Below are 42,643 nucleotides of genomic sequence, written 5' to 3' on the forward strand. Positions count from 1 at the left end.
GCAGTCGAGGCGCGCCCGGGGAGGGTTTCGTGTGGACGACCAGCGATCCGGCGAAGGCCGGCCGCAACATCGCCGAACGTGATCACATGTTCACAAGACGCCTCCATGAGGAAACCACGCGTCTCCGGCTGCGGGCCGTCCGTGTCGAGACGACGATGACGGAAGACGATCTCGCCGAGCAGGTCGCGAGGGTGTTCCGGCTCTGACGTCGACGGCGGCCTCCGGGCTCGCCGCGGGTCCAGCGGCTCTCCGCCGCGCGGGGCCGGCCGAGCAGTCCACCGCGTCCCGTCCGGCTGCTCACACCGGATCGGTCCTGTCGGCCTCCGCCGCCCCGGGCGCCGTCTCCGACGGCGATGCAGTCATCCGCTTCTCGAACCAGTGGTGGGCGTACGGTTCGTCGTTGAAGGCGGGAACCTCCCGGAAGCCGAAGGAACGGTAGAGGCCGATCGCGGCGCCCAGCGCCTTGTTGGTGTCCAGGCGCAGCGTTTCGCGTCCGTGCTCGGCGGCCCGCGCCTGGAGTTCGGTCAGGAACCGGCGGCCGAGGCCGAGTCTTCTGGCCCGGGGCGCCACCCACATGCGCTTGACCTCCGCCAAAGACGATCCCGGCGGCAGCTTCAGCCCCGCACAGCCGACAGGTTCGCCGTGCAGCCTCGCGAGCAGGAACAGCCCGTGCGGCGGCCGGAGTTCACCCGCGTCGGGCAGCAGGCTGCGTGCCGGATCGAAGCCGGTGTCGAAGCTCTCCTGCAGCTCGGCGAAGTAGGACAGCAGGCAGTGCCTGGCGTCCGGGTGGTCCGGGTCGACGACGTCCAGTGCGACGGTCGACGCGGTCAGCAGGCGGTCGACCTCGGCCATGGCCGCGACCAGCCGGGCGCGCTGCTCGGTGTTGAGCGGCCCGAGCAGGGAACCGGCCAGCTCGTCGCTGTGGCCGTCCAGCAGGGCGCGCTCCGCCCGGCCTGCTGCGGTGAGCCGCGCGGTGCGCACCCGCTTGTCCTGGCTCTGCGGCTCGACCGTCACCAGGCCGTCCCTTTCCAGGGAACGCAGCAGTCGACTGACGTAACCGGAATCCAGCCCGAGACGCTCACGCAGGCGCCGCACGTCCCGCCCCCGCTCGCCGATCTCCCAGAGCAGCCGGGCCTCGCCGACCGGACGGTCGCGGCCCAGGTAGTGGTCGTGGAGCACGCCCACGCGTTCGGTGACGGTGCGGTTGAAGCGCCGCACCTGGTCGATCTGTCCCGCATCCATTCTCTGACTATAGTCAGAGAACGTGCCACCTGTTCAAGCCCTCACGAGTTGTTCTAGTATGTTGCGAACAACTGCGACTGTCAGGAGTCCCTGTGAAGCGCTCCGCCCGCGGCCCGGTCCTCGCCGCCCTCCCCTACGGTTGCGCCTTGGCCGTCAACATCGCCCTGTTCACCGTGGCGCACCGCCGTCTGCCCGACCGGATGGCAACGCACTTCACCCTCGCCGGAGAAGCGGACGGATACACCGGCCGCGGCGTCTTCATGACGGTGAGCGCGGTGCTGCTCACCGCGGTCGCCGGGACCATGGCCGTCTCCTCGGCCCGGGCCAGGACGGGGGACCCATGGCTCCTCGTGACCGCGTACGGCGTCGCCGGGCTGATGGGCTCGCTCCTCGCCTCCGTACAGCTGGTGAACCACGGGGCGTACGACGATGTCTCCGCCGTCCGGCTCCCCCCATGGCATCTGGCGATCGCACTCGGTGTGGCGTCGGCGTGCGCCGGGGCGGGCCGGCTGGCCGCCCGTACCCTCCCGCCCGTGGAACCGGCGCCCTCGCCCGCACAGGACGGACGTCTCGACCTGGCCGACGGTGAGCTGGCCGCCTGGGCACGCATGACCGGCTCCTGGCCGCTCGGCATCACGGGCCTGGTGCTGACGGCCGGGGGCTTCGCCTTGGTCCCTGTAGCGGGGCTGCTCGCCGTCTGTCCGCTGTTGTCGGGCGGCCTGCTCTGCCTCTGCTTCGCCCGGCTGCACGTCACCGTGGGCCGCCAGGGGCTGACGGTGACGCCGGGACCGCTCCCCTGGCCCCGGATCCGGCTGCCGCTGGACGCGATCACCCAGGCATCGCACCGGGACGTCAGCGCCCTCGGGGATTTCGGCGGCTGGGGCTACCGGATCCGCCCCGGCGCCTCGGGGGTGATCCTCCGCTCCGGCCAGGCGCTCGTCGTACGACGGGCGGGCGGGCGGGAGTTCGCCGTGACCGTCGACGACGCGTCCACCGCGGCCGCCCTGCTCAATACTCTGATCACCCGGCGAGAGGCGCGCTGACGTGCTGTTCCGCGTGGACCCCGGGTCGTCCGTACCGCTCGGGGACCAGATCGCCGCAGGTGCCCGGCGGGCCATCGCCGACGGCGAGGTGGCCCCGGGCGAGCGGCTGCCGCCGGCCCGTGCCCTCGCGGAGTCGCTCGGCGTCAACCTGCACACCGTCCTTCGCGGCTACCAACGGCTGCGCGACGAAGGGCTGATCGAGCTGCGCCGCGGACGCGGGGCGGTGGTGCTCGCCGGCACTCCGGCCCGTGCCCGCCTCATGGAGCAGGTGCGTTCGCTCGTGTCCGAGGCCCGTGCCCTGGGGCTTTCCGAGGACGAGGTGCTGGGACTCGTACGCGACGGGCTCGGCGGCAGTCAGGCCTGACCACGGCTCGTCGGACAGCCGGGCCGGCCTGACCGGCAGACGGGTGCGGACACCCTGCCCCTCGGCCTACGACCCGTGACCGAAGAAACCAGTCTTCAGATCCCCGATGATGACGTCGAGCGGATGCCCGCTGACGATGAACGGTCCGCTCCAGGGCCCGCTGAGCGCGAAGAGCAACGCCAGGCTCAGCCCGACCACGCTCGCGATGCCGGCGATGAGCGCAGACGTGCGCAGACTGCTGCGGAAGACCAGCGCGCCCGCGTTCACGATCAAGGCCAGTCCGCCGACCACGAGTACGACGATGTAGAGCAGGGGGACTTCGCGCGAGGCGGCCGCGATGCGGGCGCGACGGCTGCTGGTGACAGCGTCCAGGGAAGCCAGCAGCTCCGTTGCGGTAGGACTGCCCAGCTCGGGCCGCGCCGCCTCGCTGCGCACGCTCCGCTCCAGCCGCGCGATCGCGGTGCCGGTTGCCGCGTCGTCGCCGGACGCCGCTGCCGCGCCCTCCCACTCCTTGGCCCGCGTGGCCCGCAAGTAGTCCAGCAGTGCCGCATGGATCGGCTGCGTATCGACACGCGGAGTCGTCGCCGCCCACGCCAGACGCGAAACCGCGGCCGCCTCATCGCTCACCAACCCCTCCGCCGCGCGCAGATAGCCGGCCTCGCTGGCCAGGGTGAGCGCGGCGTAGATCGCGAAGGCGGCACCGAGTGTCGGCATGAGCGGCGTGACGATCTGCGGTACCCGGTCGTGTTCCGCGGCCGGTACGAGTGCCCGGACGGCGATCCGCGCCAGGACCGCGACGAGCAGAGCGAGCAGGAGCCCGCCGACAACCAGCACCACCGCCGGCAGCGAGGTCAACCAGTTCACGAGATCACCCACAGCGTGTTGCCACGAGCACCACACGGCGGCGGCACATCGGCCTCACTGCCTGGAGGTCCTCGTCGATCGATTACACGGAGGGGCTCATGATCACAGTCGGGGGCCGCTGAAGCGCACGACGCCCGAGCGGAGCCTCGCTCGTTGACCCGGATGAACGGGCGTGCTGCGGCCGGTTGGCCGAGAGCCGCGGTCTTCCTGCCGAGCGGCGCCGCCCGGGCGCCCCGCTCAGGTGGGGAGCAGCGAGTCGTCCTGCGGGCGCGCGCCGGGCAGCCGGTGGCGCGCGGCGATGAGAGCGGCGTCGATGTCGCGGGTGCCCGTGGCCACACACAGGGTGTACGCGATGTCGTCCATCCGGCGCCGTACCTCCGGGCTGCCTTCTTCGGCGTGCAGCATGCGCAGCACGTCGTACTGCTCGATCAGGTTCCGGAGGACGGCAGGGTGTGCCATGAGCATCAGGAGTCTTCCCCTTATCCCGCGATCACGTGGATTACGCCGAACCGTTTACCCGGGGTCCGAGCCCCCATGCTCGTCCGTTGCCCGGTCACCGGTGCACCCGGGAAAGACGGTAGTGGCGCGGGCTGATCCCACGCACGGGGGAGACGGTCCCCTCGCCCGAGGGATCTTTCCGGGCCGTGAGGAGGCTGTACTGAAGCCGTCAGCGGCTCATGGCGAGGAAGGTTTCACGATGTGTGCTTGGACGAGGCGGCGTCTGCTGGCTTCGGGCGCGTTGGCCGCGGGCTACGCGACCGTGACCGCGGCACCCGCGAGGGCAGCGGTTTCGCGAGGGGTACGCCAGGACCAGGACGATGTCCTGAGGGCCCTGCGAGCCCTGCCGGGACTCAGGGTCGTCGAGGAGCGGCCGGGCGCCGAGCCCGGGTACCGGTTCTTCATCCTCGGTCTGCGCCAGCCCGTCGACCACCGGAACCCGGCGGCCGGAGCGTTCGAACAGCGACTCACCCTGCTGCACACCTCCACCGACCGGCCCACCGTTCTCTTCACCACCGGCTACGAGGCCGTGCTCACGCCGAGGCGAGCCGAACCGACCCTGCTGCTGGGCGGCAACCAGATCCAGGTCGAGCACCGTTTCTTCGGTACCTCGCGCCCGGCCACGCTCGACTACTCCCATCTGACCGTCCGGCAGGCCGCCGATGACCACCACCGCGTGGTGAGCCTCTTCCGCGGGCTGTACACCGGGGCGTGGATCTCCACCGGTGGCAGCAAGGGCGGTATGACCAGCGTCTACCACCGCCGCTTCCACCCCCACGACGTGGACGGCACCGTGGCCTACTCCGCCCCGAACAACGTCGACGACCGTGAGGACTCCGCCTACGTCCGTTTCCTCGACACCGTGGGTACGGCGGCCATCCGCGACTCCCTGCGGGCGGCGCAGCGGCACATCCTGGTCCGCCGCACGGAACTGGTCGCCCGCTACGAGTCGTGGGCGGCCGCCCACAACACGGCCTTCCGTATCGTCGGCAGCGCCGACAAGGCGCTCGAGATCGCCGTCCTGCGCGCTCCGTTCATGTTCTGGCAGTACGGCACGGCCGCGGACAGCGCGAAGATCCCGGGCCCGGACGCCGGCACCGACGAGTTGTACGCATGGCTGGACGACGTCGCCGGTCTGCCCCTCTACGCCGACACGACCGTGCAGCGCTACATCCCGTACTTCTACCAACTAGGGACGCAGATGGGTTACTTCGACGTGCCCACGCGCCACCTGGACGGCCTGCTGCGGTACCGGGACGCCATGGAGCCCCGCACGTTCGTACCCCGTGACATCGCGATGCCCGTCGATGCCCGGGCCATGCCCGACATCGACCACTGGGTCCGCCGTCATGGCAGTCGTCTGCTGTTCGTCAACGGCGGCCAGGATCCCGCCGTGGCCGAACACTTCCACCCCGGTACACGGGACTCCCGCATGCTGTGGGCGCCCGGGGCCAACCACGGTGTCGGCATCTCCGATCTGAGCCCGACCGACCGTGCGGAGGCCGTCGCCACCCTCACCCGCTGGGCACTGTGCCCCGCACCGACGCCGACCGCGGCGGACACCGAGCCGGCGTCCGTTCACCACGGAGTCCTCCCGCTCGATCAGCGGGTGTCCGTCTCGCCACCGGTCACGGCGATGACCTCCCCGGTGATGTAACTCGAATCCGCGTCCGAGGCGAGGAAGACACAGGTCGGGGCGGTCTCCTCCGGCTGTGCGGGGCTGCCGACGGGCGTCTCGCTGCCCACCTGCGCGAGGTCCTCCGGGGGCATGTGCGGGTCGGCGGCGTTGAGAGGCGTCCAAGTCGGGCCGGGGGCCACGACGTTCGCACGCACCCCCCGGCTCGCCAGGTGCGGGGCGATGGACTTGGTGAAGGTGATCAGCGCCGCCTTGGCGGCCGCGTAATCGATCATGGTGGTGCTGCCCTTGAGCGCTTCCTCCGTCGCCGTGGCGATGATCGCCTCGCCCTCACCGAGGTACGGCAGCGCAGCCATGACCAGGTGGAAGTAGGCGTACGCATTGGTCTTGAACGTCCGGCCCCAGTCCTCGGCCGTCAACTGCTCCAGCCGCAGCTTGCTGTTGAGATAGGCGGCGTTGCTGACCCGGATGTTCAGCCGGCCCAGCTCCTGCCGGGTAACGCTCCACGACCTCACGGCAGAACTCCGCGTCGCGCAGGTCCCCCGGCAGCAACAGGCACGTACGGCCCTGCTCTTCGACCAGCTTCCGGGTCTTCTCCGCGTCGGGCTGTTCGGAGGGCAGATGGACGATCGCCACGTCGGCCCCTTCCCGCGCGTACAGCAGCGCCACGGCGCGGCCGATGCCGGAGTCCCCTCCGGTGATCAGCGCTGTCCTGCCCGTCAGCTTGCCCGCGGCCTTGTAACGCTCGGCCCGGTAGCGGGGCCTGGTTTCCATGTCCGCCTCGAGGCCTGGCGGATCCTGCTTCTGCCGGGAGAAGTCCGGTTCGGGTTCGGAGGAGATCAGCGGGGACGAGCCGTTCTCCTCGTCGGCCTGGTGGTGCATGGTGCCTCTACGCGGAGTCTTCGGCAACGGCCTTGTCCGGCGCCGGGTGCCCGTGTCCAAGATCCGGAAACGAAACCGGTCGCCGGCACGGCATCCCGAGCGTGGGGTGCGTTCCTCCCGCTCCGGGGGGAAATCGCTTTGCCGGGCTTCCCGCCCTTGCCCGAGACTGAGGGCATGCTCGGATTCGCCGAAACCGACAACGAAGCCCTGGTCTCCTGCTTGGGCGACCCGCAGCGCGCGGTCGCGGCTTACCACGCGCTCCTGCGGCGCGGTCCGGCCGCCACGGGAGCCATCCGCACCGGCCTGCGCCATGAGAATCCGGCGGTCCGTGAGGGCTGTTGCCGCCTCCTCGACCACATGGTCGACACCGATTCCATGGGCGAGCTCATCGCCATGGCCGACGATCCCGACGCCCGGGTCAGGATCTCCGCCTTCCACGCCCTGGCGTGCGACCGCTGCAAGGGCGACACCTGCGCACCGGGAGCGGACCGGGTCCTCGAACCGGCACTGCGTCATCTGGCCTCCGACCCCGATCCGCACGTCCGGGCCATGGCCGCCGAACTCGTCGGCAAGTTCGCCCACAGCGACGCTCGCGCCGCCACCGCCCTGGAGGCATCACACGCCCGGGACCCGAGCCCGGCGGTCCGGAAGAAGGCGGGCTGGTACGCACCCGGCGGGACCGTCTACCAGCGCACGGCCCCACGCGGTCGCACGTGACGGGCCGTGGTCAGCCCAGGGTCGGCGGTGTCCAGTCGGCATGCCGCAGGATGGCCCGGGTGGTGACACGGGAGGGGGCCAGCCGGAGCGCCGTGTTGCGCAGTGCTACGGCCAGGGGGTGGGTCAGTTGCTGGCCCATCCGGCCTGCCCGGCGTGCGGACCGGGCCACGGACTGGCTGCGCGGGCGGCGCTCGGCGTCGTAACGGACCAGGGCCGATTCGACCGTGGGCTCGGTGGCGAGCGCGGCGGTGAGTGCGACCGCGTCCTCCAAGGCCTGGCAGGCGCCCTGGCCCAGGTTCGGAGTCATGGCGTGTGCCGCGTCACCGACGAGCACGATCCGGCCGTCCGCGAAGGCGGGCAGGGGGGTCGCGAGCTCGTGGACGTCGTGGTGCAGGACGGCGTCCGGCCGGGTCGCGTCCAGCAACGCGGGGATCGGATCGTGCCAGTCGCCGAAGCGGCGGCGCATCGTGGCGAGGGCGTCCGCATGCCGTGTGCCGGGCGGCGAGTTGAGTACCGCGTGCCATTCGGCCCGGCCGTCGGTGAAGACGACGTGGCCGAACTCGGCGCCCTTGCCCCAGGTCAGTTCGAAGTCGGTGGGCAGGGGCACCGGATGCTCGGTGACGGCACGCAGGACCGTCGACCCGCTGTAGACGGCTCCCGGGTGGCCGGGGAACAACCGGGCGCGCAGCCGGCTGTCCACTCCGTCGGCCGCCACGACCAGGTCCGCTTCCAGGACGCCGTCCGTGAGCGGCACCCGCGGCCGGCCGGGCTCCGAGCAGTCGACGGATGCCACTTCGGTCCCGGTGAGCAGGCTCGCGGCAGGCAGAGCCTCGCGCAGCGAGCGGTGCAACGCGGCCCGGGGAATGCCGACGATCGGCGTGCCCAGTTCACGCTCGAGCACGAGCCCGTCCATCCGGGCCAGCCATCGGCCGCCGGGGGTGCGAGTGCCTCCGGTGTACTGGGGCCGGGCGGCCGCGCGCACCGCTTCGCCGACGCCCAGGAAGTCGAGGGCGCGGATGCCGTTGGCGTGCAGCGAGATGCCCGCGCCCACGTCCGCCAGGACGCGGACACGTTCGACGACCGTCACCTCCCAGCCGATCCGGCGCAGGCCGACGGCCGCGGCCAGTCCCCCGATGCCGCCCCCGACGACCACCGCGCTGCCGTCCATTCCCAGCCCCTCTCCCACCGTCCCGCGACGGGCTTTCTACAGATGTAGAAGAGGCTACTCCCTGCCTCTACAGGTGTAGAAATAGGGGGTGCCTGACGATCGACGTACCGTTCTTGCCGACACGGCCATCGGAGTGCTCGCCGACAGCGGGATACGAGGACTTACGCACCGCGCGGTGGACCGGGCGGCGGGCCTGCCCCCAGGTACCACATCCGCGTACTACCGCACCCGCCAGGCGCTGCTCACCGCGCTGGTCCGGCGCCTGGTCGCGCTCGATCAGGCGGAGCTCCAGGAGACCGGGAACCGGACGCCGGCACCACGGAACGCCGAGGAGCTGGTGGCCGGGATCGCCGCCTTCGTCGAACGGCGGATCACGGGAGACGGACGGCGGCGCTCTCTCGCGCGGTACGCGTGCGCCATCGAGAGCGTCCGTCATCCTGAGCTGCGGGAGATCCTCGTGCCACGCGGGAACGCGGGTCGGCAGGTCGTGCACGACTTCCTGGCCGCGCAAGGCGTCGCGGACGCCGACGCCCGCACCGTCACGCTGCTGACGTGTGTGGACGGACTGGTCTTCGACCGCCTGGTGAGCGGCGGAAGCGTGTCCGTGCAGGAGATCCGCGGGCTGGTGACGGCGGCACTGCGATGATGCCGGTTCCCTCCCCTGCGTTCGTCGCCGGTCGCGGCCGGTGACGGGGACGCCTCGGCCAGGGCCTGTCCGGCGGATCAGGTCCAGGAAACGCGCGATGCCTCATCGGCGCTGGTGAGCGGGGAAAATGTGGGGGGTGCCTCGCGCGAGCTCGGTTCGTGTGTGGGGAGCGTCCAGCTGCAAGGCGGAAGAGGGCGTCGACGATGGTCCCCGCTCGAGCACAGCCGAGAGCCGGGGAGCCGGGGAGCCGGCAACCGACGACAACGACGCAGATGTGCGGGCCAGACCCCGCGACCACGGCATGATCCACACGACACCCCTAGGGGCGATCGAGGAGGTGCTCGGCCGCTACCACCCGGTCCCGGTTCCGCGTGTCTTCCGCCGCCACGGCAGGAGCCGGGGTGGCCCGGATGGCGTCCACGAGCGCGGCCACGAGGTTCGCCCGCTCGGCCATGGTGTCGATCAGCAGGAACTCATGGTCGGCGTGGGCTCCGCCGCCGACGGCTCCGAGTCCGTCGAGCGTCGGCACCCCGAGCGCGGCCGTGAAGTTGCCGTCGCTGCCGCCGCCGACCGCGGTGCCCTCGATGCCGGGGAACAGCCGCCGGGCAAGCGCCATGAGCTCGGCCGACGCCGACTCGGGCATCGGAGGCCGGCCGACGGACCCCCGGACGGAGATCCGGGCCCCGTCGAGGTGCGGAGTGAGGGAGGCGAAGGCGGCTTCGACGCGCTCCTTCTCCTCGGCCGACTCGACCCGGACGTCGACGAACACGGTTGCCTGCGCGGGGACGACGTTGGCCTGGGTACCGGCGGAGGCGACGGTCGGGGTGACGGTCGTACCGATCTCCGGGCGGCCGAGCGCCGCGATGCCGAGTACCTGGTGCGCCGCCTCGATCAGTGCGTTCACCCCGGCCGCGGGCTCCAGACCCGCGTGTGAGGCCCGTCCGGTGACGGAGACCTCGAACGTGCCGCAGCCCTTGCGGCCGGTCTTCAGCCTTCCGCCGTCCGCCGCACCCTCGAACACGAGCACGGCACCGCAGGCGAGGGCCCGTTCCTCGATGAGGGCCCGGGAGCAGGGAGAGCCGACCTCCTCGTCGGCGGTCACCAGGATCTCCACGCCGGAGAGGTCGTCGAGCAGCGCCAGACCGTGCACGGCCTGCACCAGCCCGCCCAGCATGTCGAAGACGCCGGGGCCGGTCACCCGGCCGTCCGCCACGGTGAACGGCCGGCGCTCGAGGGTGCCGAGCGGGAAGACCGTGTCGTGGTGACCGAGGACGAGCACCTTGGGCTCGCCGCCGCCCGACCAGTGCACATGCGGCCCGGCCTCGCTCTCGACCAGGGTGGCGCGCCCGCCCAGGCGATGCTCGATGACAGCGGCGACCGCGGCGGCGGATGCCCGCAACGCCTCCGGAGCGCGGGAGGGAGACTCGATCTCGACAAGGGTCCTCAGATCCTCGAGCATCGCGTCGACACTCGCGGAGGCGGCCTTCAGCATGGTCATGCCCGCAAGTTAGCCCATTGGAATGGGTCACCGACGCCACAGGGTGAACGGTGAGACCGTGTGCCGCGCCAACCACGGCCGGCCACTCACGGCCGATAGCGTCGGCTCTCGTGTTGCTCAGCTATGCCTTTGTGAACTTGAAACCCGGCGTGGGAAAGACCACCAGCGCGGTCTGGCTGGCGCACGCCCTTCACGAGTCGGGCATCCCACCCCTGCTGGTGGACAGTGACCCCGCCTCCTCCGCGCTGCGCTGGAGTGAACTGGCGGGCGGCTTTCCGTTTCCCGTGGTCGCCCTTCCCGTGGGCGACGTGCACCGGCGGGTGAACGACTTCCTCGGCAACCGGCAGGCGGTGGTCTTCGACGCCCCGCAACTGGAGGACCACGCGCACATCTCCCGCAGCATCATGCGGTACGCGGGCGAGTGGATCGTGCCGGTGACTCCGGCCCCGATCGAACTGGACCGCATGGCGCCCATCGGCGGCGAGATGGGAGACATGCAGTCCTTGCGGGCCGAACCGGCCCGCGCCGCCGTCCTGCTCAACCGCACCAACCGCCCGGACGCCACCCGCACCGGACCCGATGCCGACGCCCGGGAAGCTCTCGGCGAACGCGGCTTCGACGTGCTGTCCACCCACATTCCGCGGCTCGACCTGTACGCCCAGTCGTTCGGCAGCCCCGTCGAGGTCAAGGGCTCGGCGTACATGGACCTCGCGGACGAGCTCATCAAGCGTCAGGACACCAGGTGAACCAGCGCAAGAACACCTACCGAGCGGCACTGCAGCGCGAACCGCACGCCGCGGCGCCCCAGCAGACGAAGGTCACCCGGCTGCACACCCGATACGTCCGGGTGACCATCGAGCTCGACCCAGCCCTGCGCAGCGAGCTCACCCGCTGGGTGCCACCGCCGGTATCCGCACTCGTGCAGGCGGGCACCGCTGTACTGCGCCCCCTCACGGCCGCTGTCACCCGTCTAGTGTGACGGCCGCTGCCCGGCGACGTCGCGCCTGGTGTGGACGCGGTGCGGTCCGCGATGGACGGCCGTCCGCCTGGGGTGGTCGGCGTGGTGGGGAGCGGGATGACGCACGGCGCCACCAGGCAGGGCGTCGGCGGCCGGCCGGACGCTCCACGCTCCGTCGCGCCAGGTGAGGGAGAAGATGTACAGGGGCGGTACCTCGGTTCTCCAGAAGGCGCGTGCCGGTGCGGAGAGGGCGTGGACGAGCAGGGCTCTGACGACGGCCGGCTCGGCGACGGCCACGGCACTGCCCGTCTGGTGGGTCAGGCTGTTGAGCCAGTGCGCGGCCCGGTGGCACAGTTGACGTACGGATTCGCCGCCGTGCGGCGCGGCATCCGGGTCCGTGAGCCAGGCGCTGAACCCGTGCGGGTCCGCGGCGGCGACCTCTGCCGCCGTGCGACCACGCCACGACCCGTAGTCGATGTCACGCAGTGCCGGATCCACTGTGTTTCCGAGTCCGAGAGCCGACGCGGTCATCGCACAGCAGGGGGAGGGCGACCGCACGGCCGACGAGCGGGAAGGAGTCGCCGACCATCCGACGCCGGCCTCCCGCAGGTCGCCGTCAAGGAGAGCGCCGTGACCGAAGACCTCGTCGGTGGTCCCGTTCACGGTGTGCCCGCATACAAGTGTCAGGCGGATCGTCATGCGACTGCCCTCCTCTGTGGCCGGTGACACCGGCGGGTGCGGCGCCGGGACATCGGTGCCGATCAGCCGTCCTGCTCACGTCCTGCCGGTAAGGGAGCGTGGTGGTCCGCGCCGACCGCGTGCTCCGCTGTGCTCCTGTCCAGGGTTCGCCGCGGACGGGTCCACCACCATCCCGCAGGGGGCCGGAAATGTTCCCGCCGGGTGGCGGGGGGGACCCCCGCCACCCGGACGGTCCCGGTGGCGGGGACTGCGGGGTGCCCGCCACCGTGGTACGAATCGGAGAGTGATCCGATGGTCAATGCAGCACGCGTGATCCGGGTACTGGTGGTCGACGACGAGGCCCTGATCCGGACGGGCTTCCAGCGCATCCTCGACGCCGCGGTCGACATCGAGGTCGCGGCGGCGGTATCCGGTGGCGAGGCGGTCCGGACGGCCCAGGAGACACTCCCCGACGTCGTGCTGCTGGACATCCGTATGCCGGACGTCGACGGGCTCACGGTGCTGGCCGGTCTGCTCCGGTTGCGGCAGCCCCCCGTGGTGGCCATGCTCACCACGTTCGACATGGACGAGTACGTCGTCACGGCCCTGCGCTCGGGCGCGTCGGGTTTCCTGCTGAAGGACACCGATCCGGAGGAGCTGCCGTTCCTCGTGCGTGCCCTGGCCGACGGCGGCTGCGTTCTGTCGTCGAAGGTGACGCGGACGGTCGTGGACGGTTACCTGCAGGCCGGCTGCCAGGAACGCGCCGCCCGCGGCCTGGACCGGCTGACCGACCGCGAGCGCGCCGTACTCGTCCTCATCGCCGAGGGACTGTCCAACGCCGACATCGCCGCCCGGATGCACCTGAGCACCGGCACGGTCAAGGACCACGTCAGTGCCGTCCTCGGCAAGCTGGAGGTGGGCAGCCGTGTGCAGGCCGCCCTGCTCGCCGAACGCGCCGGGCTCCTCAAGTGGCCCCGGGACCTGGAGCCGGGATGATGTCCCGCCGTCTCGTCGACGCGTCGCGTGAGGCCGCCCTGATCGGGGCAGCACTGGTCGACGTGTGGGTCAACGTCGACACCGGCTCGCCGGTGCGTCTGGCCTTCGCCCTGCTCGGTGCCTGCGTACTCGTGCTGCGCCGGCGCCTGCCGATGCTCACCTTCGTGCTCACCCTGCCGTCCGTCCTGCTGTCGGACGCGATCTTCGCCTCTCTGGCCGCTCTGTACACGCTCGCCACCGTCACCCGGCGCCGGCGTCTGCTGGTGTTCTGCGCCCTGGCGCTCACCCTCAGCGACATGACGTCGACCTCGCCCTCACTGCGCCTCGATCTCTGGAACGCGTCGGCCATCATCACCCTGGGCTACACCGCGGCCACGGCTGCGGCCCCGGTCTTCCTCGGCCAGCTCGTACAGGCCCGGCGTGACCTGTCACTGCGTCTCGCCGAGATCTCCCGGGCGCGTGACCACGAGCGGCGGCTGACCGAGCAGGCCGTCCTGGCCAAGGAACGCGCACAGCTCGCCCGCGAGATGCACGACGTGGTCTCCCACCAGGTCAGCCTGATCGCGGTACGGGCCGGAGCGCTCCAGGTGGGCGCGCGGGACGCCGACACCAAGGAGGCCGCGGCCACCATCCGGCGGTTGAGCGTACAGACGCTGGACGAGCTGCGGCACATGGTCAACGTCCTGCGGGAATCGCACGGCCACCCCACCGACCTGACCCCGCAACCGTCGCTGAGCGACCTGCGGCGGCTGGTCGACGCCAGCGGGATCGACACCCACCTGAAGGCGGACCTGCCCGACGGCCTCGCGCCTGCCCTGCAGCGCGCCGTCTACCGCACCGTCCAGGAGGCGCTGACCAACGTCCGCAAACACGCGCCCGGCGCCACCGCGACCGTGCACGCCTGCCGCGAAGGCGACACCGTCCGCGTCACGGTCAGCAACACCCCACCGGCCCGGCCCCCCTTCCCCCTGCCGAGTGCCCACTACGGTCTGGTCGGTCTGCGCCAGCGTGCCGCCCTGCTCGGGGGCACCGTCACCTCCGGTCCCACCTCCGACGGCGGCTATGAGATCCGCCTGGAACTGCCCACCGAACAGGCGCCTTGACCCGGTGGCTCCCGGCTGGCCGCGGTCCGACGGCGATGAGAAAATGGTCAACAGGTGCGGAAAATCTGGATTTCTCAATACTTCTCTTCACGTGCTCCGTATATAGGTCATGACGTCGGATTCGAAGCTCACGCCACGCGCGACGCGCAGCGACACCAGCAACGGCCGGCCGGATGGTGAACCCCCCGCCGGGGAAGCACCGGCCGACGTGGGACCTGCGACTTCCCGACAGGTGTCGGCGCCGTGCGAAGGGAACGGCACGCACCCACCGGAGCAGGCTCTCGCGGAGGTGATGGCGGACCTGCTGAGCGTCGAGCAGGTGCCGGTGGAGAATCACTTCTTCGGCGACCTGGGGGCCGACTCCTGGCTCCTGGGCGTCCGCATCGGCAGCAGGGTCTTCGACGACGGCTGCTACGTGACCGAGCGGACGACGGTGGCGATCGGTGACGCCTGCACGCTGAACACCGGGAGCGTCATCCAGTGCCACTCGCAGGAGGACGGCGCCTTCAAGTCCGACGGCACCACGATCGGCAGCGGCTGCACCCTCGGCGTCGGCGCGTTCGTCCATTACGGCGTGACGGTGGGCGACGGGGCGGTGCTCGCCCCGGACTGCTTCCTCATGAAGGGCGAGGTGGTCCCCCGGCACTCGTGGTGGGGCGGGAATCCGGCACGGGAGCTGGACCGGCTCCATGACGCGGGGAGGTGTGGTCGATGACCGTCGAAGCCGGCGGCCGTACGTGCCGGCCCGGAACGCCCGACGACGCGGACTTCTGGCGCGCTGTCCTCACCGGCGGCGGCGTCACCGCGGTTCCGCGCTGGTCCCCCGAGCCGGTGGCGGGCGTTGCCGAGCACGAGGAGACGGTCCCGGAGGACACCATGACCGCGGTGCACCGGCTGGCCCACGACATGGCCGTGCCGGTCAGCTCGGTCCTGCTCGCGGCGCACGCCAAGGTACTGGCCGTGTTGTCCGGCGAGCACGAGGTGACGACGGGCTACGTCACCGAACCGCGCGGCCGGCCGCTGCCGTGCAGGCTGACGACGGACCTTCCGTCGTGGCAGGCCCTGCTCCGGGAAGCCCGGCGTGGCGAGTCGGAGCTGGTGGCGCACCGGCGTTTTCCGGTGGCGGACCTCGAACGGGAGCTGGGCCTGCCGGGACCGCTGAGCGAGGCCTCCTTCGATCCGTTCCCCGACGAGGGCTGCGGTGGCGGCGTGGGATGCGATCTCCCGCCCGGCACGGTGTTGCGGGTCGGTATCGCCCGGTACGCCGGAGGGACCGTCCTGCGGTTGCGGTACCGCCGCGACGCACTGGACGCCCCCTGCGCCGCGCGGATCGCGGGCTACCACCTGGCCGCGCTGCGCTCCATGACCGCCGATCCGGGCGCCTCGCACCAGGCGCGGAGTCTGCTGTCCGGCCCGGAGATCCGTTTCCAGCTCGAGGCGCTCGCCGGTCCACGGCGGGAGCTGCCGCGGCGCTGTGTCCATGAGCTGTTCGAGCAGCGCGTCCGGGACGACGGGAACGCCGTCGCCCTGGTGCACGGGTCACGGCGGTGGACGTACACGGAACTCAACGAGCGTGCCAACAAGGTGGCGCGGGCCCTGCTCGGGCGTGGAGTGGGGCGCGAGGACGTCGTCGCGGTGGTGACGGAGCGCGACCCGGACTGGGCGGCCGCCGTTCTGGGGGTCTTCAAGGCCGGGTGTGTCTACCTGCCGGTCGAGCCGCACTTCCCCGCCGATCGGATGGCGCGCATGCTCTCACGTGCCGGATGCCGGTTGGCGCTGACCGAGCGGGGAAGCACCACCACCCTCGCCCAGGCCGTGGACATGCTGCCCGAGGTGCGGACCGTGCTCGTCGAGGTGGCTTACGAGGAGACGCTCGCCACCGGCAACGTGGACATCGACGTGTCCCTGGACCAACTCGCCTACGTCTTCTTCACCTCCGGCTCCACCGGGGAACCCAAGGGCGCGATGTGCGAACACGCGGGGATGCTCAACCACATCCATGCCAAGATCGACGACTTGGGCATCGGCAAGGGACAGGTCGTCGCCCAGACGGCGCCGCAGTGCTTCGACATCTCACTGTGGCAGCTTCTCGCGGCGCTGGTGGCCGGGGGGCGGACACTGCTGGTTCCCCAAGAGGTGATCTGGGACGTCCCGCGCTACCTCGACACCGTCGCGGAGGGCCGGGTGAACGTCCTGCAGGCCGTGCCCTCCTACCTGGACGCCGTGCTGTCGTTCCTCGAGCGGTGCCCGCGCACGCTGCCGGACCTGCGATGCGTGTCGGTCACGGGTGAGGCGTTGAAGAAGGAGCTCGTGGAGCGCTGGTTCGCCGCCCAGCCGGGAACCAGGCTCGTCAACGCCTACGGGCTCACCGAAACCTCGGACGACACCAACCACGAGGTGATGGACCGGGTGCCGGACGGCGAGCGGATCCCGCTCGGCCGTCCCGTCAACAACGTGCGGGTCCGCGTCGTCGACGAAGGCCTGTCACTGGTACCGCTCGGGGCGCCCGGGGAGATCGTCTTCTGCGGGGTCTGTGTGGGCCGCGGCTATGTGAACGATCCCGAACGCACCCGCCGGTCGTTCACGGCCGATCCCTACCGCACCGGCGAACGGCTGTACCGCAGCGGCGACTACGGCCGCTGGCTGCCCGGGGGCAAGCTGGACTTCCTAGGCCGCCGGGACAGCCAGGTCAAGATCCGCGGCTTCCGTATAGAGATCGAGGACGTGGAGAACGCCCTGCTGAAGGTGCCCGGTGTCCACACCGGTGCGGTTGCGGTCGCCCAGGGCGACGGGGGCCGCCGCCTGGTGGCCTTCTGCTGCGGCGAGCCGCCGCTCACGGACGACGACATGCGCGACCGGTTGGGCAGACGGCTGCCCGGCTACATGATCCCTTCGGACTTCCACTGGCGCAGTGACCTGCCACTGACCGTGAACGGCAAGGTCGACCGCAAGGCCCTGGCCTCGCTCGCCACGGGGCTCGACGACATCCGGTCCCGCGGCGCCGGCGATGCCACCGGCTCGGAGTCGTGCGAGCCACCGCGCACACCCACGGAGCAGCGCCTTGCCGCTGCCTGGGCCTCGGTGCTCGGCGTTCCGCGGCACCGGGTCGGCCGCCACGACCACTTCTTCGACAGCGGCGGAACCTCTCTCACCGCGGTGCGGCTCGCCATCCGGCTCGACCGCCTGCTGACCATGAAAGACCTCACCCGGCAACCGGTCCTGGCCGACCTGGCCCGGCTGATCGACGCGCGAGCGGCGTCGCCCCCCAACCGTTGAACCATCAACGGAGGAAATGCGAGATGTCCTTCTCATCCACCACCCGGCCCCTGGCACCGGACCTGCGGCTGGGCCGGGTCCCGGTCCTGAAGACCGGCCCGACCGACGATCCGTTCCGTTGGGCGGGCGAACACCGGGACGAGCTGCGGAGCCTCGTCACCGAGCACGGTGCCGTGCTCGTCCGCGGCCTCGGTCTGGACGACCTGTCCCGGACGATCTCGGTCTTCGGACAACTGGCCACCGGCCTGATGGACGAAAAGGAGGCATTCGCCGCACGGCAGTCGTTCGGCAAGGGCGTGTACTCGTCGTCGAAGTGGCCGCCCACCCAGCAGATGTGCATGCACCACGAACTGAGCTACGCCCTGCGGTTCCCGGGCATGATGCAGTTCGCCTGCCTGACCGCGCCGGCCGGCGGCGGCGCGACGGCCCTCGCGGACTCGCCGACCGTGCTCGACGCCCTGCCGGGTGCACTGGTCGAGCGATTCGAGCGGGAAGGATGGCTGCTCACCCGGAACTACAACGACGACATCGGTGCCTCGTGGGCCGACGCCTTCGGCACCGAGGACCCCGCGGCCGTCGAGGACTACTGCCGCGCCGCCGCGATCGAGTTCGCCTGGCAGCCCGACGGCGGGCTGCGCACCAGGCAGCGCCGCAGCGCCGTGATCCGTCACCCTCTCACGGGCCGGCGCTGCTGGTTCAACCAGACAGCGTTCCTCAGCGAGTGGACCCTGGATCCCGAGATTCGCGAGTACCTGGTGGACGTCTACGGCGCCGACGGGCTGCCGTTCAACACCGGTTACGGCAACGGCGACGCGATCTCCCAGGAGACCGTCGATCTCATCAACCGGGTCTACCAGACCAACACCGTGCGTGAGCCGTGGCAGGACGGCGACCTGCTGCTGGTCGACAACCTGCGCACCGCGCACAGCAGGGAAGCATACGAAGGACGGCGCGATGTGCTCGTCGCCCTGGCCGAACCGGTGCGGCTGGCCGACTGCTCGCCGACCGTGGAGGTGACCCCTTCATGACCACCACCTACTCCCCCGCCTCCCGGTCCACCCCGTCCTGGACACTACGGGTGCCGCCCTTCGCCGTCGTCTCCGGCGCTCAGGTCGAGAGTGTGCTGCGGGGCCGGGAACAGCGCGTCGTGGAGCTGGTGGAGGACGCCTACCGGCTGCACGCCGAAGGGGCCACGGTGAACCCGCCCTCGTACTTCCTGCGTTTCGACGACCGTCCGACCTCCCGCATCGTCGCGCTGCCTGCGTCGCTCGGTGGTGAGACACGGGTGGACGGGCTCAAGTGGATCTCCAGCTTCCCGCAGAACGTCACGGCAGGCATCCCGCGGGCATCGGCGGTCCTCATCCTCAACGACCATGACACCGGCTACCCGTTCGCGTGCCTGGAGAGCTCGATCATCAGCGCCTCCCGAACGGCCGCGTCGGCGTCGCTGGCGGCCGCATGGCTCTGCCGGGACCGGCCGCGCCCCACGAGTCTCGGCTTCGTGGGAACGGGGCTGATCGCCCGTTACATCCACACGTTCCTGGCCGGCACGGGCTGGTCGTTCGAGAACACCGGCGTGTACGACCTGTCCCACGACAACGCCACGGCCTTCCGCTGCTGCCTGGAGCAGTCCGGAGCCGCGGGGCGGATCACCGTGCACGACAGCGCGGAACAGGTGATCCGCCTGAGCGACCTGGTCGTCTTCGCCACGGTCGCCGCCCGTCCCCACATCCACGACCCGGCATGGTTCGCGCACCGTCCTGTCGTTCTCCATGTGTCGCTGCGCGACCTGGCTCCCGCGGTGCTGCTCGCGTCCGCCAACATCGTCGACGACATCGAGCACTGTCTGCGGGCCGACACGTCACCGCACCTCACCGAACGGCTCACGGGCAACCGCCAGTTCCTCGACGGCACACTGGCGGACGTCATGGGCGGACGCGTCACGCTTCCGGTGGACCGCCCCGTGGTCTTCTCACCCTTCGGGCTGGGGGTCCTGGACCTGGCCCTCGGCAAGTACGTCTACGACCGGCTCGCCGACTCCGGTGAACTGCACGTCATCGACGACTTCTTCCATGAGCTGAACCGCTACGGATGAGCGTTCGGCGGCCCCCTCGGGCACCGAGCCGCTCTCACCAACGGAGGCCATCGTGCCAGTCATATCCGAGCCCGCCGGCTTCAACGAGGAAGATCTCTACGTCGACCTGCAGTCGGTCTTCGGGCTTCCGCTGTTCCTGAAGTGCGAGGGCTTCAATTTCGCCGGCTCGATCAAGCTGAAACCGGCGACGGAGATGGTGGAGGCCGCGGAACGAGAGGGGTCCATCACGCGCGACTCGGTCCTGGTGGAGTCCTCGTCGGGCAACATGGGCGTGGCGCTGAGCGTGATCGCTGCCAGCAAGGGCTACCGGTTCCTGTGTGTGACCGACTCGCGCTGCAACCTGTCGACGCGTCTGATGATGGAGGCGCTCGGCGCCCAGGTCCACGTCGTCACCGAGCCCAGCCCGGACAGTGGCTTTCTCGGCGCCCGTCTCGAGCACATCCGCAGACTGTGTCTTCGGGACAAGCGGTACGTGTGGCTGAGCCAGTACACCAACGCGCACAACTGGAAGGCGCACTACCACAGGACAGCACCGGCCATCGCTCGCTGGTTCCCCCATCTCGACGTGCTGTTCGTCGGTGCGGGTACCACCGGAACGCTCATGGGATGCGCCCGCTGGTTCCGGCGCTGGCACCGCCCGGTGCGGATCGTCGCCGTCGACACGGTCGGCTCGGTGACGTTCGGCGGAGCGCCGGGGCGCCGGATGCTCCCCGGTCTGGGCATGAGCATCCGGCCGCCCCTGCTGGACACCTCGTACGTGGACGAGGCGATACAGGTCGAGGAGGCCGACACCATCCGGGCCTGCCATCAACTGGCCAGCCACGGCTTCCTCTTCGGCGGCTCCACGGGCACCGTGGTCAGCGGGGCGATCGACTGGCTGTCCCGGTACGACACCCGGCCGCCCACCGCGGTGGCCATCGCACCGGACCTCGGCGAGCGCTACCTCGACACCATCTACCAGGCCAACTGGATACAGGCCCTCTACGGCGACGACATCCTGCCCTCCGATGCGCGGCCGTCCGCTGATCCCCGTCACACTCCGTCGGCACCGTCGATGCGGTCGCCCGGCACACCATAGAGGCCGGCGCCCAACAGTCCGCCGTGGTGGCCAACATGACTGGTACCACGCCGAGTTGTGCGCATGGGCCGGTACGGTTGGCCGGTGATCACCAAACTTCAGCTGACCGTCGACTGTACCGAGCCGGAGCGGCTCGCGGCATTCTGGGCCGCCGCGCTGAGGTACCAGGTCGAGCCACCGCCCGCACCGTTCGCCACCTGGCGGGCGTACTGGCTGGACCAGGGTGTGCCGGAGGAGGAGCTGGGCTCGGGCGACTGCAGCGACTCCGTCGTCGATCCGGACGGCGTCGGCCCGCGGATCTGGTTCCAGCAGGTACCCGAGCCGAAGACCGTCAAGAACCGGCTCCACCTCGATCTTGGCGTGAGCGGAGGACGTGGCGTCCCGTTCGCCACTCGCAAGGAGCGAGTGCTTGCCGAGGTGGAGCGACTGGAGTCCGCGGGCGCGTCGCGGTTGCGCGTCCAGGACTCGGAGGACTCGAACTCGTTCGCCGTTGTGATGCAGGACCCAGAGGACAACGAGTTCTGCGTTCATTGATCAGGTTGGCCCCCGCGTGGCCCGCCGTCCCGGGACCGGCGGGCCGACGCCCAAAGGCGCCGTCGCGAGGTACCCGGAATCTACGCTTCTGCAAACAGAAACGGAAGCCCCCATTCCTCTTGACCCCCGACCTGCACAGAAGCACCCTGAACCCCACGCGCCACTAGGGAGCAGGTATGAGCCGGGCAACCACGACACACCGCATCGTCGAGTACTGGACGGACAAGGGCACCCATGTGATCTTTCCCGTCGAGCGGAACGAAGAAGTCGACCGCATGAGCGACGAGCAACTGATCGCCAGATTCGGGGATCCCGGGGACGGGTCGGTCACGCGCATCGCCTGGTGAATCACTCCAGGTCACGCTGGTACCAGGTGCCTGACTTGCCGCCGAGGTCCGCCGGGCCGGCCGGGCCGACCGGCACGAACCCGGCCTTGGTCAGCACCCTCCGGGACGCGGTGTTCTCGAGTGCGGTGGCCGCACGCAGCGTACGCAGCCGGTGCCGCTCCGCGGCCAGCCCGCACAGCTCCCGCACGGTCGCGGTCGCCACGCCACGGCCGGTGACGTGCTGCGCGACCCGGTAGCCGAGGCGGGCGGTGCCGTCCTCGAGGTCGTACAGGTTGAACCGGCCCAGTACCGGGCCGCCGTCGGCGACGAGCACGTAGAAGGCGCAGATGCCGGCCTCCTGCTCGGCCAGCAGGTCGCTGTACCGGTCGGTGAACCGGTCGAAGTAGTCGTCGCCGCGGTCGGAGACCGAGGCGGCGAAGTAGGCGCGGTTCGCCAGCTCGAAGGCCAGCACCTCCGGGGCATGACCGGCGTCGAGTCGCTTCAGTTCGGGCACCGCGCGACTCTAACCGGGCCGGAGCTCCGGGGCACTTGGGTTTTCCGCTGATCAGTCGAGTCCCGACGGGCCCGGGTGCGGCTCGGGCAGTGTGCGGCGGGTAGGTTTCCGTACGAGACGACGCAGCACGAGCAACCGGGGGGCCCATGACGAACCAGCCGCCGTACGGCCACCAGCAGCCACAGGGTTTCGGCCCCCCGCCCCCTCAGTACGCCCCGGCACCACCTCGGTACGCCCCGGTGCCGCCGCAGTGTCCCCAGCCGCCGATGCCACCCCAAGCGGCTCCGTCCGGGCCGGAGTTCATGGCCGTCGACCGCCACAACTCGATCGTGGTCGACCTGGAAGGCGTCGCCTTCGAGGACCACGACGTCACCGCCGAGTTCCCCTGGCACGAGATCCGCAGCGTCCACTACAGGGCGAGCCCGTCGGGCAAGGCACTGATGATGGCCGTCGTCCACCTCGACGGCGGGATCTACGAGTGCGTCGTGCGGGCGAAGCCCCGCGAACTGCTGGGGCAGTGGTTCGCGCAGCTGGCGGCGGTGCTGGGCTACTACCGGCCGGCGGGGTACTGAGAGCGGCCTCGCGCAGGGCCGTCGGCGGCCTCCGGCTCCGGGTCGTGCGCCGCAGAGGCGTGCACCTGACATGCCCACAACGAACACGCCTTCATCACCCACCCGAATGGACCAACCACACAGCGTGAACCCCTTGTCCCGGCTGGCCCGTCCCCCGTTCGGAGTTGCGTCCGCACGGAGGACATGAGTCGGTGGGAGTCGTGTCCCACCGGATCCCACCATCAGGAGGAGACATGGGCACCGAGCAGAAGGGCCGTTCGGCCGAAAAGCTGGGCGTCGTCTTCACGGTCCGTGTGATCGAGGGCGGCGAGCAGGGGTTCCTGGACATGTACGAGGAGCTCCGGAAATCCGTCTCCGGCACCCCCGGCCACATCGTCGAGAGGCTGGGCGAACCCGTGGACGACTCCCGTCTGTGGGTGATCACCAGCGAGTGGAGGACGGCCGACCACTTCTTCGCCTGGCAGCAGAGCGAGGAGCACCGGGCACTGGTGGCTCCGCTGCGCCAGTGGGTCGACTCGACGCAGTCGCTGCGGTACCGGGTCGTCAAGGAGACCCGCGGGGTGTCGTCATGACCCGGGTGACCGACGGGCCCGTCGCCGTGCTCGGCCTCGGCACGATGGGCAGCGGCCTGGCCGCCCGCCTTCTCGACCAGGGCATCGCGGTCCGGGTCTGGAACCGCACCGCGGAGCGGACCGAGCCGCTCGCCGAGGCGGGCGCCTGCGTGGCGGCCCACCCCGCGGACGCCGTCGCGGGGACGACCGCCGCCATCTGCGCCGTCGCCGACGGCGAAGCCCTGGGCTCGGTGCTGAGGGGACCGGACGGCGTGCTCGCCGACGGCCCCTACCCCGGTGTCCTGATCTGCGCCAGCACCGTCGCCCCCGAAGAGGTCGTCCAAGTGGCCGGCGACTGCCCGTCGGTCCTGGACGTCGGCATGCTCGGCAACCGCGACCACGCCCGCGACGGCGAACTGCGGCTGTTCGTCGGAGGCGAGGAGCAGGCGTTCGACGCCGGGCGGGCGCTGCTGCGCATACTCGGCAAGGAAGTCGTCCATCTGGGCGCCCTGGGCTCCGGCATGCGGGTGAAACTGCTCCTCAACCTGCTGATGGGCATAGAGGTGCAGGCCCTGGCGGAGGCCAGTGAGCTGGCGGCCGCCTGTGGACTCGACCGCCAGCTGGTCCTCAAGACGATCGCGGGCAGTGGCTTCGCCTCACCGGTCATGGCGTTCAAGTCGCGGCGCCTGGCCTCCGGCCGGTTCGACGAGCCGGACTTCCGGCTGCGCCTGATGGCCAAAGACCTCATGCTCGCTTCCAAGCAGGCAGCAGCGGTCGGCCTGAACCTTCCGCTGGCGACCGCGGCGGCGGAGACCCACGTCCGCGCCACCGAGATGGGACTGGGCGACGAGGACTGCGCCGCGGTCACCCGCGCACTCACACCGAAACCGGGAAGCCACACGTGATCATCGACATCCACGGGCATCTGTCCCCACCGGAAGCGGCCGAACGCTTCCCCATGCCCCCGAGTCTGACCGACGTCGACGGCATGCTCGCCGCTCGCGCCGAGGCCGGGATCGACCTGACCATCATCGGCAGCCCCGTCGGGGCCGGCGCGATGGCGCGGGTCCCGGGCGTCGACAACTACGCGCAACCCCGCGACCGGCTGCGCGGTTTCCACGCCTGGATGTCGGGCCTGATCGCCAGGTTCCCGGACCAGCTGCGCGGATACGTGTACGCCAACCCGTTCGGCGACGACGACCACCTCGAAGGGGTGCGGGAGACCCTGGCGGACCCCGCGTTCGTCGGGCTGATCACCACGTCCAGCGTCCATGGCGAGCTGCTCGGCTCCCCACGCGCCGACTCCTTCTTCGCGCTGGCCGCGGAGGCGGGCGTGCCGGTCCTGGTGCACGCCCCCGCCGAACCGGCCGGAACGGAGCGGGTCGACGAGTTCGGCTTCGTGGAGCAGATCGGCCGGTTCGGCGACGTCACCATGGGCATGGCCATGATCGCCTTCGCGGGATGGCTGGACAAGTACCCCGGTCTGCGACTGATCGGTGCGACCGGCGGTGGCGCGATGGCGCTGCTCCCGGAGCGCCTGCAGACGGCGGCGCGTCCCCGGCACTGGGCCGGGGGCGCACCGCCCCCCGGCCGGGCCGGGGCGGCATCCGCCCCGCCCGCGGACATCGTGCCGGCGGTCGACCCGGCCGCGGCGCTCCGGCGCATGTACGTCGACACGAGCCCGCTCAGCGCGGCGCACCTGAGCCTCAACGCGGAGGTGCTGGGCCCCGAACGGATGCTCTTCGGCACCGACTCACCACCGATGGCGGCGCCGCTCGGGGAGTTCATCCGCATGATCGAGAAACTGCCGGTCGACAAGGCCTCCCAGCAGCTCGTCCTCGGTGGCAACGCCGAGGCCCTCTTCGACCTCAGGAGTCGCCCGTGACCAGCACGCAAGAGGCCGTCACCGCCGCGGAGCGGTGCACCCCCGAGTTCCGGCGAGACCCGCACGCGGTCTACGCCCGGCTCCGGGAGGCGGCGCCGGTCTGCCCCATGCGACCACCGCACGGCAACGAGACGTACCTCATCACGCGGTACGAGGACGCGCGGGCCGCCCTCTCCGACCCGCGGCTGAGCAAGGACATGTACGGGGCCATGGACGCCTACCGGAAGATCTTCGGTGACTCGTCCGTCGCGCTGGACGACAACATGCTCAACTCCGACCCGCCCAAGCACACCCGGCTGCGCAGGCTGGTCAACTCGGCGTTCACCCCACGGCGCGTGCAGGCGCTGCGTCCGCGGATCGAGGAGATCGTCGGGAGTCTGCTCGACGAGTGTCCGACCCGGGAGCCCTTCGACCTGCTGCCCGCGTTCGCGTTCCCGCTGCCGATCACCGTGATCTGCGATCTGCTCGGCGTGCCGCCCGAGGAGCGGTCGCTGATGCAGAGGCTGTCCACCACGGTGGCGCAGACCGGTTTCGACGCGGAGGCCAAGCGGGCCCAACAGCAGGCGGAGGAGGATCTGCACGCGTACTTCTCGCAGCTCGTCGCGGCCAAACGCGACCGTCCGGGCGACGATCTGCTGAGCGCGCTCACCGCGGTCCGGGACAACGAGGGAGGGCTCACCGAGAGCGAACTGGTCTCCACGGCTTTCCTGTTGATGTTCGCGGGGCACAAGACGACCGCGTATCTCATCGGCAACGCCGTGCATCACCTGCTGTCCCGTCCCGCGCAGCTGCGCGCCGTGCGGGAAAACCCGGAGCTGCTCCGTCCGGCGGTCGAGGAGCTCGTGCGCTACGACGGCTCGGTGGAGAGCGCGACGTTCCGGTACGCCACCGAGGACGTGGAGTACGGCGGGGCGCGGATCCCGAAGGGGGCCCTGGTCCAGATCGCGCTCAGCTCGGCCAACCGCGATCCACGGAAGTTCGACGCGCCGGACGAGCTCGATGTGATGCGGCCCGGCAACGCGCAGGACGCCCATCTCGGGTTCGGGCACGGCAGCCACTACTGTCTGGGGGCGCCGCTGGCCCGGCTGGAGACACAGCTGGCCCTGACCGGTCTGTTCGGCCGGTTCCCGAGGATGGCTCCGGCCGATCCCGGCGGTGCGCCGCGGTGGCTGGAAGTGCCCTTCCCCGCCTTCCGCGGCCTCGCGGAACTGCCGGTCGTGCTCGAGCCCACCGGGTGACCGACGCGCCGGCGGAGCGGGCCCGGGTCACAAGGCGTGGGCCCGCTCTCATTCGTCGCTTCGGGGCTTCTCGCTCGGCAGCAACGTCTGGCGGGCCCACAGGCTCAACAGCACCGCCCCGCCGACCAGCAGCGGCACCGGGTCGCGGGACGTCGGGGCCAACGCGTATCCCAGCGCGGTGACCGTGCACACGACCAGGGGGATGAACGCCGCTGCGCCCTCCATGCCCAGGCGCAACGTCGGCCGGCCGGCGACCAGGACGCTCGCCCCGCCGGGCACCCAGGGGCCGGCCGCGACCACCAGCAGTCCCGTGGCGAGGCAGAAGTCGACCAGCCGGTCGGACGGCGAGCCGGGGCCGTGCGGGCCGGCCGTCCACAGCCGCAGGGTGTCGCCGAGCAGGGTGAGGGAGAGCCCGACGCCTCCCATCCAGAGGGTGGCCCGCTGGTCACCCCGTACGAGTCGGCGCAGGGCGAACAGAAAACTGAGGAACACGACCTCCGCGCCCCACAGAACCCCGACCATTCCCGTCCCCACCCGCCAGCCGTCACCGGCCTTCCACAGCAGGACCCAGCCCGTCATGAACACGGAGCCGGCTGTGACGACCCCGTCGAACAGGCGCCGCAGCAGGACGTGCCGACCCGCACCGGCATCGGCCGCGACCACCAGACCGGCCGTCCCCAGCCCGATCGCCAGCGTCACTCCCGTGACCACCACCGGTCCGAGCGCGCCGCGCCCCCACAGAAGGTGTGCCGAGAGCACGTTGACCGCTCCCCGGTACACACCCCCGGACGCCGCGGAACCTGCCAGCAACAGCAGCCGTCTGCGGACCAGTCCGCCCACGCCCCGCGCGCGAAGCACCAGGGAGACCGTCAACACCCAGCAGGCGACGGACGGTCCGGAAGCCACCATGCGTGCCATCGCACTTCCGGTCACCCACCGCCCGCTGACGGTCAGCGCCGCTCCCATGAGGCATGCCGCCCCGATCACTCCCCATGCTTTCGCCGCGGTCCAGCGGCAGCGGTCCACGCGGACTCCGAGTACGTCCGGCGGCTTCCCCAAACCCAACATCCGGTGCGCCTTTCAACCGGCCCCCCGTCCGGATCTTCTCGCCTGACCGTAGAAGATCCGCCACCGGCGCCGAACGGAAAAGCCCGCTCATTCACTCGTACTGCGTAAGGCCCGGTTCGGCCTCCCCCACCCGGGCGCTCGGGAGGCCCGATAATCGGGACGTGGCACCGCTGCTGGCCGTCCTCCGCAGGAACCAGCCAGTGATGAGCCATCCGTTTCCTCCTTGCGCCTGCCGGAAGTCGGCTCGCACGTCATGGCCCGACCCTTCAAGCACGGCCTGACGGCACCCCCGGTGGCGCCTCCCCCCGACGGCACCCTCGTCGCCACCGCCAGCAACGACGACACGGTGCGGCCGTGGAACCCCACCACCCGCCAGCCCATCGGCCACCCCCTCACCGGACACAACGACCCGGTCCGCGCAGTGGCGTTCTCCCCCGACGGGGCCTTGCTCGCCACCGCCGGCAATTGGTCGAGGATGCCGAGGGCTGTGTCGGGTCGGCAGTGGATGCAGGGCGGTACCCGCTGGCGCAGGGTATCGATCGCTTGCTGCCGGGTGCTCGGACGGCACCGGCCGCTCCTGGCCGCCGCCCAGCAGTCACCGGCGTGCACGGCGTCCACATTCGAGCGGTTGAGGCCGTACTGGATCAGCCAGTCCGGCGAAGCCGGCCGCATCTTCTCACCCATGCGCCGCTCCATCCCACGGCGTTCCTCATCGGCGATCCAGCCGTCGATGAGCCGCAGCTGCCGGGCGGCCTGTTTGCACGTCAATCCCCTTGCGAGTCCGAACGGTTGGTCCGACCCCGGACGTCTCGCGGGCCGCAAAATGCGTGGGCATTTTCAACGCCGGGCAACAGGCCGTTCTCGGTGCTGTCGTGCCGCGTACGGTGCGGCGCCACGCGTACCAGTGGAGCGCGCCGATCACCACCAGCACGACAAGGGCGACGAGGGTGAAGACGATGACCACGGCGGGGGCTGTTCTTCATGGCTGGTGTTCTGGGCGATCGGGGCGTGGCCCGGTCGAGCAGGGCGCAGCAGCTGGTCCGGTGCCGCTGCACGTCGCTGACGGAGGCGGCGTCGGAGGGAGGTGTCAGTGGGAGGGGATGCCGGAAGCGCGCGAGGGGACGCCGTCGAGTGCGGCGAGGGTCTCCTTGTCGAGCGTGATCGCGCCCGCCGCCAGGTTCGCCTGGAGGTGGCCGGTGTCAGCGGTGCCCGGGATGAGCAGCGTGTTGGGGGCGTGGTGCAGCAGCCAGGCCAGACCGATCTGGGCCGGGGTGCAGCCCGCGGTCCGGGCGGCAGCGAGCACGGCCGGCTCCTCGGTCACCTTCGCCATGTCCGGGCGGGCGCCGCCGAGCGGGAAGTAGGGCACCCAGGCGATCTGCTCGTCCGTGCAGAGCCGGAGCATGTCCTCGTCGTCGCGGGCCACGAGGCTGTAGGAGTTCTGCACGCAGACGATGCCCGCGGGCAAGGCGCGGCGCAGGATGTCGAGGGTCACGCCGCTCAGTCCGATGGCGCCGATCTTGCCCTGGTCGCGCAGGGCGGCCAGCTCCGCGAGCTGGTCGTCGAGGTCGACCATCTGATCGTCGGGGACGGGGACGGGGGTACGTCCGTCGTCCAGGCGGCGCAGGTTCACCACCGGAATCTGCTCCAGACCGAGGCTGGCCAGGTTGTCCTCGACGCCGGCTCGCAGTTCCTCGGGTCGCTGCGCAACGCGCAGCGGAAAGGGGCCGCCGGGGTCGGGGGCGCCGCCGACCTTGCTGACGACCACGACGCCGTCCTCGTCCCGCAGCGCGTCGCGGATGACGCCGTTGACGAAACCGTTGCCGTACAGGAGTGCGGTGTCCACGTGGTCGACGCCGAGTTCGACCGCGCGGCGCAGCAGGGCGACGGCGGCGGCGCGGTCGCCCTCCAGGCGGCGCAGCTGCATGGCGCCGTATCCGATGCGCGAGACGGTGCGGCCGGCCAGCGGTCCCGCGCCGCCGGGGCGCGGGGCGCCGGAGGGAGCGATTTCGGGGACGGGGGTGCCTTCGAATGTCATGGCGACCTGCTCTCGTGAGACGATGAGAGAAACGGAGGAACCTCCGTTCGACCCACCGTAACATTACCGGAGGTCCCTCCGCTTTGGCTCCGTCCGTAACTCCCCCGCCGCACGTCCCCGACGACACACCCGAGACCGCCAGCCGGCCGGTCCGCCGCGACGCGCGGCGCAACCGCGAAAAGCTCATCGCCGCCGCCCAGGCCGCCTTCGCCACCGCCGACGGCCCGGTCGCCCTGGAGGCCATCGCCCGCCAGGCCGGAGTCGGCATCGGGACCCTCTACCGCCACTTCCCCACCCGTGAGGACCTGGTCGACGCCGTCTACGCCGCCGAACTCGACGACGTCACCGCGAGCGTCGCCACTCTGCTCGACCAGTTCCCCGCCGACCTCGCGCTGCGGGCCTGGATGGGCCGCTACGCGACCTTCATCTCCACCAAGCGCGGAATGAGGGAGACGCTGCGGGCCGGCTTCGGCTCCGGACGCATCGCACCCCCGAGCCGGGAGCGCATCACTGCCACGATCGCCACGATCCTCGCCAAAGGTGCCGAAACGGGCTCGCTCCGCGCGGACGTCGACCCCGAGGACGTCACCACCATGCTCAGCGGCATCTTCGTCGCCATCACGACCAGCGGCCCCACCGAGCAGATCGCCCGCCTCCTCGACCTGCTCATCGACGCACTCCGCCCACGAACCGGCCCGCCCGAATAGGTCGACTCACGCAGACAGCCCGACGCCTGCTTCACAGGTGGTCGCTCATGAAGCACCCGGCCGCCCGGCGGTTCACCTGCGGCGATCATGTTTCATGAGCTGTTGCAAACGACCGGGCGTCTGAAACACCCCCATGAAACAGTCCGGGGTCGTGAGCGACGACTTCAAGCCCGTGGAATCGCACGACTGCCCGATGTCCACCTACGCCGCCCCTGCGGGGTCCCCCTGCCGGACCGGCAAGGGCAAGGTGGCGATCCAGTACCACACCGCCCGCTTCCGCCTCGTGCCCCAACTCGCAAAGGCACTGGGGGTGCCGACTCCCGCCCTACGCAAGCCGGGCTCGGCTCTTCCGGTCAACGAAGTACTGGCGGACCCGCAGCCGGACGATGACCCGGCGAGATCCCAACGGCCTTTCATCCAGCATGCGCTGGTACGTGCTGTGTATGCGTCTCGCGTGCTTACGGCAGCCGGGGCACCGGCCGGGGCGAGCGGTGGACACCGCCTCCACCACAAGGACGTCGGAGGAGTCGGTGACGCACTCCACTCGTACATCGATCCCATCGGATCCCGCCTGACGTGATCAACCGTCAGGAAGTGGCCGTCAGGTGACTGCGCCGAAGCCCTGAGTCTCAGGGAGACGCCGGTGCTCCGGCCGACGACTGGCGAGCGCTGGCTGAGTATCTGGACCGTGACCGCCGTAGCTCCGCCTGACTCGCGCCTGCTGTGGTCGCCCCGGCATCAACGAGGTGCGCACCGCGCACGACGGGCAGCCTATCGCCAACCCGTGCGGCGCCACGGCGGTCACCCTGCGCGCCAAGGACCACGCCTACACGGCTCCCATGACGTTCTTCGGCTACGGTCTGCTGCCCCTGCCCGGCACCGGCGGCGCCCTGGCCGACCGGCCGGGCAGCCTCGCCCACGGTGAGCCGATGGCGCTGGCAGCGGAGCTGGGTGTGAACACCACAGCCACCACCCCGGTGCCCGGCATCACCGCCGAGACCGTCGAGCAGGTGCCGGCAGCCGGAATGCTTCACGACGACGGTTGAGCAGCCCGATGGGAACGGCAAGGTCGGCGGCACCGGCCAGGTCATCCGCGTAGCGGGTGATCCGGGGCTGATTCAGCCCGATCCACCGGCCCACCTCCTTGACCGTGATCCTGGTGCTGTAGTCGGCTGACACCTTCGCCTTCGCCATTGGCACCACCGCTGCCGGGCAGCGCACCAGCATGGCCATCGGCGCCCTCGCCCGTCTGACCGCCGCGGCCCTGGCGTGGCTGTGCGTACCGGCCAAGGCGCCCGTGGACGGTCGGTGACCCGGGGCCGACGGGCCGGCCGTCGGTATCGATGGTCAAGACTTGGGCACGAACGCTTGTGGGCTTCCCGGGGGCGGCGGAACATGGGGCGGATCCCCGCCCACGCCGAGAGCACCCAGGAGTTGCCGGTGGCCGCTGGTCGAACAATCCCCGGGCCGGCCGAGACGCCGGTAGCCGCCCAGGAAGAGCGGCAGAAGCTGCGCAGGCACTTCGGCCGCTTCGACATCCTCTTCTTCCTCCTCTGCACCATCGTCGGAGTGGACACCATCGGCACCGTGGCCTCGTCCGGTGCAGAGGCCTTCACCTGGCTCATCGTGCTGGCCGTCGTCTTCTTCGTACCCTCCGCGTTGCTGACCGCCGAGCTCGGGGCCGCCTTCCCCGACGAGGGCGGTCCCTACATCTGGACCAGCCGGGCCTTCGGACGGCTCGCCGGTGCCGTCAACAACTTCCTGTACTGGATCACCAACCCGGTGTGGCTCGGCGGGACGCTGTCGGTTTCCGCCGTCACCGCCTTCACCATGTTCTTCAACGACGGGAAGGACCTGAGCACCCCGGCCTTCTACGCCTTCACCCTGGTGTTCGTCTGGCTGGGCGTGCTCGCCGCGATCCTCTCCTTCGACGTCGGCAAGTGGATTCCCACCGTGGGCGCCTGGAGCCGCTTCGTCCTGCTCGGCCTGTTCACCGTGACCGTCGTGGTGTACGGCGTCCGGCACGGACTGCACGGCTTCGGAGCCGGTGACTTCTCGCCCACGTACGCGGGATTCGTGGGTCTGGTTCCCGTCCTGATGTTCAACTACGTCGGGTTCGAGCTGCCGAACACCGCGGGCGAGGAGATGACCGACGCCCAGCGGGACGTGCCCTTCGCCATCTTCCGCAGCGCCGGTCTCGCCGTCGTGCTGTACGCGCTGCCGATCCTCGGCATCCTGCTCGTCCTGCCGGTCAAGGCCATTTCCGGTCTGGGCGGGTTCGTCGACGCGATCCGTCAGGTGTTCACCGTGTACGGCGGCCATGTCGCCGCCGACGGCACCGCCACGCTCAGTGGCGCGGGCAGCGTGCTCGGGGACCTCGCCGCGCTCATGTTCATCCTCACGGTGCTGTCGTCCGGGGTCACTTGGGTCATGGGTTCCGACCGTGCCCTCGCCGTCTCCGGCTACGACGGCGCGGCGCCCCGCTTCCTCGGCGTCATCTCCAGCCGGTTCGGCACTCCGGTGCGGGTCAACATCCTCAGCGGTGTGGTCTCCACCGTCGTCCTGGTCCTGGCCCACGAACTGACCGGCGGCAGCGCCGCCAAGCTCTTCGGCGCCGTCCTCGGCCTCGCCGTCTCGACCACCCTCGTCAGTTATCTGGGCATCTTCCCGGCACTCGCGGTACTGCGCCGCAAGGCCCCGGGCGTCTCCCGCCCCTACAAGGCGCCCTTCCCGCGCACCATCAGCGTGGTGCTCACCCTGCTGATCCTGTTCGCCAGTGTGCAGCTGGTCGCCCCCGGACTGGGTGACCACTGGTTCGGGTCCGACTACGCGCCTGACGGCTGGAGTTACGGCGAGCGCTGGAAGTACCTGCTGACGGAGGCCGTCCCGCTCGTGGGGTTCATGCTTCTCGGCGTGCTCTTCTGGGCGCTCGGCAAGCCGACCCGTACCTCGTCCGGCGTCAAGTCCGGGCCGTCCGGGCGCGGCGTGCGCGTGCGCGGATCGAATGTGCATTAATATCCAGAACGCCCGGAGGGTGCCGCCGTTACCGTGAACTGACAGGCGCCTGGCAACAAATGGCGACTCGCCGGGGCGGAACTTCTGAAGACCGGCCAGTTGCGTGTGTGGCCGTATGGAAATCGGGTGGTGCCGACCGCGCCACTGCTCGGTGGCGGTGGCAACCGCCCGTGGCGCTTCTGGTTGGAGCCGCTGTCCGGCGGCCTCGGTCGCCGGGCCTCTACCTTCAGGGAGGCCCCCATGTCGAAGTCTTCTTCCACCGCCTGCGTCGAGCCCGACGTCCCCGGCCCCCGTCGGCTGGGCGGGTCCGAGGCGGTGGTGATCGTGATCATCATCTGTCTGAGCTCCGTGCTGGCAACGGTGGCCGGGATGAGCATCCCCGACGTGCTGCGGCTGCTGGCCGGAGCGGGTTCGGTCGCCGCCCTCGTGGTCGGCCTGGTCACCGGAGCACCGCTGCGGAGCGTGCGCCGGATGCTGGGCGTACTGCTCACCCCACCCGTCTGAGGGCTACCGGGCCCCGCCGGCAGGGCGGTTGGGAACCCGTCCTGACCGACCGAGTCTCTGAGACTCCTCAAGTCCCTTGGCAGTCGCGGAACATGGCGATCACGATGTCCGCATGACAGGAATCGCGGGACTGAACAGGAAACACAACTTCGTGCTGCTCGTCCGGGACTCGGACGTGGTCGCGGCGGCCCTGCGCCAGGCGCTGGCCGAGGCCTCGCCGGAGGACCGTCCGGGCCTGGAGCGGGCCACCGCGCTGGTCGAGTCCACCGCCGCCGCCACCGAAGACCGGCTGCGGGCCCGCTGGGTCCGTTCCCGGCTGGCCGCCGTCGGCTTCACCGGCGACATCGCCTCGGTCTCGGCGATACGTGCGCTGCGGCGGGCGGAGCCCGCACTGAGCCTGCTGGCGGCGGTGCAGTTGCAGAAGGAGGCGGTGGCCCATCCGGAGTGAGGCACGCCGGTCCGCGGGGTGCGCGGCGTCGCCGACGGTGCCGGGAGGCCGTCAGCCCAGCAGGTGCCGTTGCATCCAGTCCGCCGCGGTCCGGCGGAAGAGGCGGCGGTTGTCCGCCCGGCGGAAGTCGTGGCCCTCCTCGCGCAGCACCAGCAGTTCGGCGTCCAGCCCGCGCTCCCTGGCCGCCCGTACGAACTGCTCCGACTCCCCCGGGGGCACGTTGGTGTCGTGTTCGCCGTGCACGGCCAGGACGGGGACGCGCAGGGCGTCGACACGACTCATCGGCGACAGGGCCCGCAGCAGGTCGCGGTCGCGTTCCGGGTGCCCGTACTTGTGGGCTGCCGACTCGGCGATCCACGGTTCGGTGCCTGCGAAGAAGGTGTTCAGGTCGGACATCCCGCAGACCGCCACACCGGTACGGAACAGCTCGGGATGCCACACCAGGGAGGCCATCACCAGGTAACCGCCGTACGAGCGGCCCATCACCGCGAGGCGCCGGGGATCGGCCAGGCCCTCCACGACCACGTGGGCCGCGCACGCGGCGACGTCCTCGATCGCGGCGAAGCGCCCCTCGCCCAGGTCGGCGTCGACGAAGGAGCGGCCGTAGCCGGAGGAACCGCGGATGTCGGGGGCGAAGACGTCCAGCCCCCGGCCGAGCAGCTCGTGGTACAGCGGGTCGAGGACCGGGCGTTCCTGCTCCTCCGGTCCACCGTGCAGATGCAGTACGCACGGCGCCGCCTCGCCCGGGGGCCGGTCCGGCACCCTGTAGTACCAGCCACCGAGGGTGAGGCCGTCACCGGCGACGGGGCGCACGGGGAGCGGCCGTACAGGCGGGCGGGTGCCGGGAACCGCGTCCTCGTCGCGCGAGGACCAGGCGGTCCGCAGCGCCACACCCTGGGGCAGCCACCACACGCCGGGACGCCGCCGGGATCCGGACAGTGCCACGACCGGGGCGTCGGGGTCGGCGGTGGGTGCCAGGCGGGTGACCACCTCGTGGGGCAGTGCCACGGCGCGGGACGGCCCGGCCGCCGGGGCCGGGGTCAGGGCCATGACCTCGAGTTCGCTGACGCCGCGCACGTTCCAGGAGAGCAGGGCGCTGCGTCCGTCGCGGTCGAGGGCCAGCAGTTCCAGGTCACAGTCGGCGCGGGCGGCGGCCACGGCATGCGCCGACCGCTGCCCCTGCGGGTCGAGCCGGAGGGCGAGCAGGGCGGCGTACTCGCGGCCGGTGTCGCTGCGCAGCCACACGGTGCGGCCGTCCGGGGTGAAGCCCCCGATCCAGGGGTCGCCGTCGGCGACCCTGACCGCGCAGGTGACCTCGCGATCACGGGTACGCACCACCAGCGCCTCCCGGCGGCCTCGCGGCCCCCTGCGCAGCAGGGCGAACCCGCCGTCCCGGCTCAGGTCGCACACGCGCAGGGTGGGGGCTCCGCGTTCGCTCGCCAACAGCACCGGTGCGTTTGCGCCATCAGGGTCCACCAGGTAGGCCGCGAGCGTCTTCGGCTCGGCTTCCCGCAGGGCCGCCGTAGTGGTGAGCGGGCTTCCGCCCAGCAGGACGGCACGGCCGTCGCGTTCCCTCGAGTCGCCCGGTCGGGACTGCTCGGGCGGCTCGGACGCCATGGGTTCGGTGACGGTCACCGCGAGGGCCGAGCCGTCGTGCCGCCAGCAGCCCAGGTATGCGGACGTGCCCGGTTCACCGCCGGCGAGCAGCCGCCGTCCGGTGCCGTCGGGGCGTACGCACAGTACCCGGTTGAGTTCCCCGCCTCCTGGGGCGGTGGTGTAGGCGATCCACCGGCCGTCCGGGGACCAGGACACCTCGATCACCGGGTCGAGGCCGGCGTCCAGCAGGTGTACCTCCCCGCCGTCGACGGGGCCGGTCCACAGCTGCGGGACACCGGTCCGGTCACAGATGAAGGCGATGTACCGGCCGAGGGGGTCCACCGAGGGGTACCAGCAGCCGTGCGCCGTCAGGGGCCGCGGTACGTCGTGCGGTGCGGAGGCGTCCGCGAGGAGGACCGGCTCCGGCGCGGGGTGGACCGCCGTCGCCCGGGCGGCGGCGAGCGGTCCGGTGCCCGGCCCGGCTCGGCCGGCCACCGGCGCGGGGTCCTCCCCGTCCCCCGTCGTGTCCCCCGCCTCGAGGACCGTGGCGCCGGGCACGGGCGCCGGACGGCTGCCGCCTCCGCCCGTTCCGGTCAGCTGATCCCGTGCGTCTGCAGCCATATCTCCAGCAGCGCTACCTGCCACAGTGTGTTCGCTCCTCGCCTGGTCCGATGCTCGTTGGGTGCCGCCAGCAGGTCGGCGACGTACTCCTCACGGAAGATGCCCCGGGTTCTGGCCTCGGGTGCGGCGAGGGCGTCACGGACCCGCTGCAGCACCGGGCCGGCCATGTGCTTGATGGCGGGGACCGGGAAGTAGCCCTTGGGCCTGTCGACGACCTCCCGCGGCAGGATCTTGCGCCCGGCGGCCTTCAGGACGCCCTTGCCGCCGTCCGCGAGCTTCAGCTCGGGCGGGCAGCAGGCGGCCAGCTCGACCAGCTCGTGGTCGAGGAACGGCACCCTCGCCTCCAGGCCCCAGTCCATCGTCATGTTGTCGACGCGTTTGACCGGGTCGTCGACCATCATCACGTGGGTGTCCAGCCGCAGATCGGCGTCCAGCGCGGTCTCGGCGCCCTCGGCCGCCATGTGCTCGCGTACGAACTCCGCGGATGCGTCGTGGTCGCACAGGAGGCCGGGCCGGAGGATGTGTGACAGGTCGGCGTGCGACCGGTCGAAGTAGGTGTCGATGTACGCTTCGGCGGCGCGCTGCCGCGGCACACGCGCCATGGCCGGGTACCAGTGGTAGCCCGCGAACACCTCGTCGGCGCCCTGGCCGCTCTGGACGACCTTGACCTCCTTGGCGACCTGCTCGGACAGCAGGTGGAAGGCCACCGTGTCGTGGCTCATCATGGGCTCGCTCATGGCCGCCACCGCTTCGTCCAGGGCGCCGGAGACCCGGTCCGAGGGGACCATGAGCTGGTGGTGCCGGGTGTCGAAGTGCCGTGCCACGAGGTCGGAGTAGTGGAACTCGTCCCCCTCCTCACCGCCCTCCGACTCGAACCCGACGCTGAAGGTCGCCAGGTCGTCCTGCCCCTCGTCGGCCAGCAGGGCCACGATGAGGCTGGAGTCCAGGCCGCCGGAGAGCAACACGCCCACCGGCACATCGGCGACCATCCGGCGGCGGACGGCGGTGCGCAGCGCGTCCAGCACCGCGTCCGTCCAGTCCTCGGCGCTCATCCGGGCGTGTTCGGGGCGACGGGTGTACGCGGGCTGCCAGTAGCAGTGGTCCCGGTGAGTGCCGTCCGGCTCGACGACCCGCACGGTGGCCGGCGGGAGCTTGCGCACCCCGCTGAGGACCGTGTGGGGTGCCACCACGGTCGCGTGCCAGCTGAGGTACTGGTGCAGGGCGACCGGATCGAGCGAGGTGTCGACGCCGCCGCCGGCCAGGAGGGCGGGGAGCGAGGAGGCGAACCGGAGCCGGTCCCGGGTCGGGGCGAGGTACAGGGGTTTGATGCCGAGCCGGTCGCGGGCCAGTACCACCCGCCCGGTGTCCTGCTCCGCGATCACGAACGCGAACATGCCGTAGAAGCGCTCGACGCAGGCCGTTCCCCACTGCTGGTAGGCCTTGAGCACGACCTCGGTGTCGGAGTCCGAGAAGAAGCGGTGACCGAGCGCGCGCAGTTCCTCGCGCAGCTCGCGGTAGTTGTAGACACAGCCGTTGAAGACACCCGCGACCCTGGCCCGCGGGTCGGCCATGGGCTGGGCGCCGCTCTCGGACAGGTCGATGATCTTCAGTCGGCGGTGACCGAGGGCCACCGGTCCCTGGGACCACAGTCCGCGGCCGTCGGGACCGCGGGGCGCCAGCCGGTCGGTCATGCGTTCCACCGCCGCCATGTCCGGCCGTCGGCCCGAGAACCGGATCTCGCCGCTGAGCCCGCACATCAGGGGGCCTCCCTTCGCTGCCCCCCGGACCTCCCTGGTCGTGCGACACAGCTTCGGGGCCGGTGCCGGGGCGGGAGCACATCGGCCCCCGCGGGGCTTGGGTGGTGGGGAGCCGAGGGACGATGCGTGCTGAGCATGGCTGTTCGATTCTCCTTGGTCACGGATCACAGGGGAGGCGCCGAAGGGCGAGGCCGGTGGGTGCGGATCCTGGCGCGGTGGCGGCTAGGCGTGCGGCGCCGGCGGATCAGGCGCTCACGCTCGGGGCCGGGGGCCCGCCCACATACGGGCCCGTGCGGCCGGTGCTGCCGGCCATGGTCGCGCTCGAAGGGTGGATGACGGCGCGCCGCGCCGCTTGTTCCCCGCGGGTCTCGGCCACCAGCAGGTCGATGGCGGCGAGCAGGTCCGTGCGCTGCGCGGCCTGACGCAGCCGGTGGGCAGCGCTGCCGCCGCGAAGGGCTTCCTCGAGCAGTTCCCGTACGGTGTCCCAGTCGCCGGACGCCTCCAGAGCCGGCCGCAGTCTGCCCAGCATCCCGCGCAGTACCACGGGGGCCGGTGCCGCGCACCGGGCCACCGGGTCGACCAGGTGCCCTTCCAGACCGGATCGTGCGGCGCGCCACGTGGCGGCCCGCAGCCAGTCGTGCCAGTCGTGGCGGCCGCCGTGGCCGGGGCGGCCCCGGCGCTCCAGGCACTCGCAGGCGTCGCACACCAGGGCCCGGAACAGACCGGCGACCAGCACCACGGTCTCCACCCGTGGGCAGGCGTCGCAGATGCGCAGTTCGAGCGTCCGCTGGTGCGCCGACGGCCGTATGTCGTGGTAGACCATGCCGGCGTCGCTGATGACTCCCGAGCGGATCAGCTCCGCAAGGGCAGCGTCGTACTCCGTGGCGTCCGCGTAGCAGCCGGCCGGTCCGGCGGTCGGCCAGCGCTGCCACAGCATGGTCCGCCAGCTCGCGTACCCGGTGTCCGCTCCGAGCCAGAACGGGGAACTGGCCGAGAGGGCCAGCAGCGGTGGCAGCCAGGGGGAGACCAGGCACATGGCGCGCACGGCGGTGTCCCGGTCGGGTACGTCGACATGGACCTGTGCACTGCAGATGAGCTGTTCGTCGGCGACCAGACGGTAGTCGTCGGCCATCCGCCGGTAGCGGGGATCGGCGGTGACGTCCAGGGAACGGACGCGGGCCAGGGGCACCGTGCCGGCGGCCACCACCGCCATACCGAGCGTGGTGGCCGCCGCGTCGAGCCGGCGCCTCGCCGCGGCCAGATCCGCGTACAGGCCGTCGAGTGTGCCGTGCACCGCGCTGTTGCTCTCCACCACGGTCTGCTTGAGCTCACTGGTGAAGCCGGGTCTGTCCATACGGGCGAGCAGTTCGCCGGCACGTGGGACGAGCTGTCCGCTCTCCACGTCCAGCACGTGGAACTCTTCTTCTGCCCCGATACATGGTGTCACGGCTTCTCCCCTGTATGTGGTCCATGGCCTGGTCAACGGCCGCCACCGGGTTGATCCGACGGACGGTGTCCGCCGGTCGGCGTGGTCCGAGTGCCCCGGATCGGCCGTTGACAAGCCCGTGGACCGGCACCGTGTGCCGGGGTCCTCCCAGATGAGCGGACACGGGCGGCTACGACGCGTCGCAGTCGGGGGGACGGTCCTCCGAGGCCGGCCGCGGTGGACGGCCGAATTGGACCTGGACCTTTTCGAAGCCCTTGAAGACCTCGGTGGCGGCATAGGTCTGGTAGGCGCGCCGGTCGCCGGGGCTGAGCCGCACCCGGTCGGTGAAGGGGGTCAGCAGGCTGCGCGGCCACAGGCGCATGGTCCGTACCGCGCTCACCTCCGCCGTCAGCAGGAAGACGAGCGCTCCCAGGTAGAGCCAGGCCAGCAGACCGAGGACGATGCCGAACATGCCGTAGGTGGCCGTGGCCCCGCGCAGGACGTGGTTCACGTAGTAGGAGCCGCCCCATTGCAGCACCTGCCAGGCGCAGGCGCCGCCGAGCGCGGCGCCGTACACCTGGCGCAGGGGAAGTCGGCGGTGCGTCAGCACCTGGTGGCTCACCAGGAGCAGGAACGCGTTCAGGGCGACCGCCGCGACGACGGCGGCGACTCTGGCCCCCGTCGCGAGACTGGTGCCGAAGACGGTGGCCGTCGACACCACGGTGGAGAGCAGAGTCGCTACGCACAGGCCCACCGCGAGTACGGACAGGAACAGCAGCCCCTTCAGACGGGAACGGAAGGGGTCCGACCGGGCGTGCCGGGGCACGGCCCATATCTTGTTGAGGGCGTGCTGCGCGGCCTGGGCCACTCCCAGAGCCCCGTAGAGGGTGCCCGCCACCCCCAGTCCGAGTGCGACGCCGCTGCCCTGCAAGGAGTGCACGCTCCTGCCGATCTGGTCGCCGATGACCGGGAACTCCCGGAGGGCGGAGTCGAGGAAGCGCTCCTGCATGGCCTGGCTGCCGCTGAGCAGAGCGCCGAGAACGGCGACGAGGATGAGCAGCAGCGGGAAGAGGGACACGAAGGCGTAGTAGGCGAGCAGGGCGGCGAGATAGGTCCCCTGGTCGTCGTAGAACTTGTAGACCACGGCAAGCGGAAGCCCCGCCCAGCGGTGGCACCGCTGGTACGCGTCGACTCGTGCCAGGACTCCCATCTCGGATCTTCTCCCGCCGACCGGCGCGAACCGGCCCGATGGACATCCGCACCAGAACCAGTACCCCGTCCGGGGCAGGAACCCACGGCCATGCTAGGTCGCGATGGTGGCCAGTCCGGCGATGCCGATGAGGTAGACGACGATGGCGGTGATGCTGTCCACGCCCATCCGCGCGAACTGGCGGCGGGGCCGGAAGACGAGGCCCGTCATGTAGACGACGGTGAGGATGATGCCGAGGGCGGTGAGGTAGATGTCGGTGTCGTGCGCGGCCGGCAGGACCGGCTTGCCGGAGATGACGGCCGCGGGGAGGAACAGCACGGGCAGGAAGGCGTTGCCGCCGAAGATGTCGCTGACGGCGAGCTGGTAGTCACCGAGTTCGGTGGAGGTCAGGCCGGTGCTGATCTCGGGGAGCGAGGTCGCCGTGGCCAGGACGGTCGCGCCGAACAGGACGCCGCTCAGCCCTTGCCGGCCGAAGAACTCCTCGCCGGTGCGTTCGATGACGACGCCCGCGACGAGTGTCGCCAGGGCCGCGACCGCGAAGACGAGCCCGGCCCGCCGGGAGCCGACGCCCTGGTCGGTGGCGGCCTTCTCCTTCTTCCCACGGGAATGTCCGCGCGGCTCGGGCTGGTTGTCCGGGGCGTCACCGCCCTCGCGCCAGGGCAGACCGCGGCCGGCCCGGTTGAGCAGCAGCAGGCCGATCAGCCACAGCACGGCGATCGCCAGGGACGCGGGGGCCACTCGGGCGGCGTGCAGATCCGGGGAGAGCTGGGTGCCCATGACCACGACGGCCAGGACGACCACCACGAGTGCGCCCTCCAGGACCAGTTGAAGGCTGGCCGCCAGACGGGTCAGCGGGGCCCGCGGCCGGACCCCGGCGGCGTCGAGAACGGCCAGGACGACGGTCTGGATGGCGATCCCGCCGAGGATGTTGCCGACGGCGACGTCGAGTTGACCGGCCAGGGCGGCCGAGACCGTGATGGCGATCTCGGGCAGGTTGGTGGCGATCGCGAGGAGGACGAGCCCGCCGAGCGCGCTGCCCAGGTGGAGACGTTCGGCCAGCACGTCGGTGGTGTCGGACAACTTGATGCCCGCGTACCAGATGACGGCCGCACTGGCCACGAACAACAGCAGCAGCACAGGAGAGCTCAAAGATCCCATGGCGCGGCGAGTACCCATTGGTGGCGTCGCACGGCATGCGCATTTCCCGGTACGGGCACGGGGGGTGACGCCCGGCCGGGTTCCCGGTCGGGCGTCACCCCCCGGCGAGGCTCAAGTCGGCTGGGCGACCCGCCTTCTGATCACGAGCCGGATGCGGTGGCGGCCGGTTCGACCACCTGCGTGTCCGTCGCGGTGGTACCGGCGAAGTCCGTGTCGCCTCCGTAGGCCGCGGTGATGGTGTACGGGCTGCCCGCCGCATCGGTGTAGACGTGCGTGGCGTCGGCCACACCGCCCGTCACCGTCGCCGAAACCGTCCCCGACCCGTCGCCGAAGTCGAAGGTCACCGTCCCCGTCGGCGTCCCCGCACCCGGAGAGGTCGCGGACAGCGTCGCCGTCACCGTCACCAGGTCGCCCTCCACCGACGGATCGGGCGAGGAGGTCACCGTCGCCGTGGCCGTGGCCTGGTTCACCGTCTGCGTGTCCGTACCCGTGGCACCGGCGAAATCGGTGTCCCCGCCGTAGGCGGCGGTGACGGTGTACGGGCTGCCCGCCACGTCCGTGTAGGCGTGGGTGACCGTCGCCGTTCCTCCGGCGAGGGTCGCGGTGGCGGCCGCCGACCCGTCACCGAAGTCGAGGGTCACCGTCCCCGTCGGCGTCCCCGCACCCGGAGCCACCGCTGCCACCGTCACGGTGAACGTCACCGGTTCACCCACCACCGACGGATCGGGCGAGGAGG

The 42,643-nt window shown here is 71.1% G+C and carries 42 protein-coding genes and 6 pseudogenes (1 of these 48 cut by a window edge); 29 read left to right on the forward strand and 19 right to left on the reverse strand.

The genetic code is table 11. The features are described from left to right. Positions 1-206, forward strand: the 3' portion of a protein-coding gene (locus ACWC21_RS08910; protein ID WP_450879610.1) for an AAA family ATPase. Its footprint begins 463 nt before the window's first position; only the last 206 of its 669 coding nucleotides appear in the window; its start codon lies beyond the left edge, outside the window; it ends in the stop codon at positions 204-206. Positions 207-297: 91 nt separating this feature from the next. Here ACWC21_RS08910 and ACWC21_RS08915 read toward each other — a convergent pair whose 3' ends face one another. Then, on the reverse strand, positions 298-1,242 hold the full coding sequence (locus ACWC21_RS08915) for a bifunctional helix-turn-helix transcriptional regulator/GNAT family N-acetyltransferase (RefSeq protein WP_450879612.1): 945 nt from the start codon (positions 1,240-1,242) through the stop codon (positions 298-300). A 92-nt stretch (positions 1,243-1,334) separates the two neighbouring features. Here ACWC21_RS08915 and ACWC21_RS08920 point away from each other — a divergent pair, with 92 nt between their 5' ends. Together ACWC21_RS08920 and ACWC21_RS08925 are read left to right on the forward strand one after the other, a co-directional pair. Beyond that, the gene (locus ACWC21_RS08920; RefSeq protein WP_450879614.1) at positions 1,335-2,285 is read left to right on the forward strand and encodes a DUF1648 domain-containing protein; all 951 of its coding nucleotides are present in this window, start codon (positions 1,335-1,337) and stop codon (positions 2,283-2,285) included. A gap of 1 nt (position 2,286) precedes the next feature. Next, positions 2,287-2,649: a GntR family transcriptional regulator gene (locus ACWC21_RS08925; protein ID WP_450879616.1), complete on the forward strand. Its 363-nt coding sequence runs from the start codon at positions 2,287-2,289 to the stop codon at positions 2,647-2,649. Between the two features lie 66 nt (positions 2,650-2,715). Here the strand turns inward: ACWC21_RS08925 and ACWC21_RS08930 are convergent, their stop codons facing one another. Both ACWC21_RS08930 and ACWC21_RS08935 read right to left on the reverse strand, forming a co-directional pair. Then, positions 2,716-3,513, reverse strand: coding sequence for a bestrophin-like domain (locus ACWC21_RS08930; protein WP_450879618.1), 798 nt, complete (start codon positions 3,511-3,513; stop codon positions 2,716-2,718). A gap of 237 nt (positions 3,514-3,750) precedes the next feature. Further along, positions 3,751-3,978: a DUF5133 domain-containing protein gene (locus ACWC21_RS08935; protein WP_450879620.1), complete on the reverse strand. Its 228-nt coding sequence runs from the start codon at positions 3,976-3,978 to the stop codon at positions 3,751-3,753. A gap of 232 nt (positions 3,979-4,210) precedes the next feature. Here ACWC21_RS08935 and ACWC21_RS08940 point away from each other — a divergent pair, with 232 nt between their 5' ends. After that, positions 4,211-5,668, forward strand: coding sequence for a S28 family serine protease (locus tag ACWC21_RS08940; RefSeq protein WP_450879622.1), 1,458 nt, complete (start codon positions 4,211-4,213; stop codon positions 5,666-5,668). Here the strand turns inward: ACWC21_RS08940 and ACWC21_RS08945 are convergent. Together ACWC21_RS08945 and ACWC21_RS08950 are read right to left on the reverse strand one after the other, a co-directional pair. Next, positions 5,614-6,162, reverse strand: coding sequence for an SDR family oxidoreductase (locus ACWC21_RS08945; protein WP_450879624.1), 549 nt, complete (start codon positions 6,160-6,162; stop codon positions 5,614-5,616). The two genes, ACWC21_RS08940 and ACWC21_RS08945, sit on opposite strands and share 55 nt — an antisense overlap. A gap of 37 nt (positions 6,163-6,199) precedes the next feature. Continuing rightward, a pseudogene (locus ACWC21_RS08950) lies at positions 6,200-6,529 on the reverse strand (SDR family NAD(P)-dependent oxidoreductase); the annotation flags it as partial. Positions 6,530-6,703: 174 nt separating this feature from the next. Between ACWC21_RS08950 and ACWC21_RS08955 the strand changes: the two are divergent. Beyond that, positions 6,704-7,246 (forward strand): HEAT repeat domain-containing protein, encoded by a 543-nt coding sequence (locus tag ACWC21_RS08955; protein WP_450879626.1) that lies wholly within the window; start codon positions 6,704-6,706, stop codon positions 7,244-7,246. A 10-nt stretch (positions 7,247-7,256) separates the two neighbouring features. On the opposite strand, the gene ACWC21_RS08960 is transcribed toward ACWC21_RS08955, so the two are convergent. After that, entirely contained in the window at positions 7,257-8,414 is a 1,158-nt protein-coding gene (locus ACWC21_RS08960) for an FAD-dependent monooxygenase (RefSeq protein ID WP_450879628.1), read from the reverse strand. 88 nt (positions 8,415-8,502) lie between these two features. Between ACWC21_RS08960 and ACWC21_RS08965 the strand changes: the two genes are divergently transcribed. After that, complete coding sequence (locus ACWC21_RS08965; RefSeq protein WP_450879630.1) at positions 8,503-9,060, forward strand: TetR/AcrR family transcriptional regulator; 558 nt, start codon at positions 8,503-8,505, stop codon at positions 9,058-9,060. A 319-nt stretch (positions 9,061-9,379) separates the two neighbouring features. On the opposite strand, the gene ACWC21_RS08970 is transcribed toward ACWC21_RS08965, so the two are convergent. Then, complete coding sequence (locus tag ACWC21_RS08970) at positions 9,380-10,558, reverse strand: M20 family metallopeptidase (protein WP_450879632.1); 1,179 nt, start codon at positions 10,556-10,558, stop codon at positions 9,380-9,382. Positions 10,559-10,689: 131 nt separating this feature from the next. Here ACWC21_RS08970 and ACWC21_RS08975 point away from each other — a divergent pair, with 131 nt between their 5' ends. After that, complete coding sequence (locus tag ACWC21_RS08975) at positions 10,690-11,304, forward strand: nucleotide-binding protein (RefSeq protein ID WP_450879634.1); 615 nt, start codon at positions 10,690-10,692, stop codon at positions 11,302-11,304. Further along, the gene (locus tag ACWC21_RS08980) at positions 11,301-11,537 is read left to right on the forward strand and encodes a hypothetical protein (RefSeq protein ID WP_450879636.1); all 237 of its coding nucleotides are present in this window, start codon (positions 11,301-11,303) and stop codon (positions 11,535-11,537) included. The genes ACWC21_RS08975 and ACWC21_RS08980 overlap by 4 nt, the downstream gene beginning before the upstream one ends. Here ACWC21_RS08980 and ACWC21_RS08985 read toward each other — a convergent pair. Then, on the reverse strand, positions 11,529-12,215 hold the full coding sequence (locus ACWC21_RS08985) for a histidine phosphatase family protein (protein WP_450879638.1): 687 nt from the start codon (positions 12,213-12,215) through the stop codon (positions 11,529-11,531). The genes ACWC21_RS08980 and ACWC21_RS08985 overlap by 9 nt on opposite strands. 309 nt (positions 12,216-12,524) lie before the next feature. On the opposite strand from ACWC21_RS08985, the gene ACWC21_RS08990 reads away from it, so the two are divergent. From ACWC21_RS08990 to ACWC21_RS09030, 9 genes and pseudogenes are all read left to right on the forward strand, one after another. After that, a complete protein-coding gene (locus ACWC21_RS08990) occupies positions 12,525-13,190 on the forward strand; it encodes a response regulator (protein ID WP_450879844.1) in 666 nt (221 codons plus the stop codon). Then, positions 13,187-14,293 carry a sensor histidine kinase gene (locus tag ACWC21_RS08995; protein ID WP_450879640.1) on the forward strand — a complete coding sequence of 369 codons (1,107 nt, stop codon included), beginning with the start codon at positions 13,187-13,189 and terminating at the stop codon, positions 14,291-14,293. Before ACWC21_RS08990 ends, ACWC21_RS08995 begins: the two co-directional genes overlap by 4 nt. A gap of 367 nt (positions 14,294-14,660) precedes the next feature. Next, positions 14,661-15,008 (forward strand): annotated as a pseudogene (locus tag ACWC21_RS09000) (DapH/DapD/GlmU-related protein); the annotation flags it as partial. Further along, on the forward strand, positions 15,005-17,569 hold the full coding sequence (locus ACWC21_RS09005; protein WP_450879642.1) for a non-ribosomal peptide synthetase: 2,565 nt from the start codon (positions 15,005-15,007) through the stop codon (positions 17,567-17,569). The pseudogene ACWC21_RS09000 and the gene ACWC21_RS09005, both read left to right, overlap by 4 nt. Positions 17,570-17,592: 23 nt before the next feature. Then, positions 17,593-18,597 carry a TauD/TfdA family dioxygenase gene (locus ACWC21_RS09010; RefSeq protein ID WP_450879644.1) on the forward strand — a complete coding sequence of 335 codons (1,005 nt, stop codon included), beginning with the start codon at positions 17,593-17,595 and terminating at the stop codon, positions 18,595-18,597. Continuing rightward, a complete protein-coding gene (gene sbnB, locus ACWC21_RS09015) occupies positions 18,594-19,664 on the forward strand; it encodes a 2,3-diaminopropionate biosynthesis protein SbnB (RefSeq protein ID WP_450879646.1) in 1,071 nt (356 codons plus the stop codon). Before ACWC21_RS09010 ends, sbnB begins: the two co-directional genes overlap by 4 nt. 52 nt (positions 19,665-19,716) lie before the next feature. Further along, the gene (gene sbnA, locus ACWC21_RS09020; protein ID WP_450879648.1) at positions 19,717-20,742 is read left to right on the forward strand and encodes a 2,3-diaminopropionate biosynthesis protein SbnA; all 1,026 of its coding nucleotides are present in this window, start codon (positions 19,717-19,719) and stop codon (positions 20,740-20,742) included. Positions 20,743-20,826: 84 nt separating this feature from the next. After that, positions 20,827-21,276 (forward strand): VOC family protein, encoded by a 450-nt coding sequence (locus tag ACWC21_RS09025; protein ID WP_450879651.1) that lies wholly within the window; start codon positions 20,827-20,829, stop codon positions 21,274-21,276. 176 nt (positions 21,277-21,452) lie between these two features. Continuing rightward, the gene (locus ACWC21_RS09030) at positions 21,453-21,623 is read left to right on the forward strand and encodes a hypothetical protein (protein WP_450879653.1); all 171 of its coding nucleotides are present in this window, start codon (positions 21,453-21,455) and stop codon (positions 21,621-21,623) included. A gap of 1 nt (position 21,624) precedes the next feature. Here ACWC21_RS09030 and ACWC21_RS09035 read toward each other — a convergent pair whose 3' ends face one another. Beyond that, positions 21,625-22,116, reverse strand: coding sequence for a GNAT family N-acetyltransferase (locus tag ACWC21_RS09035; protein WP_450879655.1), 492 nt, complete (start codon positions 22,114-22,116; stop codon positions 21,625-21,627). 266 nt (positions 22,117-22,382) lie between these two features. On the opposite strand from ACWC21_RS09035, the gene ACWC21_RS09040 reads away from it, so the two are divergent. The 5 genes from ACWC21_RS09040 to ACWC21_RS09060 all read left to right on the forward strand — a co-directional run bounded on the left by ACWC21_RS09040 (position 22,383) and on the right by ACWC21_RS09060 (position 26,362). Then, a complete protein-coding gene (locus ACWC21_RS09040; RefSeq protein ID WP_450879657.1) occupies positions 22,383-22,688 on the forward strand; it encodes a hypothetical protein in 306 nt (101 codons plus the stop codon). A gap of 233 nt (positions 22,689-22,921) precedes the next feature. Continuing rightward, entirely contained in the window at positions 22,922-23,260 is a 339-nt protein-coding gene (locus ACWC21_RS09045; RefSeq protein ID WP_450879659.1) for an antibiotic biosynthesis monooxygenase family protein, read from the forward strand. Continuing rightward, entirely contained in the window at positions 23,257-24,144 is an 888-nt protein-coding gene (locus ACWC21_RS09050; protein ID WP_450879661.1) for an NAD(P)-dependent oxidoreductase, read from the forward strand. Before ACWC21_RS09045 ends, ACWC21_RS09050 begins: the two co-directional genes overlap by 4 nt. After that, the gene (locus ACWC21_RS09055) at positions 24,141-25,124 is read left to right on the forward strand and encodes an amidohydrolase family protein (protein WP_450879663.1); all 984 of its coding nucleotides are present in this window, start codon (positions 24,141-24,143) and stop codon (positions 25,122-25,124) included. Before ACWC21_RS09050 ends, ACWC21_RS09055 begins: the two co-directional genes overlap by 4 nt. After that, positions 25,121-26,362 carry a cytochrome P450 family protein gene (locus ACWC21_RS09060; RefSeq protein WP_450879665.1) on the forward strand — a complete coding sequence of 414 codons (1,242 nt, stop codon included), beginning with the start codon at positions 25,121-25,123 and terminating at the stop codon, positions 26,360-26,362. The genes ACWC21_RS09055 and ACWC21_RS09060 overlap by 4 nt, the downstream gene beginning before the upstream one ends. Before the next feature lie 48 nt (positions 26,363-26,410). Here the strand turns inward: ACWC21_RS09060 and ACWC21_RS09065 are convergent, their stop codons facing one another. Further along, positions 26,411-27,271 (reverse strand): hypothetical protein, encoded by an 861-nt coding sequence (locus ACWC21_RS09065; protein ID WP_450879667.1) that lies wholly within the window; start codon positions 27,269-27,271, stop codon positions 26,411-26,413. A gap of 412 nt (positions 27,272-27,683) precedes the next feature. On the opposite strand from ACWC21_RS09065, the pseudogene ACWC21_RS09070 reads away from it, so the two are divergent. Next, positions 27,684-27,884, forward strand: a pseudogene (locus ACWC21_RS09070) (WD40 repeat domain-containing protein); the annotation flags it as partial. Positions 27,885-27,919: 35 nt separating this feature from the next. Here the strand turns inward: ACWC21_RS09070 and ACWC21_RS09075 are convergent. Together ACWC21_RS09075 and ACWC21_RS09080 are read right to left on the reverse strand one after the other, a co-directional pair. Next, a pseudogene (locus ACWC21_RS09075) lies at positions 27,920-28,126 on the reverse strand (DUF6233 domain-containing protein); the annotation flags it as partial. A gap of 391 nt (positions 28,127-28,517) precedes the next feature. Further along, positions 28,518-29,465, reverse strand: coding sequence for an aldo/keto reductase (locus ACWC21_RS09080; protein WP_450879668.1), 948 nt, complete (start codon positions 29,463-29,465; stop codon positions 28,518-28,520). 83 nt (positions 29,466-29,548) lie between these two features. Between ACWC21_RS09080 and ACWC21_RS09085 the strand changes: the two genes are divergently transcribed. Further along, positions 29,549-30,172 carry a TetR/AcrR family transcriptional regulator gene (locus tag ACWC21_RS09085; RefSeq protein WP_450879670.1) on the forward strand — a complete coding sequence of 208 codons (624 nt, stop codon included), beginning with the start codon at positions 29,549-29,551 and terminating at the stop codon, positions 30,170-30,172. Positions 30,173-30,365: 193 nt separating this feature from the next. Then, a pseudogene (locus ACWC21_RS09090) lies at positions 30,366-30,434 on the forward strand (hypothetical protein); the annotation flags it as partial. A 63-nt stretch (positions 30,435-30,497) separates the two neighbouring features. Here ACWC21_RS09090 and ACWC21_RS09095 read toward each other — a convergent pair. After that, a complete protein-coding gene (locus tag ACWC21_RS09095; RefSeq protein WP_450879846.1) occupies positions 30,498-30,716 on the reverse strand; it encodes a transposase family protein in 219 nt (72 codons plus the stop codon). Between the two features lie 196 nt (positions 30,717-30,912). On the opposite strand from ACWC21_RS09095, the pseudogene ACWC21_RS09100 reads away from it, so the two are divergent. The 4 genes and pseudogenes from ACWC21_RS09100 to ACWC21_RS09115 form a co-directional block, all read left to right on the forward strand. Next, positions 30,913-31,185, forward strand: a pseudogene (locus ACWC21_RS09100) (NAD-dependent DNA ligase LigA); the annotation flags it as partial. 427 nt (positions 31,186-31,612) lie between these two features. After that, positions 31,613-33,187 (forward strand): APC family permease, encoded by a 1,575-nt coding sequence (locus ACWC21_RS09105; protein WP_450879672.1) that lies wholly within the window; start codon positions 31,613-31,615, stop codon positions 33,185-33,187. A 240-nt stretch (positions 33,188-33,427) separates the two neighbouring features. Further along, on the forward strand, positions 33,428-33,691 hold the full coding sequence (locus ACWC21_RS09110) for a hypothetical protein (protein ID WP_450879674.1): 264 nt from the start codon (positions 33,428-33,430) through the stop codon (positions 33,689-33,691). Positions 33,692-33,803: 112 nt separating this feature from the next. Next, complete coding sequence (locus ACWC21_RS09115; RefSeq protein WP_450879675.1) at positions 33,804-34,139, forward strand: hypothetical protein; 336 nt, start codon at positions 33,804-33,806, stop codon at positions 34,137-34,139. Between the two features lie 51 nt (positions 34,140-34,190). Here ACWC21_RS09115 and ACWC21_RS09120 read toward each other — a convergent pair whose 3' ends face one another. The 6 genes from ACWC21_RS09120 to ACWC21_RS09145 form a co-directional block, all read right to left on the reverse strand. After that, entirely contained in the window at positions 34,191-36,356 is a 2,166-nt protein-coding gene (locus ACWC21_RS09120; RefSeq protein ID WP_450879677.1) for a S9 family peptidase, read from the reverse strand. Continuing rightward, positions 36,329-38,113, reverse strand: a complete 1,785-nt coding sequence (locus ACWC21_RS09125; RefSeq protein ID WP_450879679.1) for an N-acetylglutaminylglutamine amidotransferase — start codon at positions 38,111-38,113, stop codon at positions 36,329-36,331. The genes ACWC21_RS09120 and ACWC21_RS09125 overlap by 28 nt, the downstream gene beginning before the upstream one ends. Before the next feature lie 244 nt (positions 38,114-38,357). After that, positions 38,358-39,560, reverse strand: a complete 1,203-nt coding sequence (locus ACWC21_RS09130) for a carboxylate-amine ligase (protein WP_450879680.1) — start codon at positions 39,558-39,560, stop codon at positions 38,358-38,360. A gap of 169 nt (positions 39,561-39,729) precedes the next feature. Further along, positions 39,730-40,749, reverse strand: a complete 1,020-nt coding sequence (locus tag ACWC21_RS09135; RefSeq protein WP_450879682.1) for a YihY/virulence factor BrkB family protein — start codon at positions 40,747-40,749, stop codon at positions 39,730-39,732. 93 nt (positions 40,750-40,842) lie between these two features. After that, entirely contained in the window at positions 40,843-41,907 is a 1,065-nt protein-coding gene (locus ACWC21_RS09140; RefSeq protein WP_450879684.1) for a sodium:calcium antiporter, read from the reverse strand. A gap of 140 nt (positions 41,908-42,047) precedes the next feature. Next, positions 42,048-42,643 (reverse strand): Ig-like domain repeat protein (locus ACWC21_RS09145; protein ID WP_450879686.1); only part of this gene is annotated, 596 nt, incomplete at its 5' end.

The sequence above is a fragment of the Streptomyces sp. NPDC001348 genome (assembly GCF_053597535.1).

What these genes read in the sequence shown, in the direction of transcription:
- ACWC21_RS08915 (WP_450879612.1), bottom strand. Translation starts at nt 1,242, where the DNA reads ATGGATGCGGGACAGATCGACCAGGTGCGGCGCTTCAACCGCACCGTC.
- ACWC21_RS08935 (WP_450879620.1), bottom strand. Translation starts at nt 3,978, where the DNA reads ATGCTCATGGCACACCCTGCCGTCCTCCGGAACCTGATCGAGCAGTAC.
- ACWC21_RS08940 (WP_450879622.1), top strand. Translation starts at nt 4,211, where the DNA reads ATGTGTGCTTGGACGAGGCGGCGTCTGCTGGCTTCGGGCGCGTTGGCC.
- ACWC21_RS08955 (WP_450879626.1), top strand. Translation starts at nt 6,704, where the DNA reads ATGCTCGGATTCGCCGAAACCGACAACGAAGCCCTGGTCTCCTGCTTG.
- ACWC21_RS08960 (WP_450879628.1), bottom strand. Translation starts at nt 8,414, where the DNA reads ATGGACGGCAGCGCGGTGGTCGTCGGGGGCGGCATCGGGGGACTGGCC.
- ACWC21_RS08970 (WP_450879632.1), bottom strand. Translation starts at nt 10,558, where the DNA reads ATGACCATGCTGAAGGCCGCCTCCGCGAGTGTCGACGCGATGCTCGAG.
- ACWC21_RS08985 (WP_450879638.1), bottom strand. Translation starts at nt 12,215, where the DNA reads ATGACGATCCGCCTGACACTTGTATGCGGGCACACCGTGAACGGGACC.
- ACWC21_RS08995 (WP_450879640.1), top strand. Translation starts at nt 13,187, where the DNA reads ATGATGTCCCGCCGTCTCGTCGACGCGTCGCGTGAGGCCGCCCTGATC.
- ACWC21_RS09005 (WP_450879642.1), top strand. Translation starts at nt 15,005, where the DNA reads ATGACCGTCGAAGCCGGCGGCCGTACGTGCCGGCCCGGAACGCCCGAC.
- ACWC21_RS09010 (WP_450879644.1), top strand. Translation starts at nt 17,593, where the DNA reads ATGTCCTTCTCATCCACCACCCGGCCCCTGGCACCGGACCTGCGGCTG.
- sbnB (WP_450879646.1), top strand. Translation starts at nt 18,594, where the DNA reads ATGACCACCACCTACTCCCCCGCCTCCCGGTCCACCCCGTCCTGGACA.
- ACWC21_RS09030 (WP_450879653.1), top strand. Translation starts at nt 21,453, where the DNA reads ATGAGCCGGGCAACCACGACACACCGCATCGTCGAGTACTGGACGGAC.
- ACWC21_RS09040 (WP_450879657.1), top strand. Translation starts at nt 22,383, where the DNA reads ATGCCACCCCAAGCGGCTCCGTCCGGGCCGGAGTTCATGGCCGTCGAC.
- ACWC21_RS09045 (WP_450879659.1), top strand. Translation starts at nt 22,922, where the DNA reads ATGGGCACCGAGCAGAAGGGCCGTTCGGCCGAAAAGCTGGGCGTCGTC.
- ACWC21_RS09050 (WP_450879661.1), top strand. Translation starts at nt 23,257, where the DNA reads ATGACCCGGGTGACCGACGGGCCCGTCGCCGTGCTCGGCCTCGGCACG.
- ACWC21_RS09065 (WP_450879667.1), bottom strand. Translation starts at nt 27,271, where the DNA reads ATGGTGGCTTCCGGACCGTCCGTCGCCTGCTGGGTGTTGACGGTCTCC.
- ACWC21_RS09080 (WP_450879668.1), bottom strand. Translation starts at nt 29,465, where the DNA reads ATGACATTCGAAGGCACCCCCGTCCCCGAAATCGCTCCCTCCGGCGCC.
- ACWC21_RS09110 (WP_450879674.1), top strand. Translation starts at nt 33,428, where the DNA reads ATGTCGAAGTCTTCTTCCACCGCCTGCGTCGAGCCCGACGTCCCCGGC.
- ACWC21_RS09115 (WP_450879675.1), top strand. Translation starts at nt 33,804, where the DNA reads ATGACAGGAATCGCGGGACTGAACAGGAAACACAACTTCGTGCTGCTC.
- ACWC21_RS09120 (WP_450879677.1), bottom strand. Translation starts at nt 36,356, where the DNA reads ATGGCTGCAGACGCACGGGATCAGCTGACCGGAACGGGCGGAGGCGGC.
- ACWC21_RS09125 (WP_450879679.1), bottom strand. Translation starts at nt 38,113, where the DNA reads ATGTGCGGGCTCAGCGGCGAGATCCGGTTCTCGGGCCGACGGCCGGAC.
- ACWC21_RS09135 (WP_450879682.1), bottom strand. Translation starts at nt 40,749, where the DNA reads ATGGGAGTCCTGGCACGAGTCGACGCGTACCAGCGGTGCCACCGCTGG.
- ACWC21_RS09140 (WP_450879684.1), bottom strand. Translation starts at nt 41,907, where the DNA reads ATGGGATCTTTGAGCTCTCCTGTGCTGCTGCTGTTGTTCGTGGCCAGT.